The organism is Mesorhizobium sp. M1312, assembly GCF_040318115.1.
In the GTDB taxonomy this organism is placed as follows: Bacteria; Pseudomonadota; Alphaproteobacteria; order Rhizobiales; family Rhizobiaceae; genus Mesorhizobium.
Genome location: NZ_JAMYLQ010000027.1, coordinates 1 through 57,671, shown reverse-complemented (window position 1 = coordinate 57,671; position 57,671 = coordinate 1). Strand labels below are relative to the sequence as shown.

The following is a 57,671-nucleotide window of genomic DNA, read 5'->3' as shown; positions in this document are numbered from 1 at the left end:
CAACGCCGAGGGAGCGTTCTTCGAGGATGAAACGTCTGGCTTCCGCGGCCATGATGGTTCTTTCGTCGTTACGGGCCAGAAGCCTTTCAATGGCAGAAGCGAACGCCGCCACATCGCCCGGCGGGGTGAGAAACCCGGTCTGGCCATCCCGCACGACCTCCGGCACGCCGGCGATGTCCTGAGCCACCACCGGAAGGCCGGCTGCCTGTGCTTCAAGATAGGCAACGCCATAGGCCTCGCCGCAACCCGGCCAGACGTAAATTCCCCCACTGTAGAGGACATCCGGCACGGCGGCCGGCTCAATCGCGCCAAGCCATTCGATACGGTCGGCGGGCAAGCCGGCGAATTGCGCTTTGACCTCGTCACGGGCAGGCCCATCCCCGACGACCGACATGGTCCAGGGCAGGTGGCCGATCGGACCGAGCGCCTGCGCCAGCATGCGATAGCTTTCGACTTTGTCGCCCGGGCGCATCATGGCGACGGTAACGAGGCGCGTCGGACAACCCCGTGCCGGCATTTCCCGGAATACCGATGTGTCGATGAAGGGCGAAAGCATACCGAGAGCGGCGTCGGGAATTGCATCTGTCAGTCCCTGACGATCCCTTTGCGTGAAGCAGATGTTCAGCGCTGCCTGTTCGACGGCTCGCGCCACCAACGCTTGCGTATCGGCCCACAAACAGGCGTTGCGCCGCCTCGAATAGGAGGCTTCCGCTGTCACATAGGGGATAGCAAAAGCCGACGCCAGCTCGGGTCCGATCAGGTCGGGCGCCTTGTAATAGAGATGATAGGAGAACCAGAGATCGGGCTTGCCGTCACGATCCCAAAGCTTTGTCAGCCGCGCGGCTTCCTCCCGAGCCTCGAGCTTGAGCGCATCGAAACTTTTCGACTCCGGTTCGCGTAGATAGAAGCGCAATTCGGATGCTAGTTCGACGCTATGCCCTCCATGCTCCAGCGCCTTGACCAGCATCCGTGCCATCTGGCGGTCGCCGGAGGCAACGGGATGATTGGGCGACTTCAGCGGCGCGTAGAAGGCAATTCGCATCGCCGGACCCTATCATCGGAAACCCTGCGCAAGTCAATTTCGAAGCATGATCGACTTCACCCTCAAGCAGTGGAATGTGCTATCTGATGCTCATGGAAAAAGCTGCCGCGTCCGACCCGTTTGTCGCTTCTTTGCCGGTCTTCGCAAAGTTCGAAAGCGTTGCCGATATCGATAACTATCGGCCTCTCCCGGATGGCTGGGCGCTGGCCACCGCAGACATCGTCGGCTCGACCAAGGCGATTGAGGCGGGGCACTATAAAACCGTCAATATGGCCGGCGCCAGCGTCATTTCGGCGCTGCTCAATGCGCTGGGTCGGCAAGATCTTCCCTTTATCTTCGGCGGCGACGGCGCGCTCGTGGCGTTTCCTGGCTCGGCGCTGGAGATCACCCGCAACGCGCTGGCGGCTGTCCAGAGATGGGTGGCGGACGAACTGGATCTGACCTTGCGTGCCGCTATCGTGCCGATAAAGGATATTAGAGCGCAAGGCCTCGACGTTCGCGTGGCGAGGTTCCGGGCCTCTGAAGCGGTCTTCTATGCTATGTTCGCCGGCGGTGGCGGCAGTTGGGCGGAAGCTGAGATGAAAGCGGGGCGCTACCGCATCGATCCTGCGCCAGCTGGCGCGCGGCCGGATCTGACCGGCCTCTCCTGCCGCTGGAACCCGATCGAAGCCCGGCATGGCGAAATCGTCTCGATCATAGCCATACCGGGGGCGTCGCGCGACTTGCGCGGTTTTCAGTTTCTGGCTTCCGACATCATCGCCCTTGCCGGCAGGCAGGAACGCGATGGCCACCCGGTGCCGGTGAACGGGCCGCGCTACAGTTTTCCGCCCGCCGGCCTCGATATCGAGGCGCGCGCCATGGCGCCGGTAGGACGGCGATGGCTGTCGAAGCTGTGGATATTGTTTCTGATGACGCTTACGGCTGTCACCGATAGATATGGCTGGACGATCGGCAGTTTCGATCCGAAGGTCTACAAACGCGACGTGGCCAGCAATTCGGATTTCCGGAAGTTCGACGACGGTTTGAAGATGACTATCGACGTTGACGCGGATGTGTTCCAACGGATCGAGAATCGGCTGAAACAGGCGGAAGAGGCGGGCATCTGCAACTATGGCCTGCACCGCCAGAAATCGGCCTTGATGACATGCCTGGTCGCCTCGCCGCTGCAGCGCGATCACGTTCATTTCATCGACGGCGCGGCCGGCGGCTATGCGATGGCCGCCGCAAGCCTGAAGGCGAAGGTGCCGGCCTGACGACGGCTTGCGGAAATCGATTTTCCGCAATATGCCTCGGGTTCTTGGGGAACTAGGTGAGCCTCGCCATGGGAGCGGACGGCCTGTCGGAATTGACGGAAAGCAGATTTTTGGACGCCTCACGATCGGCATATGACCGTCTTCTGACCCGGATTTCGACGCGCGCCGCGCAAGTCGGCGTGATCGGACTGGGCTATGTCGGATTGCCGCTGGCGGTTGCGATCGCACGCGCCGGCTTTCCGGTTTCCGGCTTCGACATCGAAGCCCAGAAGGTCGAGAGCCTGAACAACGGCCAATCCTACATTGAGGCGGTGACGTCGACAGCCCTTGCCGGCCAGGTGGCGAGCGGACGGTTCCGCGCCACTGCGGATTTTGCCGAACTGGCCGTCTGCGATGTCATCATCGTCTGCGTCCCGACACCGCTGACGAAAAACCGTGAGCCGGACCTCTCCTTTGTCAGGAACACGGCAGGCACCATCGCGAAGCATCTGCGTTCCGGCCAGCTGATCGTGCTGGAATCGACCACCTATCCCGGCACCACCGACGACGTGATCAAGCCCATACTGGAAGAAACCGGCTTGCAGTCGAAGATAGACTTCTTCCTCGGCTACTCGCCCGAACGCGAGGATCCCGGCAACCGCAGCTTTGAAGTCGCGACGATCCCCAAGGTCGTGGCAGGCGACGGCATTGAATCGGCGACGCTGGTGCAGGCTTTCTACCAGGGCGTGGTCAAGACCGTCGTTCCGGTTTCCACCACGGCGACCGCCGAGGCGGTCAAGCTGACGGAAAACATCTTCCGCTCGGTCAACATAGCCCTGGTCAACGAGTTGAAGGTCGTGCTCGGTGCGATGGGCATCGACATCTGGGAGGTGATCGAGGCGGCAAAGAGCAAGCCCTTCGGCTACATGCCTTTCTATCCTGGCCCCGGACTTGGCGGGCACTGCGTTCCGATCGATCCCTTCTACCTGACGTGGAAGGCGCGCGAATACGAACTGCCGACCCGCTTCATCGAACTGGCGGCAGAGATCAACACGGCCATGCCGCGTCATGTGGTCGATGAACTGGCGAAGGCGCTGGACCGGCGCTGCGGCAAGGCGCTCAGCCGCTCGCGCATTCTCATCATCGGGCTGGCCTATAAGAAGAATGTGCCCGACATCCGCGAAAGCCCCTCATTGCGGCTCATTGAACTCATCGAGGAATGGGGCGGCAAGGCGGAATTCCACGATCCGCATGTCATCGAGATCCCGGCCACACGCGAGCATATGGCGATCAAGGGGCGTCGCTCGGTCGAATTGACCGAGGCGGCCTTGAAGGATTTCGACGCTGTCGTCGTCGCAACCGACCACGACGCTATCGACTATCAGGCGATCGCTGATCACGCTCTTCTGATCGTCGACACACGCAATGTTTTTGGCCGCCTCGGGCTGGCCCGAGAAACGGTGGTGAAGGCCTGACCGCGTCTCAGCCGGCGATTTTTTACCTGATGTCAGGATCATGATTGCACTCCGCCGGCAGCCTCGCCACATAATGCCCCTTCGCCGGCTTTTGCCGCCGAAGCGGCATTATTGACTTCGAGGGTCTTATCTCTGGGTCGTTAGTGGACCGTGTTGTGGCGGATCAAAGGAGAATGGCTCGTCTTCGACGGGTCTCAAGATAGCATGAGCACAGCGCAAGCAGAAATTTCTACCATTCTCATGGATAGGGTTGCCGATTGGCTGACCCAATCGGCACTGGCGGGCAACGACCTGGAAACATTGGTAAAAGGCTTTTGTGAACGGCTGGCTGCTGCGGGCCTGCCGCTGAAGCGGGTGCATTTGAGCTTTTCGATGCTTCATCCGCTTTATGACGCGCTTGGCTTCACTTGGCTTCGCGGCCAGGGCATGGAAGTGGAAGGCTTCCGCAAAGAGGACGGCGTTCATTCTGACAGATTCCTGACCAGCCCATACTACCATCTGCTCAGCAACAAGCTCGACCATCTGCGGCGCCGGCTCGACCCGTCGGTCCCATCGGAATTTCCTGTTTTCGATGAATTCAGGCTTATGGGCGTGACCGATTACATGGCTTTCGTCCATCCCTTCAACGGCAATACCAGCCAGGGCATGATGGGGTCCTGGTCCACCGACAGTGCTTCAGGCTTCAGCGACAGCATGATTTCAGCGCTGCTGCGCATCCAGAACCATCTCGCTATCGCAACCAAGATGGCGGTGCTCACCAAGCTGGCCGACAACATGATGACCACTTATCTCGGCGGCGACGCCGGCAGGCGCGTGCTGGACGGCCAGATCAAGCGCGGCGAGGGCGATACAATCCGGGCTGCACTGGTCATGGCGGATATGCGCGGGTCGACAAGGCTTGCCGAAACTTCCGGCCGCGAAATCTACATCGATACGCTGAACCAGTTTTTCGATGCCATTGCTGCACCTTTCAATCGCGGAGGCGGGCAGATCATGAGTTTCCTGGGCGATGGCTTCATTGCCGTCTACCCTTGCGAAAGGCACCGCTCGCAGTCCGAGATCGCCTGCCGGGCTGCTCTTGCGGCAGCGCACAAGGCCACAGCGCGCATGATAGATCTCAATCTGCGCAGAAAGGAGCAGGGGTTGGGCGACATAAACTTTGGCATCGGCCTGCATGTCGGCAATGTCATGTTCGGCAATGTCGGGCTTACAGACCGGCTCACATTCTCTGTCTTCGGCTCGGCTGTAAACGAGGTCCAGCGCCTCCAGACCCTGACCAAGAAATATCCGCACAGCGTTCTCGCCAGCAAAGACTTCGCCAGCTATTGCGGCGCCAACAGCTGGCTGACGCTCGGCAACGAGGAACTGGCGGGCATCAAGCAGAAGCTGACGGTGCTTTCACCCGATCTGTCGGGTGCTCTCGCACTCGATGAGGACGGTGCGCTGGAGCCGATTTACGACCGAATATCGGACGCCGAACAGGTCATGCTGCTTCATCGCGATGCCGCGCGGCTGTCGGCGGGCGACCCGAGAAAGCTCCAGTAACCGCCACGATGATCCGAACGCCTTTGGTATGCAGTCGGGTCGCCGGTTCCGCCAGGGAACTGGCGACCGATTCGAATCCAAGTTGCTCTAGGCTGGCAATGCGCTAGTCTCGCTTTCTGGTCTGCCGCCCGGCAGGCTGCCAGAGTGGGGCTGGTGTGAGAATGAATTCGGGTGTTGATCTGCTGCGGATCGAGGATGTTGGCATCTCTTTTGCCATTATCGGGGGACCGTTGCATGCCGTCAGGCGTGCAAATCTTCGCGTCCTGCCCGGCAAGGTTACCGCGCTTGTGGGCGAGTCCGGTTCCGGAAAATCGGTTATCAGCCAGGCAGTGATGGGCATTTTGCCGAACACGGCCCATGTTCGCGGCCGTATCCTGTTTTCCGATCCTGAAAAGCCAGGCACGACGCAGGATATCCTGCAGATGCCGCGTGACGGACCCGAGATCCGGGCGTTGAGAGGCAGCCGGATCGGCAAGATCTTTCAGGAGCCGATGACATCGCTGTCGCCGCTGCACACGATCGGCAACCAGGTCAGCGAATCCCTGCAGATTCATACGCCCATGGCTCGGGCGGAGCGCAAGGCGCGGACCGAGGAAATGCTCGGCCTTGTCGGCTTTCCCAATCCCAAGCGCGCCTATGACATGTATCCCTTTGAACTTTCGGGAGGATTGCGTCAACGCGCCATGATCGCGATGGCGCTTATCTGCCGGCCCGCCTTGTTGATCGCCGACGAGCCGACGACGGCGCTGGACGTCACCATCCAGGCGCAAATCCTGCAATTGCTACGCGAGCTTCAGACCAAGCTGAACATGGCGATGCTGCTGATCACGCACGACCTTGGGGTGGTCGCCAATGTCGCCGACGAGGTGGTGGTCATCTACCATGGCGAGATCATGGAAGCGGGACCTGTCGAGGCGATATTCCGCCGGCCAGGTCACCCTTACCTGAAGGGCCTTATGGCAGCCGTTCCGCATTTCGATCTGAAGCCTGGCGAAAGGCTAAAAGCGCTCCGCGAGGTGCCAGTGAATGTCGAGAACCTGCTCGGCAAGCAGACGGCGCCGGCATCGAAGGGGCCGGACGACATCCTGCTGTCGGTCAGGGATCTGAAAAAGACCTTCACCACCCGCAAGTCCGGATGGTTCGGCGGGGATCATCAAACCTCTGTTCGCGCCGTGGACAGCGTGAGCTTCGATATCAGGCGGGGTGAGTGCCTGGGTCTGGTCGGCGAAAGCGGCTCCGGTAAAACCACTGTCAGCAAGATCCTCATGCGGGCTGTCACCCCTAGCGGCGGCTCTGTGATCTTCAACGGCCGCGATGGACCGATCGACGTCTTGGAAGCCGAGGGAAACGCCCTGCGCATGCTGCGCGCGAAAATCCAGATGGTCTTCCAGGATCCGGTTTCGTCGCTTTCACCTCGCATGACGGTGGAGAACATTTTGAGCGAGCCGCTGGAAATCCATCAGCGTGGCAATGCCGCGTCCCGACTCGCCACGGTCAAGAGCCTGATGCAGGCAATCGGGCTCGATCCGCGCTTCATCAAGCGTTATCCGCACAGTTTCTCCGGCGGGCAGCGTCAGCGTATCGGCATCGCGCGCGCGTTGGCGCTGGGGCCTGAACTCCTGATCTGCGACGAGCCGGTTTCGGCACTCGATGTCTCTGTCCAGGCGCAGATACTGAACCTTCTGAAGGACCTGCAGAAAGAACTGGGCCTGACCTACCTGTTCATATCCCACAACCTGGCGGTGGTGGACTACATGGCAGACCGCATCGCGGTGATGTGCGGCGGGCGTATCGTCGAGCTCGCGCCGCGCGAAATTCTGCTTAGGAAACCGGTCCACCCCTACACGCGCTCACTGGTCGCCGCAGTACCTTTCCCCGATCTCGACAGGCTAATGGATTTCAAGACGCTGAAGGTCAGCGGCGGTTCCGACACCAGCGCATGGGGACCGCAATTCCGCGACGAGGGCGACGAGGATATGCTGTCGCCGCTCGAACTTGGCGGCGGCCACCTCGTGCTGGCCCGGCGTACGGCCGATGTCAGCGAGTTACGCCATTGATCACCCGGCGCACCGTCCTTGGCCTTATGGCTTCGGCATTTCTGCCGGGCACGTCGCGCGCCGGCGATCTGGAGCCGGAATTTCTTCAGCCGCAGCTGAAGGCCAGGGCGCTGCCGGCACTCACCGAACGCTTGCCCAAGAGTCCGCGCGCGTTGAACCTCGCCGCGATGGGCCGGCAGCCCGGCCAGTATGGCGGCACGCTGCGCACGATCATCGGCAGCCAGAAAGATATCCGGATGATGACGATCTACGGGTATGCTCGCCTGGTCGGCTATGACGAAAAGCTTAACTTGCAACCCGACATTCTCGAAAGTTTCGACGTAGCGGATGATCGCGTCTTCACTTTCAAGATTCGGGAAGGGCATAAATGGTCTGACGGTAGCCTGCTGACGCCGGAGGATTTTCGCTATTGCTGGGAAGATGTCTGGCTGAACGATGAGCTGTCGCAAGGCGGGCTTGCCCCCGCCCTGCTGGCGGACGGCAAGCCGCCACGCTTCGAGACCGTCGATCCGTCGACGGTCCGCTATAGTTGGGATGCGCCCAATCCCGACTTCCTGCCCAAGCTTGCTGCTGCTTCGCCGCTATCGCTTGTTCTGCCGGCCGCCTATCTCAAGCAGTTCCACAAGAAATACCAGGATCCATTCCGGCTCGCCGGCCTAATGAAGGAGAACCGGGCCAAGAAATGGACGCTCCTGCATATCCGCATGTCGCGGCAGTATCGCCCGGAGAACCCGGAACTGCCGACGCTCGATCCCTGGCGGAACCGGACCAAGCCGCCGGCCGAGCAATTCGTCTTCGAGCGCAACCCGTTCTTTCATCGAATAGACGAGAATGGCCGGCAACTGCCCTATGTTGACCGGATCGTCATGAATGTCAGCTCGTCGGCGATCATCTCCGCCAAGGCCGGTGCCGGCGAGAGCGACCTGCAAAGCATGGGAATTGACTTCAGCGATTACTCCTTCCTGAAGGACGCGGAGAAGCGCTACCCGGTGAAGATGCATCTCTGGAAACGCACACAGGGTTCGCGGCTGGCGCTGCTGCCCAATCTGAATTGTTCCGACCAGGTGTGGCGTGGCCTTCTTCGTGACGTGCGCGTGCGCCGCGCCCTTTCGCTCGCTGTGGACAGGCGCGAGATCAATTTGGCCGTGTTCTACGGATTGGCGCAGGAAAGTGCCGATACGGTCCTGCCGGAGAGCCCGCTCTACCGGCCGGAATTCGCGAAAGCCTGGGTCGCCCATGATCCCGACCAGGCCAATGCCCTGCTCGACGAGGTCGGGCTTCAGACGCGTGACGATGACGGCCTGCGGATACTTCCCGATGGACGCCCTGCGCAGATCATAGTGGAAACGGCCGGCGAAAGCACGCTGGAAACCGACGCGCTCGAACTCATCACCGATCACTGGCGCAAGATCGGGATCGCCCTGTTCATCCGGACTTCGCAGCGCGATATCTTCCGCAGCCGCGCGCTTGGCGGCCAGATCATGATGTCGATGTGGTCGGGCATCGACAATGGCGTGCCGACCGCCGACATGAACCCGTACCAGCTGGCTCCCACCATCGACGACCAGCTGCAATGGCCGCTCTGGGGTGCTCACTACCTGTCTCATGGCAAGGTCGGTGAGGCGCCCGATCTTCCGCCTGTGGTCGAGCTGATGGCTTTACTCAAGCGCTGGAACGCATCGACCGAAGCCACGGAGCGCGCCGAAATCTGGAATTCAATGCTGTCGATCTACACCGATCAGGTGTTTTCGATCGGCACGGTGAACGGAACGCATCAGCCGGTTCTGGCGTCCTCGCGGCTGCGCAATCTGCCTGACGAGGCGCTCTACGGCTACGACCCGACCGCCTATTTCGGTGTCTACATGCCGGATACATTCTGGCTTGGAGAGTCCTGAGCGTGCTTCGATATTTTGTCTGGCGCATCGCCGTGATGGTTCCAACGCTGCTGGTCATATCGGCACTGGTGTTCGCGATCATCGAACTTCCCCCAGGCGACTATTTCGACAGCTATGTTGCTGAGCTTCGGGCTCAGGGCGAAGCGGTGGATTCCGATCGCATCGAGATGATGCGCAAGGACTATGGTTTCGACCAGCCACCGGTCATTCGCTACTTCTACTGGGTCGGGGGGATGCTGCACGGCGATTTCGGCTATTCCTTCGAATATGAGATGCCGGTTCGCGACGTCGTCGGGGACCGAATGTGGCTGACCGTGCTGGTTTCCTTCGTCACGATCATCTTCACCTGGCTCATCGCCTTTCCGATCGGCATGTACTCCGCCACGCATCAATACAGCTGGGGCGACTACGGCCTGACTTTCTTCGGCCTTCTCGGCCTTGCCATTCCGAACTTCATGCTGGCGCTGATCCTGATGTATTTCGCCAACATCTGGTTCGGCACATCCATCGGCCATCTCATGGACCAGCAATATCTCGGCGAGCCGATGAGCTGGGCCAAGGCGAAGTCGATCCTCGCCCATCTCTGGATTCCGGTCTTGATCATCGGCACCGGGGGCACGGCAAGCATGATCCGGCGGCTGCGCGCCAACCTTCTCGATGAGCTACACAAGCAATATGTCGTGACCGCGCGCGCCAAAGGACTTCATCCGTTCAAGGCGCTGGTCAAATATCCGCTGCGCATGGCGCTCAATTTCTTCATTTCCGACATCGGCTCTATCCTGCCGGCCATCATCTCCGGCGCCGAAATCACGGCGATCGTGCTGTCTTTGGAAACGACCGGGCCGATGCTGATCAAGGCGCTGCAAAGCCAGGACATGTATCTGGCAGGGTCGTTCCTGATGTTCCTCGCCTTCCTGACGGTCATCGGTGTCCTGATTTCCGACCTGGCGCTGGCGCTGCTTGATCCACGAATTCGTTTGCAAGGCGGAAGCACCAAATGAGCACGCATTCGCCGCTGCCCGCTCCGGGTGCTCCTCTGCAACACTACGTCTCCACCGCGCCCATTGACCTGCAGTCGGTCGAAGCGATGACGCCGGAGCAGTCGAAGGTCTTTCAGGCGTCGCAGTTACGGCTGATGTGGTGGAAATTCCGGATGCACCGGCTTGCCGTTATATCCGGCATATTCCTGGCAGCGCTTTATTTCGGGATACTGATCTGCGAGTTCCTGGCGCCCTACAATCTGCACACGCGCAACATGGACTACATCTATTCGCCGCCGCAGCGGGTGCACCTGTTCCACAACGGCCAGCTCGTCGGGCCGTTCGTCTATGGCCGCCAGATGACGCTGGATATGGACACGCTCAAGCGGAACTACATCGAGAATCAGGATGATGTTCAGCGGATCCGTTTCTTCTGCAAGGGCGACAGTTATCAGTTCTGGGGCCTGATCGAAGGTGACAGGCATTTTGTCTGCCCTGCCGAAAACGGCCAGCTCTTTCTAGCCGGCACTGACAGGCTGGGGCGCGATGTGCTCTCGCGCATCATCTATGGCGCACGCATTTCACTGACGATAGGCCTCGTCGGCATCAGTTTCAGCTTCCTGCTCGGCATTGTCATCGGCGGACTGGCCGGCTATCACGGCGGTATCTTCGACTTGATCGTTCAACGGATAATCGAAGTTCTGCAATCGATCCCCAGCATTCCGCTATGGCTGGCTCTGGCGGCGATCATGCCGATAACCTGGAGTCCGATCCTGATCTATTTCGGCATCACCGTCATCCTCGGGCTGCTCGACTGGACCGGATTGGCGCGGGCCGTGCGTTCAAAGCTTCTAGCCTTGCGAGAGGAGGATTACGTTCTGGCCGCGCAATTGATGGGCGCCAGAAGCAGCCGCATCATCGGGCGGCATCTCATTCCCGGCTTCATGTCGCATCTGATCGCGACGGCGACGATCTCCATACCCGGCATGATCCTGGGCGAGACGGCGCTGAGCTTCCTGGGGCTCGGCCTGAGGGCGCCGATAACCAGCTGGGGCATCCTCCTCACCGAGGCGCGCAGCGTCAGCGTCATCGCGTTCTATCCATGGCTGCTTTTGCCGATGCTCCCCGTCATTCTCGTCATCTTGGCGTTCAACTTCCTCGGCGACGGCCTGCGGGACGCCGCCGACCCCTACAAGTGAGATCACTATTCCGCCGCGCGCCGGGCCGCCGACTCCACCCGGTATGATCCTTGTCGGCGACCTGTCCGGTTATTGCAGCGTTCATCGTTCGCCTCTATACGTGGCGAGACGCGATCGGGGTTTAATACGTCGCCCTCGGTTTCACCCGTGAACCGTTTCTGGTCGCGGGCATTGCCGATCTTTGAGCTGGTTCAGGACACACAAACGCATATGACTCGCCTCGAGAATTTCATCGGCAGGATGACCGCACAGCGCGACATTCTCGATCAAGTTTGCCCCGAGGTGGCGAAGATGGAAGGGCTGGTGCTCGAGCTCGGCCTCGGCAATGGCAGGACGTTCCACCATCTGCGCGAGCGCCTTCCCGGACGCCGGATCGTGGTGTTCGACCGCGAAGTTGGCGCACACGCCAGCTCAATTCCCGAAGCTGAAAACCTCGTGCTCGGCGAAATACGCGAGACGGCGAAGAGGTTCATTGGAATCGACGCGGCTCTTGTCCATGCCGACATCGGCACCGGCTATGACGATCGCGATGCAGTGACCTCTACCTGGCTTCCCGATCTGATCGCGCGCCTGCTTCGCGTCGGTGGCATCGCGGTCAGCGGCACGTCGCTCGATCACCCGCTGTTGCAACCCCTCCCGCCGCCGCCTTCGGTGCCCCCCGGTCGGTATTTTGTCTCCAGACGCGTCTGAGTGGGACGAGACGACCCTTCAGGGGCCAAGTTTTCAGGGGATCGTATAGACTGCTATCTCCCGCTCAATGCCGCGCAGCGAGACCTCGTGGGGCACGGGCGTCAGCGCGTTCCTGTGCAACAGATCGGCGGTGAGATTGTCGTCGACCACCGCACGAGTGGCGAAGATCGCCCGTGTGTTGGCAAGGTTCTGGACCCGCGAAGCAATGTTGACCGTCTGGCCGAAATAGTCCTGTCGCTCGTTCATAGACACGGCGATGCAGGGGCCGGCATGGACTCCGATCTTGAGCAGCAGATCCTCGCGCCCGCTCTTGTCGTTGAGCTCACGCATGGCATCGCGCATTCTGAGGGCCGCGGCAATCGCACGATCAGGCGTCGCGAAGGTTGCCATCACCGCATCACCGATCGTCTTCACCACCGCGCCTGCCTCCGCCGCGACGATCTCATGCAGAACCTGGAAATGCTCGCGCACGAGATCGAAGGCTGAAAGGTCGCCCACCCGCTCGTAGAGCTCGGTCGATCCGCGCAGGTCGGTGAACAGGAAGGTCAGGCTGGTGATCTTCAGGCGCTGGTCGATGTCGAGCGTATCCGTGCGATAGAGATCGCGAAACGTCTGGTTGGTGAGCAGGCGCTTGGCGGTCAGGAAGGGCCGGCGTTTGCCCAGGAAATCATGCAATACCGGGCAGGCGATGAAGACCGTCGGCAGCACGCGGGTGTCGGTCCTGTTTTCCAGCGAAATACGCAGCGGGCCGGGTTGCATTTCCAGCGTCTGGCTCTGGACATGGTCGCGGTCGAAGACCAAGGAGAGGCTTCGCCGCTCTTTTGCTGGTTCGCCCTTCGCGTCGATGAACTGGGCTGAATGGGTGACCGGCTCGAAGACGATGACGAATTGGGGCGGAAGCTGTATGTGCAGAACCGCCTTTTCACCGGGCGCAAGCTCGATATCCTCCAGCGAGAACGCTTCCATCTTTTGGGCCAAATCCTCGTCCGGCAGATCGGCGCCGGACGCCCAGTAGATCTGTCGGTAATATTCCACCAACGGCAGTTCGTGTGGATTGTGGGCGGCAATCCTGCGCACGCGGGGACTGACGGTGAATGTCACCTCGACCATCTCGTCGAGGGTCGGCGAATAGCCCTGGGAGCACAATGCGCAGGTGTATTCGTCCTTCTGCATGGTTTTCAGCGTGGCGTTTGTGTCGAGCACGCCGCCACAGCCGGGGCACAGAACATTCCAGGAAATATCAAAGATGCCCACCCGCGCCGCATGGAGAAAGGCGCTTATGGCGCGTTCCTCATCGAGGCCATGCTTGCTGGCGAAGGCTGGCACGTTGATGCGGCAAAGTTCGTGGTCCTTGCCCTCTTCGATGGTTCGCTTGATTGCGTCGATTGCCTGCGAATCGACATCGGTCGATTGCCGCAGAAGTGAGAACAGATCCTGAGCTTCGTTCATCATGCAGGCTCCGGAAAATGCACCCCAAGGCGTCTTGGCCGGACCGGTCTTTGGTCCCAGTGCTCCATCTTACTTCGAAACGGGCCGTACGGCCATCCGAATGGACAAGCCTGATGACAGTTCAATTTCCATTCGGCGGATTTTCACCGGCCACAAGCGGCACTATAATGGTCCATGAGGCATTCATCTTTGGGCCTTTCTCCCATGCCGGCATCCGACAACCCGCCATTTCCCGCGGCCCTGCGCCATTTCCCGCGGCCCTGCGCCTTCTCTGTCGTGGTCATCATCGTCCTGATCGTAGGCGCCGGCCTGTTTTCGCGCCTGTGCTGGTCAAGCCGCGCTGGCCTTGGCCGTCACGCCGTTCAATGCCCGCTTCCTCGGCGGCTTCTACACCGCCGAAATGGTCGTGATGGCGGCGCTGCTGGTCTGGAATCGCTGGTCGCCCGGCAGGCTCGTGCTCGTCATGGCCTTCATTTTCACCGCCATCGCCTCGGTGGCTTCGTTCATCAATCTCAGCTATTTCAACTTCGAGCGCAAAGCGCCCTGGCTCTGGTTTTTGGTCTATCTCGCTTCGGTCGCGGTATCCGGGCTGTTCCTGTGGCGGGCCAGGGCCCGTCCTTCTGCAGAATGCGTGACCTGAAACCCCGCATGGCGCGGCTACATGCCGGTGGAATTGGCGATCCTTGGGCTCTATGGCGTCGGACTGTTGCTGTTTCCCCTGACATTCGGCAGCATCTGGCCATGGCCGATCGATGCCTTCCACGCTCAGGTCTACAGCGCCATCCGGGCGGTATATATCTCGCCTGGAGAAGCGCGCCGCGCGAGGAACTGCTGGTGCTCGGCTTGGCCCAGTTTCTGATTGGCCTGCTTGCCATCCTTGGCGTCGTCATCACCGACGCTGCGGTGCACCGGATCGACTGGACGGCGACCGGGACATTGTGCTGGCTCGCCCTTTTCGGCTGGATCGGCATCAGCGGCGTCTTCAAACTCTACGCCGCCTCCCGGTATTTTAGCTCGCAATCGGCATTATAGGTTGCAGAGACGGCTGGATTTTCGGGTGACGTCCGGTGCATCGTGCCGGGCCGATTGCCTTCGCCGGGAACGCCATGACCAGCACGACCTCGCCATCCTCGGAGAAAATCCAGCCGCAGCTCCGGTCCGTCCGGCTAAGCGATGCGGAGGCGCTTTGCGCTATCTTCAACATGCCGGGCTTCCGCTGGGGCACGCTGAGGATGCCTTTCGAGATGGTGGAGCAGGTGGAGCGGCGCATCGCCAAGTCCGGCCAGGAAACCACCTGGATCGTTGCCGAGTTGGACGGCAAGGTCGTCGGCCATGGCAGCCTGGTCGTGCAGGGTTCGCCGCGCCGTTCGCATATCGGCGAGATCAATATCGGCCTTGACGATGCCTTTGTCGGTAAGGGTATCGGCTCTGCCATACTTGGCGCGCTGCTTGACGTGGCCGACAACTGGCGCGCCCTGAAGCGGGTCGAATTGACTGTGTATGCCGACAACGAACCGGCCGTCCGTCTCTACACAAGCCACGGCTTTGAGGTCGAAGGCCGGCATGCGAAGGCCGGTTTTACCGACGGGCAGTACCACGACCTCCTGAGCATGGCCCGGCTGCGGTTCTGAGATCCGCTGTTTGGCCTTAACTGTTTAGTCAATCCAACAAATCGCGCCGAGTCGGCGAACAGGCGATTGATCATGGAGAACTCCGTTGGATACGGTCAATTTCGTCTCACACCGTCTTGATCGAGTTGACAATCTATGTGTGGGCCGGTCGCATCCAGCAAGTCTGGTCTCCCTTGGCGTTTGCACCGCAAGCGGCTAGACGGGACCAATGACCGCCGTCTTTGACCCAACCCCTACGCCTCCGGCGGAAATTCTGGCTGTGCTGTCGCTGCTCTGCCCGGAAGTCGTGCGTGACATCGAGCAGAACTGGAACGCGCCGGTTTCCGATTACGCCCGCCATCTGTGGCGGCCGGTGGCAAGGCCTGCATCGGGCCCGGCGATCGCTGCCCGTTCGATCTTGCGCGAAGTCCTGCATCAGCGCCTTGGTGCGATCATGCAGCCTCAAGAGATCGGCAAGGCCCTTGACGAGTTCGAGCACAGACCGGTGATTCAGTCCGGCCTGCACTGCCTGCTTCTGATGGACCGGATCACCTTCGATGCCCTCCTGCTTGCCTGGCTCGGCGCGGTCGAAAACGGGCTGTCGGCCTTCTTCGGCTTCATGGGAACGACGATGACCATGGAAACAATTGGGCGGGAGGGGCCGGGATGGCTCAATGTCGGAGACGACAAGGTCAACCTGTTCGGCATGGGGCGCCACAAACTGTGCCGCAAAAGCGCCTGCGTGGCCGGTCCCGTCACCCTCAACAAGCGCGCGCTCGAAGCCGTGGGCGACGAAACGGATGCCAGCCGCTGGCTAGGCACACTGCTTGCCAGCCAGGACAAAGTGTTTGGGACCGCCGCCGATGCGCTGACAGCCCTCAACGAGGATCTGGTCGCCGATTGGGATCGTTCCGGCATGGCCCTGCCGGTTTTCATCGACGATCGGCTCGCCGCTTCTGCCATGGCGCGGCATCTAGAATATGACGGCAGCCTTCTTTCCAGGCTGCTCATTGAGCCCGCAAGGCGCCAGCGTCTCGAACGGGCCTTGCAAGAGGCCGCATCGAGCCCATTTGGCAGATTCCTGCCCAATGCCACGGCCTATTTCTGGGGCATCCGCGAGGAGCGCGTGCGCAAGCTCGTCCTCGAGAACGGGCACCTGATCGAGTCAGACAGGCCGCATGGTCTTTCCATCCCGTTTGAGCGGCCGCATCTCAGGCAGGCGCTGCTGGACGGCGTGCTGCTGCCGAACTTGTTCCTGATGTTCCTCGTCCTTGCCATATTGCCGCGCGTGCGGGTTGTGGGCGGCCTGAGACAGATTGGTTACGTAGCGCTTTTCCACTCGATCCTGCTGGCTGCGCTAGATGAAAACGCGCCGGAAGAGCGCGATCTGGCTGCGGAGCTGCAGGTTCGGGAAAATGCCTGGGGCATGCGGGTCATCGACGAAAACATCTCGGTCCGCGAGCAGCTTGCCGGCCTGCCGGAAGGGGCGCTCTTCCCGGACCTGCTCCGGCAATACCGTTTGCGGACATTTGCCGAGACGACCGACGACCTGAAGCTGGTTCGCGAAAACGCCCGATGGCGCAAGATCGGCCAGGCAGAGATCAAGGCGAGCTGAGCCTTACTTCAGGTCGACTTTCTGGTGCGCAACCGCAAGCGACGGCGATCTATCGGTGAGCCTCTGGCGTCTGATCCGGCCGCGTCCTTGACGCTGATGCCTTTCGGGATTTCGACGACGGCTTCCGCCCGAATCGGCAGCGCTCTGCCACCGGACCCACACGGATCGCTCGATGCCCATTTGCGCGGCCGCTTGCCGGTCGACGGCTATCGGTGCATCCTTGTGAATAGCCTAGCCGTGAAGTGCGTGGCGAGATCACGACGTCACGGCCTCTAGTGAGGTCTTGTTCGATGGACTGCTCGGGCTGCGGTTTCGAGGTCGAGGGCGGTTACGCCTTCTGTCCGAGGTGTGGCAGACGCCAGCCCGTGCCATGCGCCAGTTGCGGCTACCCCTGCGCACCTGATTTCGAGTTCTGTCCGAAATGTGGGGCAAGCGTCGCTGCGCCCGCAAAAGCCGTCGAACGGACTGCTCCGACGCCAAGCCGGACCATTGTGCCGCCGTCGCGAACTCCGTCGCTGCTTCCGAACATCGAAAGCGACGATGGGCTGCATCCCGTCTCCGACGCCGATCGCCGGACGGTAACGGTCCTGTTCGCCGACCTTTGCGGCTTCACGACACTCAGCGAGCAGCTCGACCCCGAGGTCATGCAAGCGCTGCAGAACGAACTGTTCAAGGAATTGACGGCGGCCGTGCGAAACTTTGGTGGTTTCGTCGACAAATTCATCGGCGATGCACTGCTCGCTTTGTTCGGTGCGCCGGTCGCGCATGAGGACGATCCGGAACGTGCGCTTCGCGCCGCTCTCGACATGATCGCCCGGACGGCGCGGCTCGGCGAAAGCACCCCCCACTCCGGCTCGCCTCTGTTACTCCACATCGGCATAAACACTGGTCCGGTCGTTACCGGCGGATTGGGCATCGGCACCGCCAAATCCTATTCGGTGACCGGCGACACAGTGAATACGGCGCAACGCCTGCAATCGCTGGCCGCACCGGGTGAGGTGCTGGTAGGCGAGCTCACTTACCGGCTGACCCGGCATGCCTTCTCTTACGAGTCGCTGGGTGATGTCGTGTTTCGCGGCAAGGCTGGCAGTGTGCTCGTCCATCGACTGGATGCACCGCTTGCGGCGCCGCGTGCAGCGCGTGGGCTCGAGGCGCTCGGCCTCAGTGCGTCGATGATAGGTCGTGGTGCGGAGCTCAATAGAATGCTGGCGAGCCTTGACCAGGCGTGCAGCGGCTCGGCCCAACTTGTCCGCCTCGTCGGAGAAGCCGGTATCGGGAAATCGCGGCTGGTGAAGGAGTTTGTCGCCCGCGTCGGCGACGAGGATCGTTTTCGCAACGTCGCCGTGCGGCTGGCCACGTGCTCACCGCTGGGCGAACAATCATTTGGCGCCTTGGGCGCAGTGGTGCGCAGCGCTGCCGGGATGATGCAAAACGACAATGGGGAGGAAATGCGGGGAAAGCTCGCAGGCTTGCTTACCGATCTCGGCCTGCAGGGCGAGGAGGCGAAGCGGCTGATGCCTTTGCTCTACCATGTGCTCGGCCTTGGCGACCCCGATGCCACCTTGCAGCATGTCGAGCCCGAGCAGCTGCGGCGGCAAATTCTCTACGCAGTCCGCACAATCATCGAACGGCGGCTTGCGTTGTCGCCGCTGCTGATTGTCGTCGAAGACCTGCACTGGGCCGACGCCGTGTCGCTCGAGGCACTGCGTTTTGTGATGGACAGATTGGAACGCACGCGGTTGATGTTGCTGGTCACGCACCGTCCCGCGCCGGACAACGGACAGCTCGACTCAAGTCGGGTCAGTCACACAGCGCTCAGGCTTTCGCCGCTCAACAATGATGACGGACGCAGCCTGCTGGCGGCGCTTTTCGGCGAGAGCTGGGTAAACTCCGCAGGAGGGCTTCTCGACCAGATACTTGAGCGCGCGGGCGGCAACCCCCTTTTTTTAGAGGAGATCGTCCGCGGCCTTATCGATCGCGGTGTACTGATGCGCGAGGACCAGCGATGGCGGACTGTGGCAGGCGAAGTCGCAACCGGCATTCCCGCCACTATCCAGGCAATGTTGCTTGCTCGCGTCGACCGGCTGCCCCAAGAGGTGCGCCGGCTGGCCCAGGAAGCCGCGGTAATCGGCCCGCGTTTCGATGCCACACTTCTGAAAGCCGTGGCAGCCGACCCCGGCCGGCTAGAAGCCGGCTGCGAACTGCTTTGCGATGCGGAAATCATCGAGGAAGTTGCCGGATCGGGCTCGGTCTCGTCGCAAAGCTACCGCTTTACGCAAACATTGCTGCAGGACGTGATCTACCAGAATATGCTCCTGCAACGCCGGACCGACATCCACGGGCGGGTCGGTGCTGCCTTGGAGCAACTGTGCGGCGACAAGCCGGAACGGCTCGAGGATTTGACCGTGCTCGGTCATCATTTCGCACAGAGCGCCGAGCGGGAGAGGGGTGCGCATTACCTGCAGGCGGCGGGCGATCGCGCTCGCATGATATACGCCAACGACGACGCCCTTCGTTTCTACGAGCGAGCACTGACTGCGTTGGGCGCGATCGGGCACACACCGCTCAAACTGGCAATTGCAGAGCGCATTGCCGATCTGAGCGGCCCGGTAGGCCGCCGCGAGATCGCGCACCATCACTACGAGACGGTGTTGCAGGCATACCGCGAGTCAGCCAATCGTGTCGCGTCGGCGCGAGTTTTGCGTAAGATCGGTCGGCTGCTCTGGGACGTCGGCAAGCGGGACGACGCAGAATCCCGCTATGCTGAAGCTGCAGCGCTCCTCGATGGAGCGGATGCCCCGATCGAGCAGGCGCATCTCTGGCAAGAACGTGGCCGACAGGCGTTCCGTAGCGGAGATCACGCCCTCGCGGCAAATTGGGCAGACGCGGCGCTGGATTGCGTACGCTCTCTGACAACGGAGCATGTCTCCGAGGTGGGGTGTGATGCCATCCTTGTGACCGCCGAGGCGCTTAATACGAAGGCTGTTGCGCTGGCTCGCCTTGGGCGGAACCGTGAAGCGGTGCATCAGGTTGAGCGTAGCATTGAGTTGGCCGAAGCCGCCGGTCTACTGGGCGCGGCGTGCCGCGGCTACACCAATCTCGGCGTGCTTTACACGACCATCGATCCGGCACAGGCGATGGAGGTCTGTCGGCGCGGTCTTGAAGTGGCGCGCCATATTGGTGATTTGGGTTTCCAGGCGCGCCTCCTCGCCAACCTCGCGGTCGCTTGTTGCACTTTCACGGATCGCTGTCCAACGGAGGGCGTGCCTGCTGCCGAGAAGGCCATCGAGATCGACCGGGCGCTCGATCAGCGCGAGCACCTGCCGGTGCCGTTGATCGTGCTTGGGCAGATCCACCAGTGCAACGGCCGTCCGGAACTGGCGGTTGGCTTGTTCCAGGAAGCACTGGACGTAGCCCGCGAAACGGGCGAGCCCCAACTGCTGTTTCCGTGCTATGATGGTCTCGCAACGCTTAATCTCGACCTCGACAATCTCGCCGAGGCCGAACGCTACTTTTCCCTGGCGCAGGGTATATGCGCCCAGCACGGGCTCGACCCGGAAGCGCTTGTGGTGCTGCCTTTTCTCGATTAGCCGGGTTGGAGGTTGGAAATGTCCGCGCGTAGTGACTTGGTACCGCTTCAACCGGGCGACCGTGCGCCGAACGTGGTACTCGACGCCATTACCCAGGAAGGCAAGATCGCGCTTGACGACTTTCGCGGACAAAAACCGGTGCTGGTCGGCCTGTTTCGAGGCCTGCATTGTGCGTTTTGCCGGCGCCATATCGCTGCCCAGGCTCGGCTTGATCCGGAGCTGCGCGAAAAGGGCGTGGAGAGCCTGACGGTGGTCAACACGCCGATTGAACGGGCGCGTCTCTATTTCCGTTACCACCCGATACCGAATCTGCTTGCGGCCTCCGACCCTGAACGCGCTTCACATCGTGCTTTTGGACTGCCCAATCTCGAATTCACCCAAAACGAGACGATCTGGCCGTACAAGGTCTCGATGGCAGCGGCAAGGGACATGCGGGTCGACATACCAGGCGAGTTGTCCGGTCCGATGGACCCATTTGCGGCCACCGAAATTCTCAACAAGAAGGACAAGTACGAAGTGACCGAAGCCGACGAGCAGATGATGGCAACGGGACACGGACAACTGGTCGGTCAATTCCTGCTGGACCGGCAGGGGATCGTCCGCTGGAGCTTCACGGAGTTTCCAGAGGGTGGGCGATACATGTTTGGGGCGCCAAACCCGCAGGAGCTGATGTCAGCGGTATCCCAAGTCGCCCAATAGACTTGCGAACGAGGTAAACGGGCGGGACACTGACAAGTTCACCGTTCATTCGAGCACGGCCTCGACCTTGGCAACAAAGTCATCGAGCGAGCGATCCCCGCGAATCTCGATGCGCGGAAGGTCGATGGGATCGCAATCGAGGTCCGCCGGCCCGTGTCTGCCGCCGAAGCCGATTCGATAGCCGCACTCGTTGGCCAGCCGGCCAAGCCGTCGGTCGGTGACAGAAAAGGGTGCCGCGAACGCCGTGGTTGGCTGACCGGTCCACCGTTCGATGAACATTCGAGAGCGCAGGAGCTCGGCGGCCAGGTCAGAGCTCGACAGACCATCGATCGCGCGATGCGTCGCCAGATGGCTTCCGAAGAACGCACCTTCGGCGGCGAGGCGTCGCACCGTCCCGGCGTCCATTAACTGTGTCGGCGGACCGCTGTCGGCGTCCCACAGTGCACTTTCTCCCACCAGGTCCGTCACCAGGAACACTTCCGCGGTCAGGTCGTTCGCACGCACGATCGGCCAGGCATGGTCGGCAAAGTTCTGGAAGCCGTCGTCGAAGGTGATGAGCACTGGGCGGCCAACGAAAGGTTGACGGTTGGCGATGAACCATTCCAGCTGCTCGGACCTAATCGCGTGAAAGCCATTGGCGCGCAGCCATGCCATCTGGCTGTGGAATGCGGCGGGCGTGAGCCGAAAACGGGCGAGCGCGGCCGGACCTTCATCGGAGACGCTGTGATACATGAGGACAGGGATACGCTGCCGCCGCTCGCTGCGCGCAACGTCCCGGCGCAAGGCCCGCGCCCCGCCCCAGACGATATTTCGCGCGACCCCGATTTCGAGGGGCCCGCGGATTGGCACTTGATCAATCATCGGTTCCGTCGCCACGTCGTCCGGTGACAGGCGGCGAAAGCGGTCTATGCGATAGAGCTCGGTCTGGATCGATTGATCGAGGACGAGGCCTTCGGTCGCTGCCAGCGTCTCCGAGATCGCTTGTGCACCGAATGTGTTCCAGTCGAAACCGGTCCTTTCAACATTGTCACGTAACACGAATGCGTGTGCGTTGATGAAACTCCCGCCAGGCGCCAATGCCTCAACGATTTTTTTGGCGATGCGCCGCAACTCGGCGAGATCTTCCAGGTAGTAGAGTACTTCCGAACAGACGATCAGGTCCATCTCACCAGGCAGCGTGTCGGCCGAGAAATCCAGTACGCCGAATTTAATATTCGGCTGATCGCTGCATCGCGCGCGGGCCCGCTCGATGGCTATGGCGGAGATGTCGGTTGCGGTCAGATGGCCCACATGCGGCGCCAGCTGCCGCGTGAAGTGGCCCTCCGCGCAGGCCAGCTCAAGCGCCCGTCCGATAGGACCGGTCGGCAGAATTTCGACCTGCCGCTCGTACTTTTCCTGCTCATAGGAGGAACCGTAGTTCCAGGGATCCTCGGTCGCGAAATAGCCATTCCAGAACGACGTGCGATCCTTGTCGTGCCTGGGCCGTGCGCGGCGCGGCGCCGCAGGAGGCTCCGCAGGTTCGGCGCTCGACCGAACCAGCTCCCGCGCTTGCGCGGCCAATTGCGCGAGTTTGCCAAAGTGGCTGTCCGGATCAGGCCCGCGTTCGGCTGTGGCTGACAATGCCTCGGCTGCGAGCGTGTTTGACGTGTCGGGGCCGGCGGCCTGTTGCGGTACAGGTGATCGTCCCGCAAACCTTGCCGCACTGTCTACAAGCCGCTCAGCGGGCACGACATTCTGGATCAATGCAATCCAATGATCCCTTGTCACCGTCCCGAGTACGCCGAACTGCACGACAGCCTCGATCTGGCCATCGATCATCAGATAGGCATAGATTTGATCGATTCCTTGCGGCAGTTCGATCGAATCCGGATTTCGAGCATCGACGCGAATTCCGAGTGTCCGCGCCAGTCTGCGCGGCGCGGCAAGATCGTCGAAGTCGAGAAGCATTTGCTCAAGGTGATACTGGACGCGGCGACCCGCGACGGGATTGTCCCAGACCTTGCCGAGTTCGGTGATCAACTCGGTGAGGGAGCCGCCGAACCTGTCCCACCTGGCAGCCAATTGCGCTGGCACCGATAGGCTTCCTACCATAAGGCCATCGAAGGCCACCTTGGCGATGTCATGCGCCCACTTACGTCCTGCCGGGAGCGCGCGCAGGGCCTGCGGGCTGATCGAGCGTGAGCCGCAGCCGCAATCCGACGCGGCGTTCCACAACGCGAACCACGCGAGTGCCTCGGAAGCGGTGCGGCCGTTCGCCTCGATCGCTCCATTGGCGTGAGCCGATGCTGGCTGTTTGACCCTGGGATCAGCAGAAAAGCCGCGGGCGATCACGATTTCCGCATCGGCCAGCATCTGCGTCGAATGGCGGGTGAGCGAGTTGGGGCTGGCCCGATAGAAAGCGAGCGGCTCGTCGACCATCACCCAACGTTTGCCTAGACGTGCCAGGCGCTGCCACAGATCCCAGTCCTCGCAGGTGCTCAGCGACACATCGAAACCGCCCAATTCGACAATTGTCTCCCGGTCGACGAGCAGCGCGTGAGTGCGGATGGCACACCGGCGCGCGAATGTTTCGAAGGGCTGGATCGCAACCTCCGTCGGGATGCTCGACGGGGTGAGTTCGCCATCCGGCATCACGCGCCGGGAACCGCAATAGGCGGCGACTGCATTGGGCGCGGTTTCAAGGGCGGCCAGCATTTTCGCAAGGAAGCCGGCGTCCACCCAATCGTCCGCATCCAGGAACATGAGCCAGCGTCCGCGCGCTGTCGAAATCCCGCTGTTGCGCGCGCCGGCGGCGCTATACGCGCAAGAGCTCAACGTCCGAAACCGGGCATCGCGCTCCACATAACCGGCGATGATCGCGGAGGTGCGGTCAGTGGAGGCGTCGTCGATGACGATCGCCTCCCAATCCACTATTTCCTGATCGAGAAGGCAATCGAGTGCGCGCGCCAGCGTTACCTCCGCGTTGTGCGCAGGAACCACGATTGAAACCAAGGGATTATGCGCCACGCCGTCTTACCCGCGCCTGGCTCGGAGGTAGAACAAGAGCCCCGAAACATAGCCGGCGATTTCCTGCCAAAGGAAACGGTCCTTAGGAACGCTGTGTCCAAATAGTGTTCTGCGAATTCTTCCGAGCCGCCGCGACGCCACTATTGGGCTGCAAAGGGAACTTGCTCCTGTCGTGGTACCGATGCTGGAAGCCTGACGCAGCATTCGCATCCGTGCCGCCGAGCTTGGGCGCCAGCTGTCGCAGATGCACGTCAAAGCAAGCACGCCGCATACTCATGTCGATCCCCGGAATCGGCGCCATGACCACAAGCTGCGGTCCCTGGCGCCGTACGAGTGAAATAGCTATGGCAAACTGACGTCCTTTGCAATCGGGGCGCAATAAAGCAAGCCACTGAAGCTTTGATGTGAATGACTGCAGTTATCGGGACTACTGCTCCCCTCCTATCGACCGAAATGCCTCGATACCGAGGTGCACTCTCGAACAGCCATTCTCCGTGCGAAAGAACACCTTCCTTCTACCGTTGGGCCCGCATCCGAAGCTGATCGTCGCAGTATACAGCCCGATGCGAGGCAGTATGTGTACCGCCATGTCATCTAATTTAGATATTTCTAATGAGTCCGCGCTACTTAACTGCGCTCCAGTAGCTATAGCCTGATATTGTATTGCTCATTTCGATAGTAGATTTCATCCAATGGTTGATTAGACTAGCCGATTATGGCCTCTATAAAAAGAGATACGAAAGCTACACCAGTCGGAACTCGTTTATTTGCTGCTAGTCCAAGAGATGTAAAAGGGACGCACGAATTGGCTTAAGTCAAGAAGATTCCGGCTTGCGAGCCGGGTATTTTGCTGACATTCTTGTCCGTTTCTGAGTTTCGCACTGTGGCAGTTGTTCAAAAGAAGGGGCACAAGGATGGCCAAGGAATCTTCGAATAGCGCTTCTCCAGCAAATAAAGCGGACGTAAATCTGATAGGTAATGCAGACGGAAACGGGCTGGCCTTCATGGCGGCCCAGGCTCGCGAGAGCGGAGGCCCCGGCGACGCTGTAGGTGTCGACAAGATACGTGATCTGCTGTTCGGCAACCAGATGCAGGACTATGACCGCCGTTTTTCCAAGCTTGAAGAACGGTTCTTGCAGCGCTTCAAGGATGTCGAATCCGAGGCCAAGCGCAATCTTGAAATGTACGAGTCAAATGCAAAGAAGCAGGTCGAATCGCTTGCGGGGCAATTGCGGAACGAAAAAGACGCACGAGCCGAGGCCGACAAGGAGATCGACCGGAATCTTCGCGAGCAAAATCAGGCGCTTGAAAAGCAGGTGCGCGCGTTGTCGGATCAATTGAGCGAGCTTGAGCGCGAAGTTGCGGACCGGATAAATCGAAGCGATCAATCGCTGCGTGAGGAAATCAAGCAAAAGAATGAAACCATTCAGATGGTAATGGAGAAGATGTTTTCCGATCTCAGCAACGTCAAGACCGACCGAAATCTTTTGGCTGGCCTGTTTGTCGAGGTTGCAAAATGTCTAAATCAGGATCCCGTAGGCAGCAAGAGCAACTCGGAACGTAGTTGGAAAGTGAGTTGATCGGAACTTGACGTCGACCGTCGACCCAATCAGCCTTGCTCAAAAAGCAGCTTCGAACGATACAGAGATTGATCGCGAGGCTCTGGCTAGTCTTTTGGTCGAAATTGCCCGGAACGTTGATCCGGACTATCGTGCGCGTTTCGACGGAGTTCCAACCGCCGATCCTCGCATGGCAACGCTGCGCCAGTTGCTGGTCGGCCGCGAGATTTCGGAGCTTTCACGAGTTACGCACCTGCTCGACGAACCTGAGCAGCTTGCGTCTGCAGTTGGGGGTGTTCTCCCCAGTGCAGCCGCACGTGCGCCTTATGCGCAACTCGGAGAGGCACTTGCGCCAGCTGTCGAGAGGGCCGTGCAACGGTCCATCCAGAAGAGCCCGCGTACGCTTACGGATATATTGTACCCGGTGTTTCTGCCGGCAATTCGCAAGTCGATCGGGGAAAAGATCGATCAGACCTTTCAGTCGCTGAATGAAACTTTAAGACATATATTTACCTGGCATGGGCTCAAGTGGAGATTTGAAGCTTGGAGAACGGGGGCAAGCTTCTCAGAAGTTGTTCTTAAGCATTCTCTTGTCTATCGTGTAGAGCATGTCTTTCTGATTAACCGCAATTCTGGGCTTTTGATAGCGCATGTAACTGCCGATAATGCAACGAGCGAAGACCCGCAACTCATTTCTTCGATGCTTAGTGCAATTCAAGATTTTGTGAAAGACTCATTTAACGAGAAAGAACAGAGCGGCCTGGACACTATCCGTTTTGGGGAGCTTCGTCTCTGGTCAGAAGTTGGACCGTTTGCGACCTTGGTCGCGGTGATCCGGGGAAATCCGCCAGAGGATTTACATGAAATATTTCGCGATGTGTTGTTTCGCATCCATGATGAATGCTCACAGGCTTTAGAGCAGTTTGACGGCGACAGTTCGCAGTTGGCCGGCGTAGAGACGCTGTTGCAGACCTGCGTTGAATTGAAGCAGGAGGACTCTAACCAGGGATTTCCTTGGCTGGTGGTGGCTGCAGTCCTGCTGGTTTTGATTCCGGCAGGCGGTTGGTTCTTTCTTTCCTGGCAATCCGGGCAGCGTTGGCAGGCTTATGTGTCGCGGCTGAGTACCCAGCCGGGCATCATCGTTGCCGAACAAAAGGTGCGCGATGGCCAATTCTATATTGCCGGCCTGAGAGATCCGCTTGCCGCTGACCCGCAGTCGTTGTTGTCCGGAACGCAGGTCGATCCCGCCCGCGTTCATTCACACTGGCAATTCTATCAGAGCCTTGAGCCGGAGTTCGTGCTGAAGCGGCTAACGGCGTCGCTGACCCCGCCGGATTCAGTAGGACTTTCGATCGTCAATGATCGCATCATTGCCGAGGGTGAGGCTCCCGACACCTGGATAGATCGGGCACGCGCAGCGGCCCGACAGCTTTCGGCAGGCGGACCGGTATTCGACATCTCCAAGGTTCGTGATGTGAGCCCCGAAGCACGCGCGGCGGAGCACTGGCAGGCCTATGTGTCGCGGCTGAGTACCCAGCCGGGCATTATCGTTGCCGAACAAAAGGTGCGCGATGGCCAATTCTATATTGCCGGCCTGAGAGACCCGCTTGCCGCCGACCCGCAGTCGCTGTTGTCCGGAACGCAGGTCGATCCCGCCCGCGTTCATTCGCAGTGGCAATTCTATCAGAGCCTTGAGCCGGAGTTCGTGCTGAAGCGGCTAACGGCATCGCTGACCCCGCCGGATTCAGTACGACTTTCGATCGTCAATGATCGCATCGTTGCCGAGGGTGAGGCTCCCGACACCTGGATAGATCGGGCGCGCGCAGCGGCCCGACAGCTTTCGGCAGGCGGACCGGTATTCGACATCTCCAAGGTTCGTGATGTGAGCCCCGAAGCACGCGCGGCGGAGCACTGGCAGGCCTATGTGTCGCGGCTGAGTACCCAGCCGGGCATCATCGTTGCCGAACAAAAGGTGCGCGATGGCCAATTCTATATTGCCGGCTTGAGGGACCCGCTTGCCGCCGACCCGCAGGCTTTGCTGTCCGGAACGCAGATTGATCCTGCCCGCGTTCATTCGCAGTGGCAATTCTATCAGAGCCTTGATCCGAAGTTCGTGTTGAAGCGGCTAACGGCGTCGCTGACCCCGCCGAAATCGGTTCGGCTTTCGATCGTCGAGGATCGCATCGTTGCCGAGGGTGAGGCTCCCGACACCTGGATAGATCGGGCGCGCGCAGCGGCCCGACAGCTTTCGGTTGGCGGACCGGAATTCGACATCTCCAAGGTTCGTGATGTGAGCCCCGAAGCACGCGCGGCGGAGCACTGGCAGCATTATGTGTCGCGACTTGAGGCCCAACCGGGGATCATCGTCGCCCAACAAACGGCGAGGGGCGGACATTTCTACATTTCCGGCCTGAGAGACCCGCAGGCCGCCGACCCGCAGGCTCTGCTGTCCGGAACAGGGGTTGATCCGGCTCGCGTTCATTCGCAGTGGCAATTCTATCAGAGCCTTGATCCAAAGTTCGTGGTGAAGCGGCTGATGGCGTCGCTGACTCCGCCGGATTCAGTACGATTTTCGATCATCAAGGATCGCATCGTTGTCGTGGGTGAGGCTCCTGCCGCCTGGATAGATCGGGCGCGGGTCGCCGCCCAACAACTGGCCGCGGACGGACTCTCTCTAGAAATTTCCGAGCTGCGCGAGTTGACCCCTCAGAAACTCACTCATTTGAGGGAGGCTATTCAAGCGGTCGACATTCTCTTCGATTCTGGCAAGGCTGTACCGGGACCAGAGCAACTGCCAGTTCTCGACAAATTGGCGAATCAGTTGAAGGAATTGGCCAAGGACGCCCGCAAGGCAGGCGTAACAGCACAGTTCATGTTGACTGGCCATTCGGACGCCGTGGGCCGTGAGACGGCCAACGCGTCGATCAGCGCCGCCCGCGCCGAGACAGTTCGTGCGCTTCTCAAGAAGCGCGGCGTCGCTCCGGAATCGCTTTTGGTTCGCGGCGCGGGCACCTTTGAGCCGGCGGAGACTGAGAATAGCCGAACCGGGAGCTCCGCCAATCGCAGAGTTTCGGTTACGGTAAACTTCCACTAGGGCGGAGCCCAGGATATTGCAAAAAAAGATCTGCATGTTGGGGGGGTTCGCTGTCGGAAAGACGAGTCTGGTTCGCAGGTTTGTGCAAAGCATCTTTTCAGAAACTTACTTGACCACGGTGGGAGTGAAAATCGACAAGAAGAGTGTCGCATTCCCGGACAAAACCGTGGATCTGATTTTGTGGGATTTGGCCGGCGAAGACGATATCGGCTCATTCCGCGTCAGCTATGTGCGAGGCGCGAGCGGGCTCGTGCTTGTCGTCGATGGAACCCGCGCCGCCACTCTTGCCGTGGCGCTCACGCTGCGCGAGCGGGCCGAGGCCGAATTCGGCGCTATGCCGTTCGTAATGCTGTTCAACAAATCCGATCTGGCCGATCGGTGGGCAATATCGGATAGTGAGATTAACGAACTGAGGCAACTTGGATGGGAAATCTATCTAACAAGTGCGCTTTCGGGTGAACATGTTGACGATGCGTTTCGTCAGCTTGCTTCGATGGTCACCAAATAGACTATGCAAGCGTTGCCAAGAGAAGTCAGAGGCTGGATTTACAATTTCTTCTACAACGAGCACTCTGTCGCATATCTGAAAATTGACGCCCAGCTTTGCATAGCTGCGAAGGGCGGTAGTGTTGAACATTACGGCCTATCATCACTTTGCATTGGTAAGCCTGTTGCCGAGCAGCTTGAATTCATGGAAGGCTTGCTGCCTTGCCCGGAGCTTCCATATCATATCGCCATGATCGAACTGCCCAACGGGCGTGTTGCGGACCTTCATCTTTTTGCTGACAATGCCTGCGTATGGCTGCTCTTTCTTGACGCCACTGCCGAACGCGACAATAGGCAGCGGCTTCAACAGAAGGCGTATGAAATGACACTCCTGCAAGAGAGGGAGCGTCAACTCAACGAAAAGTTACAATTGACGAACGAGGCGTTGAGGCAGAGCCAAGAGGGTCTGTCGCGTGAATACCAGCGCGCCGAAAGCCTACTCCTCAACATTCTTCCGGGGTCGATCGCGGAGCGGTTAAAAGCGGACGAGCAAATTGCAGACAACCACGCCGAGGTGAGTGTACTTTTTGCCGACATCGTCGGCTTTACGGAAAGAGCGCGGCGCGTCGGAGCCGAGACAACGCTCGCTATTTTAAATTACTTCTTCAAAGCGGCGGATCTGCTCTCGGAAGGATACGGCTGCGAAAAGATCAAGACAATCGGCGATTGTGTGATGGTGGTCGCTGGCCTGCCCGCCGCGCGATCCGATCATGCAGAAGCCCTTGCGCACTATGCACTTGAACTGCGGAAGGCGGTTAAGCGCGAACGCTTCGCAGGAGAACCGATAAGACTCAGAATTGGAATTCACTCAGGACCAATCGTCGCGGGCGTCATAGGCAAAAGGCGGTTTGCCTATGACCTGTGGGGCGAGACCGTTAATCTCGCCGCACGTATTCAAACGTCAGCGGAGCCCGATGAAATCCGTATTTCGGATGCAACTCGCAAACTGCTTGGACCAAATTTTGCTTGCGACCCACTCGCGGAAACGGAATTGCGTGGTACAGGTCGTGTGCGAATGTGGCGGCTCCCGGCCTGATTTGCCGCTTGGCAGTGCCGACCCTGGAGCGCATTGCATCTCAAGCTAGTCAAACATCATGGTTTCGAATGTCCGCAGAGGTGCAGTTGGCCACCGAGCGCCCGCCAAAGGTCTGTCCTGGGTCAAATTCGGCAATAAAAAGTGCCGCTGCGCGTCATCATCCGTTCGGGCAATTTCGCCATCCGATTCGAGCCCCGACTATAACAGTCACTGTTACAACTGGGCCGAACTGGAAAAGCGAATCAGAACCTGAATGAAATCTGGTACTTACAAGATGATGGTGCCCAGAAGAGGACTCGAACCTCCACTCCTTGCGGAACACGGACCTGAACCGTGCGCGTCTACCAATTCCGCCATCTGGGCTGGTGCGGGCTCTTTAGGCGGGCAAGGGGTGAGTGTCAACGCGCTTTTTTGCTCAATCAAGAAACACGCCCCGCTCGCCGGCTAGTGTCGTTTTGAATCTGCGCATGATCCTTTCCGAACCTGCGGTTCGGGGTCATGCGCCCTCCAGCACTTCCTTCGATGCCACCGTCGAATCGGCGTTGAGCTTGTAGATGACCGGCACGCCGGTGCCGAGCTCCAGTCTGACGATCTCCTCGCCCGACTTGCCGTCCAGCGCCATGATCAGCGCGCGCAGCGAATTGCCGTGCGCCGCCACCAGCACGGTGCCGCCCCGGAGCACATGCGGCTGCAGGTCGTGCAGATAATAGGGCCAGACGCGCGCGCCGGTGTCCTTCAGGCTTTCGCCGCCGGGCGGCGGCACGTCGTAGGAGCGGCGCCAGACATGCACCTGCTCCTCGCCCCACTTCTTGCGCGCGTCGTCCTTGTTGAGGCCGGAGAGGTCGCCATAGTCACGCTCGTTCAGCGCCTGGTCGCGGATGGTCTCGAGATCGCTCTGGCCGACGGCGTCGAGAATGTGCTGGCAGGTCTTCTGCGCCCTGATCAGCGACGACGTGAAGGCGATGTCGAATTTCATGCCGCGCGCCTTCAGTTTGGCGCCCGCCTCCTTGGCCTCGGCGTGGCCCAGTTCGGTCAGGTCGACATCGCGCCAGCCGGTGAAGAGGTTCTTCAGGTTCCATTCGCTCTGGCCATGGCGCACGAGCACGAGAGTTCCCGACATTTTTGCTCCTTCAGTTTTGTGGATCAGATCGTCTCAGGCGAGTCCAAGCACATCGCGCATCGAATACAGTCCCGGCTTCCTGCCGCGCGCCCAAAGTGCTGCCTTGACCGCGCCGCGGGCGAAGATCGCCCGGTCCTCGGCATGATGGGCGAGCGTGATGCGCTCGCCGGTGCCGGCCAGCACCACGGAGTGGTCGCCGACCACCGAGCCGGCGCGCAGCGTGGCGAAGCCGATCGAGCCTGCCTTTCGCACGCCGGTGTGGCCATCGCGCGACCGCACGCTGTTCCCGTCAAGATCGATGCCGCGCCCGGTGGCCGCGGCCTCACCGAGCAGCAGCGCCGTGCCCGAGGGCGCATCGACCTTGTGCCGGTGATGCATTTCCAGGATCTCGATGTCGAAATCGTCGGCATCGAGCGCGCGCGCCGCCTGCTCGACCAGCACCGCCAGCAGATTGACGCCGAGGCTCATATTACCTGACTTGACCACCGTCGCGTGGCGCGCCGCCGCCGCGATCTTGGCATTGTCGTCGGCCGAGCAGCCGGTGGTGCCGATGACATGGGCGATGCGCGCCTGCGCCGCATAGCCGGCGAATTCGACCGTCGCTGCCGGGCTCGTGAAATCGAGCACGCCGTCGGCCTTGGCGAAGGCCGGCAGCGGGTCGTTGCCGATCGCCACGCCGATATTGCCGATGCCGGCAAGCTCGCCGGCATCCTTGCCGAGATGCGGCGAACCGGCCCGCTCGATCGCGCCGGCGACGCGGGCGCTCGGTATCGTGTGGATGGCGCGGATCAGCGCCTGGCCCATGCGGCCGGCCGCGCCGACCACCACCAGGCCCATTTCATTGACGGGGGGGTCGTTTGTGGGTGTGCCGCTCATAAAGTTCTCCCGATCGTCTTTTTCGCGCGCCGCACCGGAGTTTGGATTGGCTTGCCGTCGTCGGCAAGCCCCAGCCCCTTGTTGCCCTGCACCCGGTGGAACCGGGCATAGGCGCTGTGCGGGTCGGCCATCAGCGAGGCATGCGTGCCTTGCTCGACCAACCGGCCCTGTTCCAGCACGATGATATGGTCGGCATTGACCACGGTCGACAGCCGGTGCGCGATGACGATGGTCGTGCGCCCTTGCATCACCTTGGTCAGGGCCTGCTGGACGCGCGCTTCGGCCTCGTTGTCGAGCGCCGAGGTCGCCTCGTCGAGCAGCAGGATCGGCGCCTGTCGCACGATGGCGCGGGCGATCGACAGGCGCTGGCGCTGGCCGCCCGACAGCGTCAGGCCGCCTTCACCGACAGGGGTGTCATAGCCCTGGGGCTGCTGGCAGATGAAGCCATCGGCCTCGGCCTGTTGTGCAGCCAGCTCGATTTCGGTGTCGCTGGCGCTTAACCGCCCGTAGCGAATGTTGTCGCGAATGGTACCTTCGAACAGATAAGGCTGCTGTGAGACATAGGCGATGGAGCGGCGCAGCGACTGCTTGATGACTTTCGAAATGTCCTGGCCGTCGACCTCGATGCTGCCCGCCTCGACATCATAGAAACGCTGCAGCAGCGCCACCAGCGTCGACTTGCCGGCACCCGAGGCGCCGACGATGGCCGTCATCTTGCCGGCGGCGGCAACGAAGCTGAGATCCTGCAGCACCGGAGCGCCGGCGACATAGCCGAACGACACATTGTTGAAACGCACCTCGCCCCTGGTGATCTTCGCTTCGGCCGCTCCGGGTACGTCGCCTTGCTGCGGCTCGAGGTCGAGCAGTTCGTAGATCATGCGCGCATTGACCAGCGCCCGTTCCATGCCGACCTGCATGCGTGCTAGCCGCCGGGCCGGATCATAGGCGAGCAGCAATGCGGTGATAAAGGCAAAGACGGCGCCCGGCGGCTGGCCGCCGACGGCTGCCCGGTAGCCGGAATAGGCGATAACGCCGGCGACGGCGAAGCCGGCCAGCATTTCGGAGATCGGCGTCAATCGTTCCGACACGCGGGCGATGCGGTTTGCCCGCTGCTCAGCACCGGCGACAAGACCGCTGATGCGGCGCGACAGCTCGTCCTCCAGCGTAAAGGCCTTGACGATGGCAATGCCTTGCGTCGCTTCCTGCATGGCGCCGATCAGCCGCGAGTTGATCTGCACGGCTTCGCGCGTGGCGCGCCTGATTCTGCGGGTCAGGTAGATCACCGTGTAGATCAGCGGCGGCCCGATCAGCAGCGACATCAGGGACAGCATCGGATCCTGCCAGATCATGACGCCGATCAGCGCGATCAGCGATACGGCGTCGCGTGCCACTGAGGTCAGCGTCATCGACAGCAGGTCGCGGATGCCGTTGACGTTCTCGTTGATCTGGGCGGCCAGCCGCCCCGAGCGCGTGTCGTTGAAGAAACCGATGCCGAGCTTCATCAAATGAGCGAAGATGCGGCGCTGGTAGCGTGCCACCAGATTGTTGCCGATCCTGGCCAGCGTTACCGCCTGGCCGTAAGTGGCCAGCCCGCGCAGCATGAAGGCGCCCAGGATCGATAGACAGATCAGTGCGATGAGATCGCCGCGCTGCTCATAGAAGATCTGGTCGACGACATCCTTCATGATCCAGGCGGTGAAAGCGGTCGTGGCCGCAACCGTCACCAGGCACAAAACGGCCAGAACATAATACCAGCGATAGTCGCGGCTGTTCTCGGCGATGATGCGGCGGATCACCGCCACGATCTCGCCGGGCCGGGCTTTGGCTTGGTGCCAGGCTTTCGCTTGGTGTTTGGGCGACTGGTTCAAGTCGGGATCGTTCCGTGATGTCGGTTCGGCTCCGCGGCCGGGCTAATTCGGCAATCCTCTTAGCGCCCCGGTGGCGGCTTGCCTATGGCCGCGGCCGGCAAAACGTCGTGGGGTCAGGCGCGCCAGCGCCGTCCCGCCGTCTGGACGCCGAACAGCGACGGGTTTCTGGCATAGGCGGCAAGCCCGGAAAGCGCTGCCAGCGGATGGGTGATCACATAGACGGGCATGGTGCGCATCAGTTCGCTGTGCGGCGCCTTGTCCTCGAAGGCGGCGCGGAAATTGCCGGTTTTCAGCGCCGGCAAGATTTTCTGCGCAATGCCGCCGGTCAGGAAGACGCCGCCGCGGCTCATGAACACCAGCGCAAGGTCGCCGGCGGTGCGCCCCAGGCAGGTGACGAACATCGACAGTGCTTCCTCGGCCACCGGATCTGACTTCGCCAGTGCCGCGGCGGTGACTTCGGCCGGCGTGGTGAAGGGCGCCGGTCTGCCGTCCGCCTTGGCTACAGCCCGATAGGCATTGACCAGGCCGCGTCCGGACAGGATCTGTTCGCCGGAGATCCTGCCCTCGAGCTTCTCGATATGCTGAAAGACCTGGAAATCGCGCGGCGAGCGCGGCCCGATGTCCATGTGTCCCCCCTCGCCGGGCACCGGTATCCAGTGGTTCAGCGCGTGGACCAGGCCGGCAACGCCAAGCCCGGTTCCGGGACCGAGCACCACCCGTCCGGCATTGGGCTCCGGCGCATCGCCGCCGATCTTTTCCATATGCTCTTCGCCGAGCGCCACGACGGCCAGCGCCTGCGCCTCGAAATCATTGAGCACAACGACGTCGCTCAGGCCGAGGCTGGCAAACATCTTTCTCGGCTTGACGATCCACGGGCAGTTGGTGAGCGGGATCTCGTCGCTGTCGACCGGGCCGGCCACCGCCAGCACGGCGGAGTTGGGCCGGACCGACGAGCGGTCGAGCACCGCCGCCTGGATCCCCTCGTCGATCGTGTTGAAATTGGCGGTCTGGACGATCTGCGGTTCGGTTGGTTCCGAGTTCGCGTCGAGCACGATCGAAAGGCGTGCATTGGTGCCGCCAATGTCGCCGATCAGGACCGGAAACTGCAGCGCTGTGTCGTCGTCGCCTGGCATGCTCTCGTCCGTCCCGGTTCCCAGTGGCGTTCCGCCGTTCTTCGTTGACTAGCGCATGACCCGGGAAAGGGAAATCGGTTTTCGACGTTGAACGAGATGGCAGCACTTCACCAGGCGCTTTACCCCGTCCCTCGCGGAGCACGCTTCGCGCAGGTAGGGCCACAAGCGCGATCGACCCCCTTCCCAATATCGCGTCAGTTCCCCGGCCGCGGTCGCGGCCGTGGCAGCGGAATGCCAATCTCGGGCGTTGCCGCGAAGGCGTTGACCGAGGCCGGGAGCGCTGCCGCGCCGCTTGCGGATGCCTGCGCCGGCGCCGGAGCCTTCGTGAGAACGGGTGCCGTCGCCACCGGCACGCCGTCGCCATAATAGGTGACCGCCTCCGCCGAAGCCGGATCTGGCCCGTCGAGCACGGCCTGGCATGCCGCGGGCAGGCTCGCCATCGTCATCAGGTCGCGCGCTTTCGGTCTATCCGGGTTCTTGTTGGGGCGCCACGGTTCCTCGGTGAACCACCATGCCAGCGACTGGTCGCAGCCGTCGCCGGGCGCCGTGTTTTCCTGTGCTTTGCATTTGGGCGAGCCGGGCTGGCAGCCGATGCGGATGTGGAAGTGATAGTCGTGGCCCCAGAACGGCCTGACCTTGCGCAGCCATGCGCGGTCGCCTTTCACCGTGTCGCAGAGCTTCTTCTTGATGCCGGGATTGACCAGGATGCGCTCGACTTCCGCGTAGCTTGCCGCGCGCTTCAGGAGCCGGGTATGCGCCGGTACCCAGAGCGCATCCTTCACCAGGTGGGTCTTTTCGTCGACAAGCAAGGTGGCGCTCATGTTTTCGCGCTGCTCGGTCGAAAGCCTGCGGTCGGGCATCGGCGTCAGCCAGATGTCGGCGTCGAGGCCGATCTGGTGCGAGGCATGGCCGGTCAGCATCGGGCCGCCGCGCGGCTGCGAAATGTCGCCGACCAACAGGCCGGGCCAGCCATCCGCCGCGGCGTCGCGCGACAGTTTCTCGATCAGCGCGATCATCGTCGGATGGCCCCAGCGGCGGTTGCGCGAAGGCCGCATCACCTCCCATTTCGGGCCGTCCAGGGGAATGGCGACGCCGCCGGCAAAGCAGCCCTTGGAATAAAAACCAATCGATTGCGGCGCAGCCACGGCCGGCAGCTTCTTGGCACCGAACAGGTTTTTCGCCAGCTCTTCGGCCGCTGCAGGTCGCGCTGCAAGCCCCGCTATGGCGAGAACGGCGAGTGCTGCCAATGCATGTCGCCCAAAAGTGCGCAGCGGTTTTGGGACAACGACATGCATAAACAGAGATCTAAAGCGCGTTGCGACGCGCTTTAGCAGCAGCGTTCTACCTGGCAATGACCGCTTCAACGTTTTCATGAAGCAGAACCCCTCTGCGATTTAAGTCGAATCATATCACGCCCGGCGCGCGGTTTCGATCACGACCGCTTCATCGGGGTGCGCGCCTCGCCGTCGCGCCAGTTGCCGTCAGCCCACATATGGTCGAAGGCCGACCGGTAGTCGGGAAAGCGGAAGCGATAGCCGGCCGCCTTGATCGCCGCATTGGCGACACGCTTGTTCTCGCCATAGAAGGACCGCGCCATCGGCGAAAGTTGGGCGGTCTCGAACGGAATTTCGGTCGGCGGCTCGATGCCCATCAGCCCCGCGGCATAGGAGACGACGTCCTGCGGCGGCGCCGGCAGGTGGTCGGTGACGTTGAAGATGCCGCCGCGATTGTCTCCGATTAGATGCCAAAGCGCCCCGGCAATGTCGTCGCAATGGATGCGGTTGAACACCTGGCCCGGCTTGATCAGCCGCCGCGCTGTGCCGTTTTCCAGATTGACCAGGGCATTGCGGCCCGGTCCGTAAATGCCGGACAGCCGCAGGATCGCCACCGGCCGGCCGATGTCCCGACCCAGCTTCAGCCAGTCCCGCTCGGCGGCGACACGCATCATCGAGCGCTTCGACACCGGCCGGCATTCGGCGGTCTCGTCGACCCAGCCGCCGCCATGGTCGCCGTAGACGCCGACGGTGGAGAGATAGGCGATCCATTCTAGCGCCGGCATCTCCGCCACGATTGTCTCGCGCGCCGCATTCAGCACCGGGTCGCCGGCCTCTTCCGGTGCCACCGAGACGACGAGATGGGTTGTTTTCTCAAGCGCGTCGCTGACTTGGGGTGTCAGCGCGCCATCGACAAGCAGCGGCTGGATTCCGGCTTGCTGCAGCGCTTCGAATTTCTGGGGCGCGCGCGTCGTGCCGAAGATCGTGCCGGCATCCCTGTTGGCGCGGGCAAATGCCTTGCCTGAATAGCCGGCGCCGAAAATGAAGATCTGTTTCTCGCTCATGTATGCGCCTCGATTTGATCTGCCAGCGCCAGGCGCCATTCGCTTTGCACGGCCTCGTCGCTTTCTGCTTTCAGTGCAGCGGTGGCACGTTTGGCGAATTCAGTCTCATGTACAAGCCGTGACAGCGTCCATACCGCCGCCCCGCGCACCAGGGGTGAGGCATCGCCAAGCAGCGCACGCACGGCGTTGCCGAGCGAGGAATCCCCGGAATTGCCGGCGGCGATCAGCACATTGCGGACGAAGCGGTCGCGACCGATGCGCTTGATCGGCGAACCGGTGAAGAACGACCGGAAAGCAGCGTCGTCGAGCGCCAAGAGATCGGCGAGCGGCGGCTCGCGCAAGTCCGCGCGGGCGACGAGCTTTGCCTCAGACGCCGCCTGGGCAAACTTGTTCCACGGGCAGGCGGCGAGGCAGTCGTCGCAGCCATATATCCGGTTGCCGATTTGTTCCCGGAATTCATGCGGGATCGGGCCCTTGTTCTCGATGGTGAGATAGGAGATGCAGCGTCGCGCATCGAGCCGGTAGGGCGCCGGAAAGGCGTCGGTCGGGCAAACGTCGAGACAGGCGCGGCACGAGCCGCAATGGTTGTCCTCGGGCGTATCGGGTGCAAGCTCGGCCGTCGTGAAGATGGTGCCGAGGAACAGCCAGGAGCCGTGCTCGCGGCTGACCAGATTGGTGTGCTTGCCTTGCCAGCCAAGGCCGGCGGCTTCAGCCAGCGGCTTTTCCATCACCGGGGCGGTGTCGACGAACACTTTAACGTCGCCGCCGGCGCGGGCCACGATCTTGCCGGCGATCTCTTTCAGCCGGCCTTTCATCACGTCGTGGTAGTCGCGGTTCTGCGCATAGACAGAGATCGCGCCGCGCTTGCGCTTCGCCAGCACCGCGCGCGGGTCGTGGTCAGGCCCGTAGTTCATGGCCAGCACGATGATCGAGCGAACCTCGGGCCAAAGTGCCGTCGGCTCGCCGCGGCTCTCGAGCGTCTCGGCGATCCAGCCCATTGAGCCATGGAAACCGTCGGCGACGAATTCGGCCAGCCGGGCCGGCGCCTGCGGGATGGCATTTGGCGTGGTGACGGCAACGGCATCGAAACCGGCGCGCCGCGCCTCGCGCTCGATCAGCGCGCGCAGGTTTTGCGCTCTAGAAATCGAGGTCCGCATAATGTGACACCGGCGATAGGCCGCGCACCCGGTCGGACAAAAGTGGCCGGAACGATGGCCGTGATTTCACCCGTGCGTACCATTCGCGCGCAGCAGCGTGTTCGCGCCAGTCGATCTCGCCGAGATAGTCGAGCACGGACAGGGCAGCCGCAGCCGCGAGGTCGGCATAGGTGACCTTGTTGCCGGCCAGCCAATGGCGTGTGCCGGCCAGCCAGTTGGTGTATTTCATGTGCTGGCGGATATTGGCGCGCGCGGCACGGATCGCCGCCGAATCGGGCGAACCGCCGCCCGCCGTTTCCGGCATGACCGGCTTCAGCACGCGCTCGCGCACGAGGTGCCGGGTCACCTCGCTATCGGCCTTGTTGAGATACCAGTCGGTCAGCCGGCGGATTTCGGCGCGCCCCATCGGGTCCTCGGCGAACAGCCGCTTGTCGCGCTTGAGCACGCCGCGCGTCTCGTCGAGATACTCGCCGATGACCATGGCGCCAACGATCGGCACATCGCCCTCGGCAAGCAGGATCGGCAGCGTGCCGGCCGGGTTCAGCGCCAGGAACTCCTTGCGCCGCATCCACGGCTTTTCCTCGATCAGCGCCAGCTCCTCGCCATACTCGCCGAAAGCGAGGCGAACGAAGCGGCAGGTGGCGAACATCGGGTGGTGGAAAAGCGTCAGCATGGTCCCGCGATAATAGAGCGCACTGGCAAATCGCCGGCTGCGCCGGTAAGTCTTGGCCGCCCCGATTCAGGTGGCCGTCAGGGTGCTGCGACCTATAGGAGGAGTTCCGCGCCATGACAAGCAAGCCGTTCTTCAAAGCCCCACTCGAACGCCGAGGTTTCCATGGAAAGCCAGACCATTGTCGAAGCGCTGTTGCTCGGCATGATCGAGGGCATGACCGAGTTCATTCCGGTCTCGTCGACCGGCCATATCCTGCTTGCCGGCCATTTTCTCGGCTTCCATTCGACTGGCAAGGCCTTCGAGATCCTGATCCAGCTTGGCGCCATACTGGCGATCCTCAGCGTCTATTTCCATCGTCTGTGGCAGATGCTGGTCGATCTGCCGCGTGATCGGGTGACGCGGCATTTCGTCCTCGGCATCCTCGTCGCCTTTCTGCCGGCGGCCGTCATCGGCGCGCTGGCCCATGGCTTCATCAAGACGGTGCTGTTTGAATCGCCGAGGCTGATCTGCATCATGCTGATCATCGGCGGCGTCGTCCTGCTGTGGGTGGATCGCTTCAAGCCGAAGCCGCTCTACCATGACGTCGAGCGGTTTCCGCTCCGGCTCTATCTGCAGATCGGACTGTTCCAGTGCCTTTCGCTGATCCCCGGCACGTCGCGCTCCGGCTCGACGATCGTCGGCGCGCTGCTTTTGGGCGTCGACAAACGGGCGGCTGCGGAATTCTCCTTCTTCCTCGCCATGCCGACGATGGTCGGCGCCTTCGCCTTCGACCTCTTCAAGAACCGCAATGTCCTGACCAGCGCCGATCTGCCCATCATCGCCGCCGGTTTCGTCGCCGCCTTCGTCGCGGCGCTTATCGTCGTACGCTTCCTGCTCAACTACGTCTCGCGCCACGGCTATTCGCTGTTCGGCTGGTGGCGGCTGGTCATCGGCACCGTCGGCCTGGCGGGGCTGTTCGTCTGGGGGTGAGGCGGCACACTTAATTCCGCCCAAGGCCCTGTTCGTTTGGCCTAGCAATGCCGGCTAATGCTGGGGAGGCGACCAGCGTAGACCTGCCCTCCAACCCAAGCCGACCTCGCAGAGTCGGTCCTCGCGGCTTGAGTGCATTCCGTAGCCGAAATCGACTGCGTTCATCACTCTTCAGAACTTTTTCACGCCGATTTCAGGACTTCGAACGACCCCTCGCGTTCTCTCTCGCACGCCGTCCCCACACGCTTCGGACGTCGAACTGAGGAGATATAGGGATGATCAACCGCATCTTGGGAATTCTTGTGATCGGCGCGGCGACCACCGCGTCCGCTGGGGCCAGTCTGAACCGTCACATTCTTGAACGAGCAGCAAGCTGCTGGCCTACGCAGACGGCGATGCGCGGGATCAGTTTCAGCGCAAATGTCCACGTCAGCTTCACGCGCGAAGGGCACGTCGGTGCCATCGAAATCGTCGACGTTGCGCCACAGACCGAGACGTTCAAGGCCTTAGCCAAGGACTTCGCGGACTCATTGAAGCGCTGTGGCCCGTACGGAACCGAAGGCGTGAGCGAAATGAACCTCAATCTCTCATGGCCGCTGTAGGCGCAGCGAAGTTGCTGCTACTTCGTCACCGAGAATTCGTAACGCTTGAAGCGAGACAGAAGTATGTATTCGTTCGTGGCTCCAGATGTGTCGCTCAGGTTGCGGAACACAGCGGCACAGCCCGTCAGCTTACGCGGATATGCGCTGCACAGGCTGTCGCCCTGCACCCACATCCGACCGGTCACGACCTCCTCACCAACTGTTCTGGTCACGCTGCCGTCTGCCGCAATCACAGCATGGTAGGCTGAGACATTGGGCAGAATCTGGCGTCCCGTCAGCTCGTGTCCGATTATGAGATTGCCGATGTCGATGCCGCTCATCCGTTCAGCGGATTCCGGTTCCATTCCGGCGGGAAGCTCGGAAACCCCCGCCTTCCTCAAGCCGTCGAGAAGGCGAGCGATGTCCTCCGGTCGCTTGTAGACGAAGAACTGCTGCGCGATCAGCAGGTTCGGCTGACCCTACTGCCTTTCCGACAGCACGCTTCGGAGCTGCTCCAGGGCCGAGGCCGTTTCCGGCAGGCGATCGAGATAAGCAAGCGCCGCGACAAGAACATGCAGGCCGTAGAACTTCGTCCACGGATTGGGCGCCCGGACATCGACCTGCTCAAGCTGCGCGCCCGCCTCCTCGTAGCGGCCTTGGCCGAACGCCGCCAAGCCAGCCTGGTAGTGTCGCCACTCCGTCCATCCGGGGTCGACGCGTAAGGCCGCATCGAGAAAGGTTCGCCCCTGCCGGCCTGCCGTTGAAGTTGAGGGCCTGGCTCAGCCCTTCGTAGGTCCAGGTAGCGCTCGGGTCGAGCGCTACCGCCTTTTGCAGGGCAGCCACCGCCTCGTCGGACTTATGCTTCCGGACCAGAAGCTCGGAAATCAGTTGATAGTAACCGGGAGACGGATTTCCGGCAGCGATGGCCAGACTGCCGTAGAGCTCGTTGTCGATTTCTGCCCAACTGAGCCCGAGAGCCTGTCTCCTCGCGTCGTCGGCATCCCAGTGAAGCCATGCCAATTCCGCGGCCGCCGCGCCGAAATCGGCGTCCAGCGCCAAGGCCTGGCGAAGGTAACCCGATGCTTCCACCGTGCCCGACAGTGTTTCCGTACGTCGCGCCTCGATAGCGCGTCGAAACGCCTGGTAAGCTTCCGGATCGTCAGTGTCACCGGACACAGCGAGGTTTGCTTTTCCCGGGACGAGCTTCAGCTGCAGCGCGGCGACAATTTCACCGATCACCTGATCCTGGAGCTTGAACACGTCGGTGAATGGACCTTCGAACCGCTCGGCCCAGATCTGCCCAACCGTCGAGGCATCGACCAAATGCGCATTGATGCGCACCTCATCGCCGAGCCGTCGAACGGAGCCCTCCAGCAGATAGCGGACGCCGAGCTCTTTCGCGATCTTCGCCGGCGGCAGGCCGCTGTTGCGATATGCACGAGCGGCATTGCGCGAGACGACGAACAGGCCGGGAACGCGCGCCAGCTCTGTCGTCAGATCGTCCGCGAACCCGTTGGCAAGATAGGCCTGCTCCTCGGCCTCACTGAGATTTGCGAACGGCAGAACCGCGATGGAGAGGGAGGTCGGCACTTTCGTGTCAAATGTGGGCCTCCAGATGAACACCGCGACTGCGGCAACGATCGCCAATACAACAGTTACAAACATCACGCTGGCCGGCCTTTAATCTCGCGCGGGTCAGGAGAGGCAGTGCCGTAAATCTGCGGGTAGCGGTCGTGAGGTATGCCAGGCGCTTCGGCTTCGGGGACAAAGCGATATCCCCGTCGCGCGACTGTCTTGAGCAGGCTCTGCTTCTCGTCGCCGATGGCTTTCCTGATTTCGCTGATGCACTGGGAAAGGCTGTTTTCCGTCACCGCGATGCCGGGCCAGACGGTGTCCAGGAGCTCCTCCTTGGTCACAACACGGTTGGCGTTTGCGACCAGATGCTTCAGAACCGCGAGCGACTGGGGCCTCAGCGGGACATCTTCACCATGCTCGCCGTGCAGGAGACCGGCGTCGAAGTCGAACTCGACACCGTTTAGAACAAGGCTCGGCTGATTGACCAGGGTCAAAGCTGCTCTCGATCATCGTGCTGATCGTTCGGGAGGCATGTTGGTCGGCAGGTCGCCTTGAACTTGAGAATCCGCGCCTGTCGCCGAAAGTCAACTGGAGTTTGAAAGTCGGCATTGTCTCCCAGGACGAAAACCTTCACGCTGCGATCGCAAAAGTCCGGAAATGGCGCACCGACAAGCGGTAGCGCCCGCACGTTCTTCTCGGCGTTGCGGCTACCGTTATATTCTGGCGCCGACCAATGAGGCCTGAGCCTAGTTCCGCCCGTAAAAAACATTCTCGACATGCACCGGCCAGCGCCACGGCAGCACCGCGACCATGTCGAAGCGCACCGACAATCTTCCATAATCGGATTGGCGCGACAGCCAGAGATCGGCGGCGCTTTCGATGCGGCGCTCTGATTCGTAAGCGATAGCCTCCATGGCTTCCATCAGTGTGCGGCGCGCCTTCACCTCGACGATCAGCACCAGGTCGCCGCGCCGCGCGATCAGGTCGATCTCGCCAAACCGCGTGCGGTGGCGGCGCGCCAGGATCCGATAGCCTTTCACCATCAACGCCGCGCCCGCCAGCCACTCGCTGCGGTGGCCGCGCCGATAGGCCCGTTGGCGGCTGGCGACCGGGCGTTCAGCCATCGTCGTCTTTCCCGGTGTCCCGGTCCTGCCCAGTATCCTTGAGTTCGAGCAGCCGCCGGTAAAGCGCCTGTTTCTGTCCGCCGGTCATCTTGGCGGCTTCAGCCGCCGCCTTTGAGGCCGGCATCTCGGCGGCAAGCGAAAGCAGAAGCCGGTCGATGTCGGCTGGTTCGTCGGCGGTTGCTTCCGACGGGCCGACGCAGATGACGATCTCGCCTTTCGGCGTGTCGGCTGCCGCGTAATAGTCGGCGAGCGACTGTAAGGTGCCGGTCCGCAGTTCCTCGAAGGTTTTGGTCAGCTCGCGGCCGATCGCAGCTTTCCGGGCGCCGCCCAGCGCCTCGACCATGGCACCGAGCGTCTCGGCCAGCCGGCGCGGCGATTCGAAGAAGATCAGGGTCGCCGGCACGGCTTTCAGCGCTTCCAGCCGCGCCAGCCGCTGCCCGGTCTTCACCGGCAGGAAACCGGCAAACAGAAACGCGTCGGATGGCAGGCCTGACGCCGTCAGTGCTGCTAGGGCCGCTGAGGGGCCGGGGATCGGCACGACGCGTATGCCCTGGTCGAGCGCTTCGCCGACAAGCCGGTAGCCGGGATCGGAGATCAGCGGCGTGCCGGCGTCCGAGATCAGCGCCACGCTCTGCCCGGCCAGCAAGGCTGCGATCAGCTTCGGCCCGGCCTCGGCGGCATTGTGCTCGTGATAGGCAGTGGTGCGGCGGCGGATGCCATAGCGGTCGAGCAGCACGCGGCTCACACGCGTGTCCTCGCAGGCGACGATGTCGGCGGCGGCCAGCGTTTCAAGCGCGCGTAATGTGATATCGGCGAGATTGCCGATCGGCGTCGCCACCAGGTAGAGCGCCGGCTCGAGCGGCCGGGCCGATATCTCGGTCTGGCCGATCACGTAGCTGCGTTTTGCCAACTCGCCGGTCACCGGTGTTCCCCGTCAGGCTCTGACACTGAATGCATTCGGCCCTGTTTGGCACGGCTCACGCCCGGTTGCAAAACCCATGCCGAAGTGAAGCGGCTGTCATGCCTTTGTCACAGTACGGAACGAAACCGTGCCCGGCGGATTTATGCCTGATCTCGGGAGGAGCAGGATGGACAGCCTCAAGATACAGGACGTTTTCGAACCCTACTATGAGGGGCGCAAGCGCTTTGCCGCGCGAAAGGACAAGAGCCTGCCTGCCAAAGCCGGCGCCGGCTTGGCTAAAAAGCCGCGAAAGCGCCGTCCGTCAAAGGCAACCAAGCTGGAAATCGAGCCCTCGACCGGCACCGGCAGCACGATGGAGCACTGACCAGACGATGCCCAATCGCTTCGACATTTTCATCACCCGCCTTGAAACGAAAAGCTCCCGCAATGGAGCGCCCCCACATCCGACAAGCGATCGATACCGCGCCCGCCGCGACAAGGGCGACGCCAAGCCGGCTCGCGACGGTGAGGCGGACCTCGAGAAAGATCACGCCAAGCGCCGCCCCAAGCACGACGCTTAGACGCGCCGCCACCTTCGCGATTGGCCGAGACAATTCTGTCTGGAGCGCGGGGGGAAACGCTCGGCCACATCATTTAGCCCAGATACTTCGAGACACGCGCTTCCAGCAGACGCACCAGACCCGGGTCCATGAACTCATAGTCGTCCGGAATATCGAGGCAGATCACGCGAGCCTTCTTCAGGCTGGCCTTGAATTTCTTCTGCAGGTTGGCGCGGTGCGCCTTTTCCATCACGAAGATGATGTCGGCCCCAGAGACGAGGTCGTGCGTCAACGGGGTGTCGGCATCGTGGTTGGTGCCGGCCGATGCGACTTCGATATCCCTGCGATCAGAAAACACCTGTTCCGCGGTCGGACTGCGCAAGCGGTTCTGGCTGCAGACGAAGAGCACGTTTTTCACCAGCTTCGATCTTTGCCTTCGCTATTCCGCTGGCCGGGAAACCAGATCGTGCTCCGCCGAAGGCGATTATGCACCCCACATCTCTCGTATCGTTTTGGTTAGAGGGATGTACTCATCAAGCGTAAGTCCGTATAGATCAAATCCTATCGGATTGTTCTTGCCACTCGCTCTGAGGTTCATTCCTACATACGATATAAAACTGCGTATCACGTCGAACTCGCTCAGGCTCGGTATCTTAACTTTTGATATGACTTTCTAATTTTTGAGTATCGAAGGGGCGATGCAAAAGATCGGCACGTTCACCCTGGAGATTGTCAAGCGGACGGACAAAGCCAAAGGCTTCGAGGTTCTGCCGCGCCGGTGGGTCGTGGAGCGCACATTCGCATGGCTCAGCCGATGCCGCAGGCTGGCCAAGGACTGGGAGAGATCCATCGCTTCCGCAGAAGCCTGGATATACGTCGCCCACATTCGCCTGCTCACACGCGGGCTCGCAAGAGCTTGATGTCAAAACCTTCTTTTTGGTTCAGGCTCTTAGGCTGTTCGGCTATTTGGCTCGGAGACGTCAGGCGTCTTGTGGATAACAAGCAGCTGGTAAGGCACGCCTATCCTTCGAAGCCCAGCCGGTCGTAGCGCTATCGGCCGACTTCAGAAAACTTCTGGTTTATGATCTGGAATGGCGGATTCAGAACGGCAAAACACGGATCGCTCGGCTCTAACACCCGCTGGACTCTTGGGTTCGAGACGCGAACGCGAAAATTGCGCCGTCCTTCTGAACCGCGGATCCGGATATCTGAGTACTCTCCAGTTGCGGCAGCAAATACGCTCCGCACAATCCGGAACACGATGGGATTTTGCCCTCCCGGGAAGAAATCTTGGCTGACCGTTCGGCGAGTATTGATGGTCTCCTCGAGGAATTGGCTAGCATCCAGCATTCGAAACAGATCCTGCTGTCTCAGATCGGCCGCGATCGCTTGAGAGGTACCTCCCGGCAGCAACTGGAAGACTGACAACAATATGTCCATCTGGCTAAAAGTACGCGCCGGCGGTTCCCGCTCGTCAGCAGGACGGGGAACCGCGGGTGTATGAAGAAAACGGCCATCAGTCTCGATATCGAGCGAGAAACGATACCGTTCTTCGGGGAACAGTACGTCAGCGGGGTTCAGAACATACTCAAACCGAAACTGTCCTCCAACAACGGAACGGAAGTTGGTAAATGGGTTGCTGACGCCCCATGCCTGGCCGCGAACCCGCCCCGTCGTCGCAGTCGCCATATATGCGTTGATGGAATTGTCGTTCAGCCAATCGTCCCATCCGGGAATTCTGTCGGTTAGCTGATATTCGCTGACTTCATTCGCGTCGGAAGCCAGGAAATCAGGTTGGTAAGGTGCGTGGGCGACCAAACACGCCAGCACTTTGAAGCTCACGGCTACTCCTCCTCGTCTGAAGTCGGCTCCGGATCGGCGTCAGGAAAGGGATCGGTTCTTTTGCCTCGGACTTTCGCGAGACCTTGCTTCTCTGTATCGACACCCTGCTTTTCGAGAACCTGCGATTGCAGCCGGCGAACCTCCTCTTGTTGGGCCTTCGTCAGTTTTACGACATTAGAGTAACCATGCGGCGGAAACGGCCGCTCCGTAGCTAAGTACCTATCAAGGAGTGATTTCACCTTTTTCAGGTTTGTGGGGCGCACTGCACCGAATGTGTCTTCGACCGCTTTTGGATTGGTGACCAGAAACTCACGCTCCTCCGCGGTTAAAGTTGCGAGGGCGTTCTTAATTTCCTGAAGTTTCACTGCGAGTGTGGAGGGCATTTTCGGCCCACTGCCATTGCTCTGCATGTGGCGTTCCCCTGACGTAACGGAACATACCACGTTCCGGCCAGTAGACAAATTAGCCTGAAGCGCTTCGAGCTCCGTATGGTTATCGAAATGCCTACAAACCAGAACTCTCGCTCCGCGCTGGATTGACAAAAGGCACGGACTTTTCGGTATGTGGCGCGCTTGGGGCCGCAATTGTTCGCTTCGACACCGAGGTAGCTTGTGCCATGAAAGCACCGATGCCGGCCTAAAGCCAGGGAGCAGCAGCGCCGGGTGTGCGTCGTCTACAGCTCATGGTTAAGAGGCTTGCCTAAGCGCCATCCCGTCAAGGGCTGAAGACGCCAACGGATGGAGTCGCGAACCGCCGGTCCGGCCGGACTGTCGGAAACGAGATTAAATCGAAGGCATCGCTACCGACGGTCGTGAATATCGCACGTGCCGCCGATCAGCGTGCCGTTGCCAGCGCCGCCTGAAAGGCTCGGCGCTCCCCATGGAACTCGGGCCGCAGTTCCGCTCGCTAAGCCTTTTTTATGATGGGCCGCCAGCCTCTGTTCGTAACGCTCCGTGTTATATTGGACCTGCGTGTGCGGTTGGGCGTACGGGAGAGGATTATGTCGGCAACTTTAACCGCACTGAGCGACAGAGAGGCCTATAAGCTGGAAGATTTCAACCTGATTGGTCGTGGCGAACATGCGACCATATGCTTGGCAGACGGGGAAGTTTCGCGCCAGCATGCAACGATCCGGCGCGACGGCGCGAACTACTGGGTTGTTGATGTCGGTAGTGCCAATGGCAGTTATGTGAATGACGTGGCGCTCACAACCGCGCGTGTGCTGCACACCGGTGATCGCGTCCAGTTCGGCAGATCGATTTTTCTTTTCGAACAGGGCACGACTGCCCCCGATCTAGATTCGCAAGTGGTGAACACAAAAACTCAATGGGGCAACCCGGCAGCCCCTAAGAGCCGGCCGGCCACCCTGTTCGTTGCTGATTTGAAGGAGTTTACCGGAATTAGCGCAAGGCTATCCCCGGAACAGGTGGCGGCCCTCTTGGCCGAGTGGTATATGGACTGCAATGCGATTTTGAAGCACTACGGTGCCTCGATCGACAAATTCATCGGTGATTGTGTATTTGCTTATTGGCACGGGACCGGAGCGGATGTCTGTGTCTCTGCGGTTCAGGCTGCCCAGGCGCTCCGCGCTGCGGAAGACGCGGCTACGTCGCCAACCCGAGTACTGGTCAGGGAACAACAAGACATCGTACTCGACTGCCGCATTGGCCTTCATGTGGGTGAAGTTGCTATCGGCGCTATGGGCAAAGGCATCAACACCGCGTTGGGCGATGCCGTGAATTTGGCCTTTCGTATTGAGGGATTGACGCGAAAACTGGACAAGCCGCTGTTGGTCAGCGCCCAATTCGTCGAGCACTGGCCTGAAGGTAGACAATATTTCAAGTCCTGCGGCTATCACGAGGTCAAAGGGCGCGCCGAGATGATCGAGGTATTCAGCCTAAAATAGGCCCGCCAGCAATAGGATTTTCGAACGCAGCTTACACGCCTAACACCTATTCCCATGTTGACACCAATGCTTTTCCTGCCCAGGCTTTGCTAGGGCAGAGAGACAACCATGGGGCTCAGAAATCTTCAGACATTTCTATTTTTCTGCTTCTGATGGTGATGGGCTTTATTAGCGGCACCCGACCGAAGCTTGACTGGTCAGGCCCATGCTTGCAACTCACTATCTGTTGCGGATTGCAGGCTGGCCCGGCGCCGGGATATTCCTTCATAGAAATCTTCAGACTCTTGGGACTTCAATATTTCGGTTAACCGAAATTCGAAACATCATCCGTGTTCAACGTCCGCAGCGTCTCGTGGATGAGGAACTTCATGGCAGGCCCATATTGAATGCGGTGGGATGGCCTTTAGGCCAAGCAAGCCGAATTTGTAGCATTCTCGCGTGAGCCGATAATTGTCTATGACAAGTTCAGCCCTGGCCTATGCTCTACCGCGCCAGGTCCGCCACCACCGCATCCAGCACGATCATGCCGGCCGAGGTGGCGCGCAGGCGGGCATTGCCGATCGGCGCCACCAGCCCTTCGCCCTGCAGCACCGACAGCCGCGCCGTCGAGAGGCCGCGGCCGGAAAACGCTTCGTAGCGCGAGAGGTCGATGCCCTCGGCCAGCCTCAGCCCCATCAGCAGGAACTCGTCGGCCTCTTCCGAGCGCGTCAGGATCTCGCCGCCGGTGATACCATGGCCCTTGGCCTCGACCAGATTGGCCCAGGTCTCCGGCATCTTTTCGGCTATCGTCACCACGCGGCGGCCGTTCTGGATGAAGCGGCCGTGCGCGCCGGGACCGACGCCGACATATTCGCCATAGCGCCAATAGGTGAGATTGTGCCGGCTTTCGGCACCTGATCTGGCGTGGTTGGAAATCTCATAAGCCGGCAGCCCATGGGCGGCAGTGATCTCCTGCGTCAGCGCATAGAGGTCGGCGGCGTGGTCGTTGTCGGGAATGGCGAATTTCCTAGCCGCATGCAGCGCGTGGAACGGCGTGCCTTCCTCGATGGTCAGCTGGTAGAGCGACAGATGGTCGGCGGCGTGGCCGATCGCCTGCTCGAGTTCCGACTGCCACGCTTCCGGTGTCTGACCGGGCCGCGCGTAGATCAGGTCGAAGGACAGCCGCGGAAAGATTTCACGCGCCAGGCCGATCGCCTGCAGCGCTTCGTCGACATTGTGCAACCGGCCGAGGAAGCGCAGATCCTTGTCGTTCAGCGCTTGCACGCCGAGCGACACCCGGTTGATGCCCGCCGCCTGGTAGCCGCGAAAGCGCTTGGCCTCGACCGAAGAGGGATTGGCTTCCAGCGTCACCTCGATGCCATCGGGCACCGTCCAGTTCTTCGCCACCGCGTCCAGCACTGCCGCCACGGTTTCCGGCTTCATCAGCGATGGCGTGCCGCCGCCGAGAAAAATGCTGGTCACCTCGCGCGGTCCGGTGCGGTCGCGCATCGTCGCAAGCTCGGTCTCGAAGGCGCGCGCAAAACGCTTCTGGTCGACCGGCTGGTGGCGGACATGGCTGTTGAAGTCGCAATAGGGGCACTTGGCCGCACAGAACGGCCAGTGGATGTAGACGCCGAAGCCGGGGCTGCGGTCGAGCATCATGGTCATTTCGCGCCCGATCGTGCCAAATCCAGTCTGGCTTGCGCGAATTTCTGGAAGGCGCGGGCGCGGTGCGACAATGCCGTCGGCTGGCCGGGCTTCCAACCATGTTTTTCCTCTGCGGTCATCTCGCCGAAGGTCTTTTGGAAACCATCCGGCACGAACACCGGGTCGTAGCCGAAGCCGAGTTCGCCGCGCGGCGGCCATACCAGCGTGCCCTCGACCTCGCCTCGGAAATATTCGGCCGCGCCGTCGGGAAAGGCCAGGCAGATGACGGCGACGAAGCGGCCCTTGCGCTGCGCGGGCGCGACCGCGCCGACTTCCTGCAACGCCACTTCCGCTCGCTGCATCGCCATGCCGAAGTCGCGGGACCCGTCCGGCGCCTCGGCCCAATTGGCGGTATAGACGCCGGGCGCTCCGCCCAGCGCATCGACACACAGGCCGGAATCGTCCGACAATGCCGGCAGGCCTGTCGCCTTAGCGGCGGCAAAAGCCTTGATATAGGCGTTCTCCTCGAAGGTGGTGCCGGTCTCGTCCGGCTCCGGCAGGCCGTATTCCTTGGCCGACTTCGCTTCTATGCCGAATGGCGCCATCAGATCGGCGAATTCGCGCAGTTTGCCGGCATTGTGGCTGGCTACGACAATTCTGTGCCCATCAAGCGAATGCATCAGAGGCCCCAGATTCTTGGCTCGGCGAATTCGATCGAATTGCCGGACGGGTCGCGAATATAGATCGAGCGGCCGCCTTGCGGCCATTCGAACTCGCTTTCGATGGCAACCGTCTTCGCTTCCAGATGCGCTCTCCAGCGCACGATCTCGTCCGCGCTTGCCGCAAAGCAGAGATGGCCGTCGCCGACAGTGCCGTGCGGCGGTACTTTCAGCCTGGCATCGGGCGCCGGCGGCACCTTGGTCGCCTCGGCGTTGAAGATGAGCAGCACGCCGTCCCCGCAACGGAAGAAAAGGTGCCTGCCATCGACCTTGCCCAGCAGATCGAGCCCGAGCACGCCGGAATAGAATTCTTCCGCGGCATCGAGGTCGGTCACGTAGAGCGCTGATTCGAGGATGGCTGAGGGTGTCATGACAGAACCGAATGCTAAGCTACAGCCATCTGCTGCAGGCTGACCAGTCGCTGAATGCCCTTCTTGGCCAATTCCATCAGCGCCGTGAACTGCTCCTCCGAGAAAGGCTCGCCCTCGGCCGTGCCTTGGATCTCGACGATGCCGCCCTTGCCGGTCATGACGAAGTTGGCGTCGGTGCCGGCCGAGGAGTCTTCGAGATAGTCGAGGTCGATGACCGGCTGGCCGTCATGGATGCCGCAGGAAATCGCCGCGACATGGTCCTTCATCACCTTGGCGACGCTGGCCATCTGCCGGGCTTCCATCCAGCGCAGGCAGTCGTGGAGCGCCACCCAGCCGCCGGTGATCGAGGCAGTGCGCGTGCCGCCATCGGCCTGGATCACATCGCAGTCGACGGTGATCTGCTGCTCGCCGAGCGCCTGCAGGTCGACCACGGCGCGCAGGGAACGGCCGATCAGCCGCTGGATTTCCAGAGTGCGGCCGCCTTGCTTGCCGGCCGAAGCTTCACGGCGCATGCGCTCGCCGGTCGAGCGCGGCAGCATGCCGTATTCCGCCGTCACCCAGCCCTTGCCGGAATTGCGCATCCAGCCCGGCACTTTTTCCTCGAGGCTGGCGGTGCACAGCACATGCGTGTCGCCGAACTTCACCAGGCACGAACCTTCCGCGTGCTTGGAGACGCCGCGTTCGAAGGAGATGGCGCGCATTTCGTCGAGTTGGCGTTTAGAAGGGCGCATTCAGGCTTTTATCCTATTTTTCGGAATCGTGGCCGGCTTGTAGCCGCACGCGACGAGAGGCGCAAAGGAAAATGGACCAGTTGCGCCGGCGTGGTCGAAGTCTATATCTTTGGGCCGGAGGTATTTGGCTCGAAATGACCAAGGCAGTCGATCCCAATTCCCAGGCGGCGGCAGTGCTCCAGTCGCCTGCGCTTCAATCGCCCGCACTCCAGTCGCTCGACATGCGCTCGCGCGACATCTTTCGGCGCATTGTCGATTCCTATCTGAAGGACGGCGAGCCGGTCGGCTCACGCAGCCTGTCGCGTATCCTGCCGTCTTCGCTGTCGCCCGCCACCATCCGCAACGTGATGAGTGATCTCGAGCATCTCGGCCTGATCTATGCGCCGCATATCTCGGCCGGCCGGCTGCCGACCCAGGCCGGCCTGCGCTTCTTCGTCGATGCTTTCATGGAGCTTGGCGATCTCTCCGACGAGGAGCGCCGCACCATTGAGGCGCAGGTGCGCGCCTCCGGCTCTGGCGCGACGCTGGAACATATGCTCACCGAGGCCAGCCAGATGCTGTCCGGCATGTCGCGCGGCGCCGGCCTCGTGCTTGCCGCCAAGAACGAGGTGGCGCTCAAGCACATCGAATTCATCCAGCTCGAGCCGAACAAGGCGCTGGCCGTGCTGGTCTCGCAGAACGGCGACGTCGAAAACCGCGTCGTCGATCTGCCCGCCGGCATCACCGTCTCGCAACTGCACGAAGCCTCGAACTTCCTAAATGCCCATATCCGTGGCCGCACGCTGGCCGAGGCACGGATCGAGATCGCCCGCATCAAGGAAGAGACCAAGGCCGCCCTCGACACGCTGTCGCAGGATCTGGTCGAGAAGGGCCTTGCGGTCTGGGCCGGCGCCGAAAGCGGCCTGCCGGCGCGTCTCATTGTGCGCGGCCGCGCCAATCTGCTGGAAAATGTCACCGCCCAGGCCGACATCGAGCTGCTGCGGCATTTGTTCGAGGATCTGGAGACGCAGGACGGGCTGATCCAGCTTCTCGACCTTGCCGAGGAAGGATCCGGCGTACGCATCTTCATCGGCTCGGAAAACAAGCTGTTTTCGCTGTCGGGTTCGTCGCTGGTCGTGGCGCCCTATCGCGACAAGGACGCCCGCGTCATCGGCGCGCTCGGCGTCATCGGCCCGACCCGGCTGAACTATGCACGCATCGTGCCGATGGTCGACTATACCGCGCAGCTTATTTCCCGCATGCTGAGGTAATGCATGTCGCCCAAATCAAAGCGCGTCGCACGATCCTTTCAAACGCGACACGCTTTAGGGACCTCAAGGAGAAAAAAATGGCGCTGGAAGCATTCAAAGCCCAGATCAGCCTGTTGCTCGAGCAGATGATCAACCAGCCCGAGGATCAGCATGAAGTGCAGGAGCAGCTGCGCGAAAAGCTGAGGGAGATGCGCGCCATGGGCCTGCCGCTGCCGGCCGATCTCGTCGCACTGGAAAAGCGCCTCGACGACGATTTTTACGCGGCCGGAAACTGAGCCCGAAGGACAAAACGGTCGATTTTGCTTCAACTCTCCGTGTGCTGAACCACTCGAAGCGGAACGACCGTCGAGCTAGCCGGTTTCACAGAATCGGGTCAAGCTTTGGAGGACAGGTTGATCCGATCTGGCGGTTTTGCGGCCATTGCAGCCGCCTCGTTTCTTACAACAGCGGCTTTCGCCCAGCAAGCGGATCAGCGGGTTCTGACAGGCGAAGCCGCCTTCGGCGGCTGGAAAGACGACCGGCCGGGCATGCGACGCCTGCTCCGGCCGCAGGACCTGCGGGCGCCCGATGTCAGCCAATCCGCAAGGAACAGCGCCGGCCGGGCCGAAATGCCCGAAGGTGCCGGGCCACAGCTTCCACCGGGCTTCTCGGCCGAGATGATCGCCTCCAGCATATACAATCCGCGTGCCGTCCGCGTTGCACCGAACGGTGATCTGTTTGTCGCCAACAGCAAAGCCGGCCAGATACGGATATTCCGTCTCGTTGAGGGCAGCGCGAAGCCGGCCGAGAAATCGACCTACGCCACGAAACTCACCCGCCCCTACGGCATCGCCTTCTATCCGCCGGGAAACAAGCCGCAATGGGTCTATGTCGCCAACAGCGACAGCATCGTTCGTTTTCCCTACCAGGACGGTGACCTGAAGGCCTCCGGCGAGCCGGAAACCATCGTCGACAATATTCCCTCGGGCGGTCACTGGACCCGCGACATCGCCTTCTCTCCAGACGGCAAGACGCTCTATCTATCGGTCGGCTCCGGCTCGAACATTGCCGAGGACGTCGAAGCGGAGCCGGATGGCGGCCTCGATGCGTGGGCGAAGTCGAAGCCACTTGGAGCGATCTGGGGCTCAGAGGAAGGCCGCGCCGATGTGCTGGCCTTCGATCCCGACGGCAAAAACAGGCGGGTCCTCGCCACCGGCCTGCGCAACTGTTCCGGCATGACCGTCCAGCCGGCCACCGGTTCGCTGTGGTGCGTCGTCAACGAGCGCGATGGGCTCGGCGACAATGTGCCGTTCGAATTTGCGACTGAAGTCAAGGACGGCGCCTTCTACGGCTGGCCCTGGTACTACATCGGCAACAACGAGGATCCGCGCCACACAGGCAAACGCCCAGACCTTGCCCGCAAGGTCACCATGCCCGACGTGCTGATGCAGGCCCATTCGGCGCCGCTCAACATCGCCTTCTACGACGGCAAGAACTTTCCGGCCGACTATCATGGCGACGCCTTCGTGGCCCTGCACGGTTCGTGGAACCGCGGCGTCAGGACCGGCTACAAGGTGGTAAGGCTCAAGTTCAGGGATGGCAGGCCGACCGGCGAGTATGAGGATTTCATGACCGGCTTTGTCGTCTCCGACGATGCGGTCTGGGGCCGCCCGGTCGGCGTGGCGGTGGCCAAGGACGGCGCGCTGATCGTCACCGAAGACGGCAGCGGCACCATCTGGCGCGTCACTTGCGGCAAGAGCCCATCTTGATCGGCGAGTTCGCCCGGCCGAGGGCCCTGGTGCAATCGAATTCGTCCCTCAGGGGGTACACGCCTGACCGCCCTTATGCGACAAGGCGCAGTCTTTAAAGGTCGATTCCGTTTTTCGGGGTCATGCGCTAAGGCCGAACCATGACCCTCACTGGATTCCTCGCTTATAGCGCGGCCCTAGGCATCGCCGCCGCCATTCCTGGCCCGGGGCTGACCGCGCTTATTGCGCGTGCGCTCGGATCCGGCTTTCGCTCGGCGCTCGCCATGTCCTTCGGGCTGATGCTCGGCGATCTCACCTATCTCACCGCCGTGGTGCTCGGCCTCGCTCTCGTCGCGCAGACCTTCGGCATGGTCTTCCTGGCGATCAAGTGGCTGGGCGTCGCCTATCTCGCTTTCCTGGGCTGGCGCTTCTGGACAAGCGGCATCACGCCCGAAACGGTGGAGGCTAAGAAAGGCAGGGGCGGGCTGGTGTCGAGCTTTATTGCCGGCCTCGCCGTCACGCTCGGCAATCCAAAGACGATGATCTTCTATCTCGCCATCACGCCGACCATCGTCGATCTGAAGACCATCACGCTGGCCGACTACGGCATCCTCGTCGCGCTAACCCTCGTCGTGCTCCTGGTGGTGCTGGTGCCCTATCTGGCCCTGGCGGCCAAGGCGCGCGGGCTTCTGAAGTCGCCGCGCGCGCTGAGGGCGCTGAACCGCACCGCCGCCGCTTTCATGGTCGGAGCAGCCGCCGCGATCGCCGCCCGGCAATAGGCCAGTTTTGGCCACGCCTGAAATGCTTTTCCGGGGCGAGGGTGTTTTCAGAATGCGATCCACTCGGATATTTTCAAACGGCAGACTATCTTGCGCGGCCGAAGGCTTTATCCTGCCTTGTCGAGATTTAATTGCCTGACTCTTGCCCGCCTAACTCTTGGGAGCGAAACCAATGAACAAGCCCGCCACCACCGTGCATGTGCCCGGCCGCGGCCGCATCTACAATTCTATCACCGAGACGATCGGCGACACGCCGCTGGTACGGCTCGACAAGTTCGCCAATGAAAAGGGCGTCGTAGCCAATCTGCTGGCCAAGCTCGAATTCTTCAACCCGATCGGCTCGGTCAAGGATCGCATCGGAGTTTCGATGATCGAGGCGCTGGAGGCATCGGGCAGGATTGCGCCCGGGAGGACCACGCTGATCGAGCCGACCTCCGGCAACACCGGCATTGCGCTCGCCTTTGCCGCCGCCGCCAAAGGCTACAAGCTGATCCTGACCATGCCGGAAACCATGTCGGTTGAGCGCCGCAAGATGCTGGCGCTGCTCGGCGCCGAACTGGTGCTGACCGAAGGGCCGAAGGGTATGAAGGGCGCCATCGCCAAGGCCGATGAGCTGGCCGCGACGCTGCCCGACGCCATTATTCCGCAGCAGTTCGAGAATCCGGCCAATCCGGAAATCCACCGCCGCACCACGGCCGAGGAAATCTGGAACGATACCCATGGCGAGGTCGACATCTTTGTCGCCGGCATCGGCACCGGCGGCACCATTACCGGCGTCGGCCAGGTGTTGAAGCAGCGCAAGCCCTCCGTGCATGTCGTCGCCGTCGAGCCGGAAGCCTCGCCGGTGTTGTCGGGCGGCCAGCCCGGCCCGCACAAGATCCAGGGCATCGGCGCCGGCTTCGCGCCGAAGATCCTCGATACGACGATCTATGATGAAATCGTCAAGGTTTCCAACGAGGATTCGGTCGCCAATGCGCGGCTCGTCGCCCGTCTCGAAGGCGTGCCGGTCGGCATCTCCTCGGGCGCCGCCCTGCAGGCGGCGATCGTCGTCGGCTCGCGGCCGGAGAACAAGGGCAAGAACCTGGTGGTGGTCATCCCGTCCTTCGCCGAACGCTATCTGTCGACGATCCTGTTCGAAGGGCTGGGGGCTTAGGTCTCGACACTTCGTCATCCCAGGGCGGAGCGAACGCGAAGCGGAGCGCAGACCCTGGGATCCATTCCGTGACCGTGGCCGAGGAATACCGCGGTGCAGAAATGAAAGCCGTTGCAACATCGGCAGCATGCACGCTGCCCTCCGACATCTAAGGCTCTGCACCGTCGCGACGCTCGGAAGTTACGGCATGGATCCCAGGGTCTCCGCGACGTCGCTTCGCTCCTGCTCCGCCCTGGGATGACGAACGTAGGTGGCTTCAGCCAATCTCGAAGGTTTGTGCAAGTCCACCTAGAGCGGTTCCTCATTTGACGGAATCGAAGGGGATTCCGGATCAGTCGGTTTTGTGATTCAAGATGCTGGCTGGAGTGGAGGC

General features: G+C 61.3%; 51 protein-coding genes, 1 tRNA gene and 1 pseudogene (1 of these 53 running past the window's edge). 28 read left to right on the top strand and 25 right to left on the bottom strand.

What is annotated here, in order from left to right; all coding sequences use genetic code 11:
• A protein-coding gene (locus NKH36_RS25965; RefSeq protein ID WP_352959968.1) for a glycosyltransferase family 4 protein crosses the window boundary here: on the bottom strand, positions 1–1,042 show its 5' portion. 47 nt of this gene lie to the left of the window's left edge; the window shows 1,042 of its 1,089 coding nt (coding positions 1–1,042); the start codon lies at positions 1,040–1,042; its stop codon lies beyond the left edge, outside the window.
• Between the two features lie 74 nt (positions 1,043–1,116).
• On the opposite strand from NKH36_RS25965, the gene NKH36_RS25960 reads away from it, so the two are divergent.
• The 8 genes from NKH36_RS25960 (at position 1,117) to NKH36_RS25925 (ending at position 12,115) form a co-directional block, all read left to right on the top strand.
• Positions 1,117–2,295 (top strand): DUF3095 domain-containing protein, encoded by a 1,179-nt coding sequence (locus tag NKH36_RS25960; RefSeq protein WP_352959970.1) that lies wholly within the window; start codon positions 1,117–1,119, stop codon positions 2,293–2,295.
• A 110-nt stretch (positions 2,296–2,405) separates the two neighbouring features.
• Complete coding sequence (locus NKH36_RS25955) at positions 2,406–3,749, top strand: nucleotide sugar dehydrogenase (RefSeq protein WP_352960059.1); 1,344 nt, start codon at positions 2,406–2,408, stop codon at positions 3,747–3,749.
• A gap of 204 nt (positions 3,750–3,953) precedes the next feature.
• Positions 3,954–5,294, top strand: coding sequence for an adenylate/guanylate cyclase domain-containing protein (locus tag NKH36_RS25950; RefSeq protein WP_352959972.1), 1,341 nt, complete (start codon positions 3,954–3,956; stop codon positions 5,292–5,294).
• Between the two features lie 161 nt (positions 5,295–5,455).
• Positions 5,456–7,351: an ABC transporter ATP-binding protein gene (locus NKH36_RS25945; protein ID WP_352959973.1), complete on the top strand. Its 1,896-nt coding sequence runs from the start codon at positions 5,456–5,458 to the stop codon at positions 7,349–7,351.
• Positions 7,348–9,246 (top strand): ABC transporter substrate-binding protein, encoded by a 1,899-nt coding sequence (locus NKH36_RS25940; RefSeq protein ID WP_352959975.1) that lies wholly within the window; start codon positions 7,348–7,350, stop codon positions 9,244–9,246. Before NKH36_RS25945 ends, NKH36_RS25940 begins: the two co-directional genes overlap by 4 nt.
• A 2-nt stretch (positions 9,247–9,248) precedes the next feature.
• On the top strand, positions 9,249–10,247 hold the full coding sequence (locus tag NKH36_RS25935; RefSeq protein ID WP_352959977.1) for an ABC transporter permease: 999 nt from the start codon (positions 9,249–9,251) through the stop codon (positions 10,245–10,247).
• A complete protein-coding gene (locus NKH36_RS25930) occupies positions 10,244–11,425 on the top strand; it encodes an ABC transporter permease (protein ID WP_352959979.1) in 1,182 nt (393 codons plus the stop codon). The genes NKH36_RS25935 and NKH36_RS25930 overlap by 4 nt, the downstream gene beginning before the upstream one ends.
• A gap of 210 nt (positions 11,426–11,635) precedes the next feature.
• Complete coding sequence (locus tag NKH36_RS25925) at positions 11,636–12,115, top strand: class I SAM-dependent methyltransferase (protein ID WP_352959981.1); 480 nt, start codon at positions 11,636–11,638, stop codon at positions 12,113–12,115.
• 33 nt (positions 12,116–12,148) lie between these two features.
• On the opposite strand, the gene NKH36_RS25920 is transcribed toward NKH36_RS25925, so the two are convergent.
• The gene (locus NKH36_RS25920; RefSeq protein ID WP_352960061.1) at positions 12,149–13,564 is read right to left on the bottom strand and encodes an adenylate/guanylate cyclase domain-containing protein; all 1,416 of its coding nucleotides are present in this window, start codon (positions 13,562–13,564) and stop codon (positions 12,149–12,151) included.
• Positions 13,565–13,910: 346 nt separating this feature from the next.
• Here NKH36_RS25920 and NKH36_RS25915 point away from each other — a divergent pair, with 346 nt between their 5' ends.
• The 6 genes from NKH36_RS25915 (at position 13,911) to NKH36_RS25890 (ending at position 21,078) form a co-directional block, all read left to right on the top strand.
• On the top strand, positions 13,911–14,204 hold the full coding sequence (locus NKH36_RS25915; protein WP_352959983.1) for a hypothetical protein: 294 nt from the start codon (positions 13,911–13,913) through the stop codon (positions 14,202–14,204).
• 101 nt (positions 14,205–14,305) lie between these two features.
• Complete coding sequence (locus tag NKH36_RS25910; RefSeq protein ID WP_352959985.1) at positions 14,306–14,596, top strand: hypothetical protein; 291 nt, start codon at positions 14,306–14,308, stop codon at positions 14,594–14,596.
• Between the two features lie 74 nt (positions 14,597–14,670).
• Positions 14,671–15,195, top strand: a complete 525-nt coding sequence (locus tag NKH36_RS25905) for a GNAT family N-acetyltransferase (protein WP_352959987.1) — start codon at positions 14,671–14,673, stop codon at positions 15,193–15,195.
• Positions 15,196–15,403: 208 nt separating this feature from the next.
• Positions 15,404–16,789 (top strand): hypothetical protein, encoded by a 1,386-nt coding sequence (locus NKH36_RS25900; protein WP_352959989.1) that lies wholly within the window; start codon positions 15,404–15,406, stop codon positions 16,787–16,789.
• A 290-nt stretch (positions 16,790–17,079) separates the two neighbouring features.
• A complete protein-coding gene (locus NKH36_RS25895; RefSeq protein WP_352959991.1) occupies positions 17,080–20,379 on the top strand; it encodes an ATP-binding protein in 3,300 nt (1,099 codons plus the stop codon).
• Between the two features lie 18 nt (positions 20,380–20,397).
• Entirely contained in the window at positions 20,398–21,078 is a 681-nt protein-coding gene (locus NKH36_RS25890) for a redoxin domain-containing protein (RefSeq protein WP_352960063.1), read from the top strand.
• Positions 21,079–21,123: 45 nt separating this feature from the next.
• Here the strand turns inward: NKH36_RS25890 and NKH36_RS25885 are convergent, their stop codons facing one another.
• The gene (locus NKH36_RS25885) at positions 21,124–24,084 is read right to left on the bottom strand and encodes a trifunctional glycosyltransferase/class I SAM-dependent methyltransferase/polysaccharide deacetylase (RefSeq protein WP_352959993.1); all 2,961 of its coding nucleotides are present in this window, start codon (positions 24,082–24,084) and stop codon (positions 21,124–21,126) included.
• Positions 24,085–24,998: 914 nt separating this feature from the next.
• On the opposite strand from NKH36_RS25885, the gene NKH36_RS25880 reads away from it, so the two are divergent.
• Genes NKH36_RS25880 through NKH36_RS25865 form a run of 4 tightly spaced genes read left to right on the top strand, consistent with a single transcriptional unit; the run spans position 24,999 to position 30,319 of the window.
• Positions 24,999–25,664 carry a coiled-coil domain-containing protein gene (locus tag NKH36_RS25880; RefSeq protein WP_077380274.1) on the top strand — a complete coding sequence of 222 codons (666 nt, stop codon included), beginning with the start codon at positions 24,999–25,001 and terminating at the stop codon, positions 25,662–25,664.
• A gap of 7 nt (positions 25,665–25,671) precedes the next feature.
• The gene (locus NKH36_RS25875; RefSeq protein WP_352959995.1) at positions 25,672–28,737 is read left to right on the top strand and encodes an OmpA family protein; all 3,066 of its coding nucleotides are present in this window, start codon (positions 25,672–25,674) and stop codon (positions 28,735–28,737) included.
• Positions 28,738–28,753: 16 nt separating this feature from the next.
• Entirely contained in the window at positions 28,754–29,245 is a 492-nt protein-coding gene (locus tag NKH36_RS25870; RefSeq protein WP_352959997.1) for a Rab family GTPase, read from the top strand.
• 3 nt (positions 29,246–29,248) lie between these two features.
• Complete coding sequence (locus NKH36_RS25865; RefSeq protein WP_352959999.1) at positions 29,249–30,319, top strand: adenylate/guanylate cyclase domain-containing protein; 1,071 nt, start codon at positions 29,249–29,251, stop codon at positions 30,317–30,319.
• Positions 30,320–30,597: 278 nt separating this feature from the next.
• Here the strand turns inward: NKH36_RS25865 and NKH36_RS25860 are convergent.
• The 9 genes from NKH36_RS25860 to NKH36_RS25820 form a co-directional block, all read right to left on the bottom strand.
• Positions 30,598–30,682, bottom strand: a tRNA-Leu gene (locus NKH36_RS25860).
• A 133-nt stretch (positions 30,683–30,815) separates the two neighbouring features.
• Positions 30,816–31,439: a 2,3-bisphosphoglycerate-dependent phosphoglycerate mutase gene (locus NKH36_RS25855; protein ID WP_192363652.1), complete on the bottom strand. Its 624-nt coding sequence runs from the start codon at positions 31,437–31,439 to the stop codon at positions 30,816–30,818.
• 33 nt (positions 31,440–31,472) lie between these two features.
• Complete coding sequence (dapB, locus tag NKH36_RS25850; protein ID WP_352960002.1) at positions 31,473–32,315, bottom strand: 4-hydroxy-tetrahydrodipicolinate reductase; 843 nt, start codon at positions 32,313–32,315, stop codon at positions 31,473–31,475.
• Entirely contained in the window at positions 32,312–34,183 is a 1,872-nt protein-coding gene (locus tag NKH36_RS25845; protein ID WP_352960004.1) for an ABC transporter ATP-binding protein, read from the bottom strand. The genes dapB and NKH36_RS25845 overlap by 4 nt, the downstream gene beginning before the upstream one ends.
• Positions 34,184–34,296: 113 nt before the next feature.
• Complete coding sequence (locus tag NKH36_RS25840) at positions 34,297–35,316, bottom strand: glucokinase (RefSeq protein ID WP_352960006.1); 1,020 nt, start codon at positions 35,314–35,316, stop codon at positions 34,297–34,299.
• A gap of 194 nt (positions 35,317–35,510) precedes the next feature.
• Complete coding sequence (mepA, locus tag NKH36_RS25835; protein WP_352965066.1) at positions 35,511–36,611, bottom strand: penicillin-insensitive murein endopeptidase; 1,101 nt, start codon at positions 36,609–36,611, stop codon at positions 35,511–35,513.
• Between the two features lie 137 nt (positions 36,612–36,748).
• Complete coding sequence (locus tag NKH36_RS25830; RefSeq protein ID WP_352960010.1) at positions 36,749–37,654, bottom strand: SDR family oxidoreductase; 906 nt, start codon at positions 37,652–37,654, stop codon at positions 36,749–36,751.
• Positions 37,651–38,811, bottom strand: coding sequence for a tRNA epoxyqueuosine(34) reductase QueG (gene queG, locus NKH36_RS25825; RefSeq protein WP_352960012.1), 1,161 nt, complete (start codon positions 38,809–38,811; stop codon positions 37,651–37,653). The genes NKH36_RS25830 and queG overlap by 4 nt, the downstream gene beginning before the upstream one ends.
• Positions 38,792–39,484 (bottom strand): glutathione S-transferase family protein, encoded by a 693-nt coding sequence (locus NKH36_RS25820; protein WP_352960014.1) that lies wholly within the window; start codon positions 39,482–39,484, stop codon positions 38,792–38,794. Before NKH36_RS25820 ends, queG begins: the two co-directional genes overlap by 20 nt.
• A 162-nt stretch (positions 39,485–39,646) precedes the next feature.
• Here NKH36_RS25820 and NKH36_RS25815 point away from each other — a divergent pair, with 162 nt between their 5' ends.
• Both NKH36_RS25815 and NKH36_RS25810 read left to right on the top strand, forming a co-directional pair.
• Positions 39,647–40,453 (top strand): undecaprenyl-diphosphate phosphatase, encoded by an 807-nt coding sequence (locus tag NKH36_RS25815; protein WP_352960016.1) that lies wholly within the window; start codon positions 39,647–39,649, stop codon positions 40,451–40,453.
• Positions 40,454–40,728: 275 nt separating this feature from the next.
• Entirely contained in the window at positions 40,729–41,055 is a 327-nt protein-coding gene (locus NKH36_RS25810; RefSeq protein ID WP_352960018.1) for a hypothetical protein, read from the top strand.
• A gap of 17 nt (positions 41,056–41,072) precedes the next feature.
• Here the strand turns inward: NKH36_RS25810 and NKH36_RS25805 are convergent, their stop codons facing one another.
• The 6 genes from NKH36_RS25805 to rsmI all read right to left on the bottom strand — a co-directional run bounded on the left by NKH36_RS25805 (position 41,073) and on the right by rsmI (position 44,655).
• Positions 41,073–41,375, bottom strand: a complete 303-nt coding sequence (locus tag NKH36_RS25805) for a hypothetical protein (RefSeq protein ID WP_352960020.1) — start codon at positions 41,373–41,375, stop codon at positions 41,073–41,075.
• Positions 41,376–41,513: 138 nt separating this feature from the next.
• Positions 41,514–41,708: a hypothetical protein gene (locus NKH36_RS25800; protein ID WP_352960022.1), complete on the bottom strand. Its 195-nt coding sequence runs from the start codon at positions 41,706–41,708 to the stop codon at positions 41,514–41,516.
• Complete coding sequence (locus tag NKH36_RS25795; RefSeq protein WP_352960024.1) at positions 41,659–42,699, bottom strand: hypothetical protein; 1,041 nt, start codon at positions 42,697–42,699, stop codon at positions 41,659–41,661. The genes NKH36_RS25800 and NKH36_RS25795 overlap by 50 nt, the downstream gene beginning before the upstream one ends.
• Entirely contained in the window at positions 42,699–43,103 is a 405-nt protein-coding gene (locus NKH36_RS25790; protein WP_352960026.1) for a winged helix-turn-helix domain-containing protein, read from the bottom strand. The genes NKH36_RS25795 and NKH36_RS25790 overlap by 1 nt, the downstream gene beginning before the upstream one ends.
• A gap of 252 nt (positions 43,104–43,355) precedes the next feature.
• Complete coding sequence (locus NKH36_RS25785; protein ID WP_352960028.1) at positions 43,356–43,733, bottom strand: YraN family protein; 378 nt, start codon at positions 43,731–43,733, stop codon at positions 43,356–43,358.
• On the bottom strand, positions 43,726–44,655 hold the full coding sequence (rsmI, locus tag NKH36_RS25780) for a 16S rRNA (cytidine(1402)-2'-O)-methyltransferase (RefSeq protein WP_352960030.1): 930 nt from the start codon (positions 44,653–44,655) through the stop codon (positions 43,726–43,728). Before rsmI ends, NKH36_RS25785 begins: the two co-directional genes overlap by 8 nt.
• Before the next feature lie 166 nt (positions 44,656–44,821).
• On the opposite strand from rsmI, the gene NKH36_RS25775 reads away from it, so the two are divergent.
• On the top strand, positions 44,822–45,019 hold the full coding sequence (locus NKH36_RS25775; RefSeq protein ID WP_352960032.1) for a hypothetical protein: 198 nt from the start codon (positions 44,822–44,824) through the stop codon (positions 45,017–45,019).
• A 269-nt stretch (positions 45,020–45,288) separates the two neighbouring features.
• On the opposite strand, the gene NKH36_RS25770 is transcribed toward NKH36_RS25775, so the two are convergent.
• A complete protein-coding gene (locus tag NKH36_RS25770) occupies positions 45,289–45,612 on the bottom strand; it encodes a low molecular weight protein tyrosine phosphatase family protein (protein ID WP_352960034.1) in 324 nt (107 codons plus the stop codon).
• Between the two features lie 283 nt (positions 45,613–45,895).
• Between NKH36_RS25770 and NKH36_RS25765 the strand changes: the two are divergent.
• Positions 45,896–46,114 (top strand): annotated as a pseudogene (locus NKH36_RS25765) (transposase); the annotation flags it as partial.
• A 130-nt stretch (positions 46,115–46,244) separates the two neighbouring features.
• Here the strand turns inward: NKH36_RS25765 and NKH36_RS25760 are convergent.
• Both NKH36_RS25760 and NKH36_RS25755 read right to left on the bottom strand, forming a co-directional pair.
• A complete protein-coding gene (locus NKH36_RS25760) occupies positions 46,245–47,036 on the bottom strand; it encodes a hypothetical protein (protein WP_352960036.1) in 792 nt (263 codons plus the stop codon).
• Between the two features lie 2 nt (positions 47,037–47,038).
• Positions 47,039–47,446, bottom strand: a complete 408-nt coding sequence (locus NKH36_RS25755; protein ID WP_352960038.1) for a hypothetical protein — start codon at positions 47,444–47,446, stop codon at positions 47,039–47,041.
• A gap of 590 nt (positions 47,447–48,036) precedes the next feature.
• Here NKH36_RS25755 and NKH36_RS25750 point away from each other — a divergent pair.
• Positions 48,037–48,942 carry an FHA domain-containing protein gene (locus tag NKH36_RS25750; RefSeq protein ID WP_352960039.1) on the top strand — a complete coding sequence of 302 codons (906 nt, stop codon included), beginning with the start codon at positions 48,037–48,039 and terminating at the stop codon, positions 48,940–48,942.
• Between the two features lie 483 nt (positions 48,943–49,425).
• On the opposite strand, the gene hemW is transcribed toward NKH36_RS25750, so the two are convergent.
• From hemW to rph, 4 genes are read right to left on the bottom strand one after another with little or no spacing between them, the layout of a single operon-like run.
• Complete coding sequence (gene hemW / locus NKH36_RS25745; RefSeq protein WP_352960041.1) at positions 49,426–50,589, bottom strand: radical SAM family heme chaperone HemW; 1,164 nt, start codon at positions 50,587–50,589, stop codon at positions 49,426–49,428.
• Positions 50,586–51,248 carry an RdgB/HAM1 family non-canonical purine NTP pyrophosphatase gene (rdgB, locus tag NKH36_RS25740; RefSeq protein ID WP_352960043.1) on the bottom strand — a complete coding sequence of 221 codons (663 nt, stop codon included), beginning with the start codon at positions 51,246–51,248 and terminating at the stop codon, positions 50,586–50,588. The genes hemW and rdgB overlap by 4 nt, the downstream gene beginning before the upstream one ends.
• The gene (locus NKH36_RS25735) at positions 51,248–51,658 is read right to left on the bottom strand and encodes a VOC family protein (protein WP_352960045.1); all 411 of its coding nucleotides are present in this window, start codon (positions 51,656–51,658) and stop codon (positions 51,248–51,250) included. The genes rdgB and NKH36_RS25735 overlap by 1 nt, the downstream gene beginning before the upstream one ends.
• Before the next feature lie 14 nt (positions 51,659–51,672).
• Complete coding sequence (rph, locus tag NKH36_RS25730) at positions 51,673–52,389, bottom strand: ribonuclease PH (RefSeq protein ID WP_352960047.1); 717 nt, start codon at positions 52,387–52,389, stop codon at positions 51,673–51,675.
• A 134-nt stretch (positions 52,390–52,523) separates the two neighbouring features.
• On the opposite strand from rph, the gene hrcA reads away from it, so the two are divergent.
• The 5 genes from hrcA to cysK all read left to right on the top strand — a co-directional run bounded on the left by hrcA (position 52,524) and on the right by cysK (position 57,298).
• Positions 52,524–53,639, top strand: a complete 1,116-nt coding sequence (gene hrcA, locus NKH36_RS25725) for a heat-inducible transcriptional repressor HrcA (protein WP_502912115.1) — start codon at positions 52,524–52,526, stop codon at positions 53,637–53,639.
• 77 nt (positions 53,640–53,716) lie between these two features.
• Positions 53,717–53,914, top strand: a complete 198-nt coding sequence (locus tag NKH36_RS25720; protein WP_352960049.1) for a hypothetical protein — start codon at positions 53,717–53,719, stop codon at positions 53,912–53,914.
• A 117-nt stretch (positions 53,915–54,031) separates the two neighbouring features.
• A complete protein-coding gene (locus tag NKH36_RS25715; protein WP_352960051.1) occupies positions 54,032–55,387 on the top strand; it encodes a PQQ-dependent sugar dehydrogenase in 1,356 nt (451 codons plus the stop codon).
• Positions 55,388–55,527: 140 nt separating this feature from the next.
• Entirely contained in the window at positions 55,528–56,145 is a 618-nt protein-coding gene (locus NKH36_RS25710) for a LysE family translocator (RefSeq protein ID WP_352960053.1), read from the top strand.
• A gap of 172 nt (positions 56,146–56,317) precedes the next feature.
• Entirely contained in the window at positions 56,318–57,298 is a 981-nt protein-coding gene (gene cysK / locus NKH36_RS25705) for a cysteine synthase A (RefSeq protein WP_352955716.1), read from the top strand.
• The last annotated feature ends 373 nt before the right edge of the window (positions 57,299–57,671 follow it).

Excerpts from the sequence above, each read along its gene's own strand:
- NKH36_RS25960 (WP_352959970.1), top strand. The coding sequence starts at position 1,117 with ATGTGCTATCTGATGCTCATGGAAAAAGCTGCCGCGTCCGACCCGTTT.
- NKH36_RS25950 (WP_352959972.1), top strand. The coding sequence starts at position 3,954 with ATGAGCACAGCGCAAGCAGAAATTTCTACCATTCTCATGGATAGGGTT.
- NKH36_RS25945 (WP_352959973.1), top strand. The coding sequence starts at position 5,456 with ATGAATTCGGGTGTTGATCTGCTGCGGATCGAGGATGTTGGCATCTCT.
- NKH36_RS25930 (WP_352959979.1), top strand. The coding sequence starts at position 10,244 with ATGAGCACGCATTCGCCGCTGCCCGCTCCGGGTGCTCCTCTGCAACAC.
- NKH36_RS25925 (WP_352959981.1), top strand. The coding sequence starts at position 11,636 with ATGACTCGCCTCGAGAATTTCATCGGCAGGATGACCGCACAGCGCGAC.
- NKH36_RS25920 (WP_352960061.1), bottom strand. The coding sequence starts at position 13,564 with ATGAACGAAGCTCAGGATCTGTTCTCACTTCTGCGGCAATCGACCGAT.
- NKH36_RS25910 (WP_352959985.1), top strand. The coding sequence starts at position 14,306 with ATGGCCGATCGATGCCTTCCACGCTCAGGTCTACAGCGCCATCCGGGC.
- NKH36_RS25905 (WP_352959987.1), top strand. The coding sequence starts at position 14,671 with ATGACCAGCACGACCTCGCCATCCTCGGAGAAAATCCAGCCGCAGCTC.
- NKH36_RS25900 (WP_352959989.1), top strand. The coding sequence starts at position 15,404 with ATGACCGCCGTCTTTGACCCAACCCCTACGCCTCCGGCGGAAATTCTG.
- NKH36_RS25895 (WP_352959991.1), top strand. The coding sequence starts at position 17,080 with ATGGACTGCTCGGGCTGCGGTTTCGAGGTCGAGGGCGGTTACGCCTTC.
- NKH36_RS25890 (WP_352960063.1), top strand. The coding sequence starts at position 20,398 with ATGTCCGCGCGTAGTGACTTGGTACCGCTTCAACCGGGCGACCGTGCG.
- NKH36_RS25880 (WP_077380274.1), top strand. The coding sequence starts at position 24,999 with ATGGCCAAGGAATCTTCGAATAGCGCTTCTCCAGCAAATAAAGCGGAC.
- NKH36_RS25865 (WP_352959999.1), top strand. The coding sequence starts at position 29,249 with ATGCAAGCGTTGCCAAGAGAAGTCAGAGGCTGGATTTACAATTTCTTC.
- NKH36_RS25855 (WP_192363652.1), bottom strand. The coding sequence starts at position 31,439 with ATGTCGGGAACTCTCGTGCTCGTGCGCCATGGCCAGAGCGAATGGAAC.
- dapB (WP_352960002.1), bottom strand. The coding sequence starts at position 32,315 with ATGAGCGGCACACCCACAAACGACCCCCCCGTCAATGAAATGGGCCTG.
- NKH36_RS25840 (WP_352960006.1), bottom strand. The coding sequence starts at position 35,316 with ATGCCAGGCGACGACGACACAGCGCTGCAGTTTCCGGTCCTGATCGGC.
- mepA (WP_352965066.1), bottom strand. The coding sequence starts at position 36,611 with ATGCATGTCGTTGTCCCAAAACCGCTGCGCACTTTTGGGCGACATGCA.
- NKH36_RS25830 (WP_352960010.1), bottom strand. The coding sequence starts at position 37,654 with ATGAGCGAGAAACAGATCTTCATTTTCGGCGCCGGCTATTCAGGCAAG.
- queG (WP_352960012.1), bottom strand. The coding sequence starts at position 38,811 with ATGCGGACCTCGATTTCTAGAGCGCAAAACCTGCGCGCGCTGATCGAG.
- NKH36_RS25820 (WP_352960014.1), bottom strand. The coding sequence starts at position 39,484 with ATGCTGACGCTTTTCCACCACCCGATGTTCGCCACCTGCCGCTTCGTT.
- NKH36_RS25815 (WP_352960016.1), top strand. The coding sequence starts at position 39,647 with ATGGAAAGCCAGACCATTGTCGAAGCGCTGTTGCTCGGCATGATCGAG.
- NKH36_RS25810 (WP_352960018.1), top strand. The coding sequence starts at position 40,729 with ATGATCAACCGCATCTTGGGAATTCTTGTGATCGGCGCGGCGACCACC.
- NKH36_RS25805 (WP_352960020.1), bottom strand. The coding sequence starts at position 41,375 with ATGAGCGGCATCGACATCGGCAATCTCATAATCGGACACGAGCTGACG.
- NKH36_RS25795 (WP_352960024.1), bottom strand. The coding sequence starts at position 42,699 with ATGTTTGTAACTGTTGTATTGGCGATCGTTGCCGCAGTCGCGGTGTTC.
- NKH36_RS25785 (WP_352960028.1), bottom strand. The coding sequence starts at position 43,733 with ATGGCTGAACGCCCGGTCGCCAGCCGCCAACGGGCCTATCGGCGCGGC.
- NKH36_RS25775 (WP_352960032.1), top strand. The coding sequence starts at position 44,822 with ATGGACAGCCTCAAGATACAGGACGTTTTCGAACCCTACTATGAGGGG.
- NKH36_RS25755 (WP_352960038.1), bottom strand. The coding sequence starts at position 47,446 with ATGCAGAGCAATGGCAGTGGGCCGAAAATGCCCTCCACACTCGCAGTG.
- NKH36_RS25750 (WP_352960039.1), top strand. The coding sequence starts at position 48,037 with ATGTCGGCAACTTTAACCGCACTGAGCGACAGAGAGGCCTATAAGCTG.
- hemW (WP_352960041.1), bottom strand. The coding sequence starts at position 50,589 with ATGACCATGATGCTCGACCGCAGCCCCGGCTTCGGCGTCTACATCCAC.
- rdgB (WP_352960043.1), bottom strand. The coding sequence starts at position 51,248 with ATGCATTCGCTTGATGGGCACAGAATTGTCGTAGCCAGCCACAATGCC.
- NKH36_RS25735 (WP_352960045.1), bottom strand. The coding sequence starts at position 51,658 with ATGACACCCTCAGCCATCCTCGAATCAGCGCTCTACGTGACCGACCTC.
- rph (WP_352960047.1), bottom strand. The coding sequence starts at position 52,389 with ATGCGCCCTTCTAAACGCCAACTCGACGAAATGCGCGCCATCTCCTTC.
- hrcA (WP_502912115.1), top strand. The coding sequence starts at position 52,524 with ATGACCAAGGCAGTCGATCCCAATTCCCAGGCGGCGGCAGTGCTCCAG.
- NKH36_RS25720 (WP_352960049.1), top strand. The coding sequence starts at position 53,717 with ATGGCGCTGGAAGCATTCAAAGCCCAGATCAGCCTGTTGCTCGAGCAG.
- NKH36_RS25710 (WP_352960053.1), top strand. The coding sequence starts at position 55,528 with ATGACCCTCACTGGATTCCTCGCTTATAGCGCGGCCCTAGGCATCGCC.
- cysK (WP_352955716.1), top strand. The coding sequence starts at position 56,318 with ATGAACAAGCCCGCCACCACCGTGCATGTGCCCGGCCGCGGCCGCATC.